Annotated in this window: 54 protein-coding genes (1 of these 54 cut by a window edge); 37 read left to right on the top strand and 17 right to left on the bottom strand. The window is 58.2% G+C overall.

Features of this window, described 5'->3' with window-relative positions; translation table 11 throughout:
• From FGU71_RS01955 to tatC, 9 genes are all read left to right on the top strand, one after another.
• A protein-coding gene (locus FGU71_RS01955) for a hypothetical protein (protein ID WP_142787011.1) crosses the window boundary here: on the top strand, positions 1-438 show its 3' portion. Its footprint begins 213 nt before the window's first position; only the last 438 of its 651 coding nucleotides appear in the window; its start codon lies beyond the left edge, outside the window; the stop codon is at positions 436-438.
• Between the two features lie 103 nt (positions 439-541).
• A complete protein-coding gene (gene argS, locus FGU71_RS01950; protein ID WP_142787010.1) occupies positions 542-2,290 on the top strand; it encodes an arginine--tRNA ligase in 1,749 nt (582 codons plus the stop codon).
• A gap of 46 nt (positions 2,291-2,336) precedes the next feature.
• A complete protein-coding gene (locus tag FGU71_RS01945; protein WP_234035595.1) occupies positions 2,337-3,119 on the top strand; it encodes an SPOR domain-containing protein in 783 nt (260 codons plus the stop codon).
• A gap of 115 nt (positions 3,120-3,234) precedes the next feature.
• Complete coding sequence (nagZ, locus tag FGU71_RS01940) at positions 3,235-4,257, top strand: beta-N-acetylhexosaminidase (protein ID WP_142787009.1); 1,023 nt, start codon at positions 3,235-3,237, stop codon at positions 4,255-4,257.
• Between the two features lie 74 nt (positions 4,258-4,331).
• Complete coding sequence (locus tag FGU71_RS01935) at positions 4,332-5,120, top strand: segregation and condensation protein A (protein ID WP_142788927.1); 789 nt, start codon at positions 4,332-4,334, stop codon at positions 5,118-5,120.
• A gap of 95 nt (positions 5,121-5,215) precedes the next feature.
• A complete protein-coding gene (gene scpB / locus FGU71_RS01930) occupies positions 5,216-5,860 on the top strand; it encodes an SMC-Scp complex subunit ScpB (RefSeq protein WP_142788926.1) in 645 nt (214 codons plus the stop codon).
• 95 nt (positions 5,861-5,955) lie between these two features.
• A complete protein-coding gene (locus FGU71_RS01925) occupies positions 5,956-6,195 on the top strand; it encodes a twin-arginine translocase TatA/TatE family subunit (RefSeq protein WP_142787008.1) in 240 nt (79 codons plus the stop codon).
• Positions 6,196-6,256: 61 nt separating this feature from the next.
• Positions 6,257-6,709: a Sec-independent protein translocase protein TatB gene (gene tatB, locus FGU71_RS01920; RefSeq protein ID WP_142787007.1), complete on the top strand. Its 453-nt coding sequence runs from the start codon at positions 6,257-6,259 to the stop codon at positions 6,707-6,709.
• A gap of 10 nt (positions 6,710-6,719) precedes the next feature.
• Entirely contained in the window at positions 6,720-7,562 is an 843-nt protein-coding gene (gene tatC, locus FGU71_RS01915) for a twin-arginine translocase subunit TatC (protein WP_142787006.1), read from the top strand.
• Positions 7,563-7,829: 267 nt separating this feature from the next.
• Here tatC and FGU71_RS01910 read toward each other — a convergent pair whose 3' ends face one another.
• From FGU71_RS01910 to FGU71_RS01900, 3 genes are all read right to left on the bottom strand, one after another.
• Positions 7,830-8,054 (bottom strand): hypothetical protein, encoded by a 225-nt coding sequence (locus FGU71_RS01910; RefSeq protein WP_142787005.1) that lies wholly within the window; start codon positions 8,052-8,054, stop codon positions 7,830-7,832.
• Positions 8,055-8,368: 314 nt separating this feature from the next.
• Positions 8,369-10,024 carry an amidohydrolase gene (locus tag FGU71_RS01905; protein WP_142787004.1) on the bottom strand — a complete coding sequence of 552 codons (1,656 nt, stop codon included), beginning with the start codon at positions 10,022-10,024 and terminating at the stop codon, positions 8,369-8,371.
• A gap of 5 nt (positions 10,025-10,029) precedes the next feature.
• On the bottom strand, positions 10,030-10,938 hold the full coding sequence (locus FGU71_RS01900) for an NAD(P)-dependent oxidoreductase (protein WP_142787003.1): 909 nt from the start codon (positions 10,936-10,938) through the stop codon (positions 10,030-10,032).
• Positions 10,939-11,182: 244 nt separating this feature from the next.
• On the opposite strand from FGU71_RS01900, the gene FGU71_RS01895 reads away from it, so the two are divergent.
• The 4 genes from FGU71_RS01895 to FGU71_RS01880 all read left to right on the top strand — a co-directional run bounded on the left by FGU71_RS01895 (position 11,183) and on the right by FGU71_RS01880 (position 19,980).
• Positions 11,183-12,448: a threonine ammonia-lyase gene (locus FGU71_RS01895; RefSeq protein WP_142787002.1), complete on the top strand. Its 1,266-nt coding sequence runs from the start codon at positions 11,183-11,185 to the stop codon at positions 12,446-12,448.
• Between the two features lie 228 nt (positions 12,449-12,676).
• The gene (locus tag FGU71_RS01890; RefSeq protein WP_142787001.1) at positions 12,677-13,522 is read left to right on the top strand and encodes an arginyltransferase; all 846 of its coding nucleotides are present in this window, start codon (positions 12,677-12,679) and stop codon (positions 13,520-13,522) included.
• Positions 13,523-13,546: 24 nt separating this feature from the next.
• Complete coding sequence (locus FGU71_RS01885) at positions 13,547-15,766, top strand: autotransporter assembly complex protein TamA (protein ID WP_142787000.1); 2,220 nt, start codon at positions 13,547-13,549, stop codon at positions 15,764-15,766.
• Positions 15,766-19,980 (top strand): translocation/assembly module TamB domain-containing protein, encoded by a 4,215-nt coding sequence (locus FGU71_RS01880; RefSeq protein WP_142786999.1) that lies wholly within the window; start codon positions 15,766-15,768, stop codon positions 19,978-19,980. Before FGU71_RS01885 ends, FGU71_RS01880 begins: the two co-directional genes overlap by 1 nt.
• A 27-nt stretch (positions 19,981-20,007) precedes the next feature.
• On the opposite strand, the gene FGU71_RS01875 is transcribed toward FGU71_RS01880, so the two are convergent.
• On the bottom strand, positions 20,008-20,616 hold the full coding sequence (locus FGU71_RS01875; protein WP_142786998.1) for a lysozyme: 609 nt from the start codon (positions 20,614-20,616) through the stop codon (positions 20,008-20,010).
• Between the two features lie 132 nt (positions 20,617-20,748).
• Between FGU71_RS01875 and FGU71_RS01870 the strand changes: the two genes are divergently transcribed.
• The gene (locus FGU71_RS01870; RefSeq protein ID WP_199799156.1) at positions 20,749-21,291 is read left to right on the top strand and encodes a DUF4287 domain-containing protein; all 543 of its coding nucleotides are present in this window, start codon (positions 20,749-20,751) and stop codon (positions 21,289-21,291) included.
• Between the two features lie 170 nt (positions 21,292-21,461).
• On the opposite strand, the gene glnA is transcribed toward FGU71_RS01870, so the two are convergent.
• From glnA to FGU71_RS01845, 5 genes are all read right to left on the bottom strand, one after another.
• Positions 21,462-22,871: a type I glutamate--ammonia ligase gene (gene glnA, locus FGU71_RS01865; protein WP_142786997.1), complete on the bottom strand. Its 1,410-nt coding sequence runs from the start codon at positions 22,869-22,871 to the stop codon at positions 21,462-21,464.
• 66 nt (positions 22,872-22,937) lie between these two features.
• A complete protein-coding gene (locus FGU71_RS01860; protein WP_142786996.1) occupies positions 22,938-23,276 on the bottom strand; it encodes a P-II family nitrogen regulator in 339 nt (112 codons plus the stop codon).
• Between the two features lie 162 nt (positions 23,277-23,438).
• Positions 23,439-24,374 carry an N-acetyl-gamma-glutamyl-phosphate reductase gene (gene argC, locus FGU71_RS01855; RefSeq protein WP_142786995.1) on the bottom strand — a complete coding sequence of 312 codons (936 nt, stop codon included), beginning with the start codon at positions 24,372-24,374 and terminating at the stop codon, positions 23,439-23,441.
• 19 nt (positions 24,375-24,393) lie between these two features.
• Positions 24,394-24,747 (bottom strand): hypothetical protein, encoded by a 354-nt coding sequence (locus FGU71_RS01850; RefSeq protein ID WP_142786994.1) that lies wholly within the window; start codon positions 24,745-24,747, stop codon positions 24,394-24,396.
• Between the two features lie 125 nt (positions 24,748-24,872).
• Positions 24,873-26,255: a leucyl aminopeptidase family protein gene (locus FGU71_RS01845; RefSeq protein WP_142786993.1), complete on the bottom strand. Its 1,383-nt coding sequence runs from the start codon at positions 26,253-26,255 to the stop codon at positions 24,873-24,875.
• Positions 26,256-26,324: 69 nt separating this feature from the next.
• Here FGU71_RS01845 and FGU71_RS01840 point away from each other — a divergent pair, with 69 nt between their 5' ends.
• Together FGU71_RS01840 and map are read left to right on the top strand one after the other, a co-directional pair.
• On the top strand, positions 26,325-27,176 hold the full coding sequence (locus FGU71_RS01840) for a DUF3298 and DUF4163 domain-containing protein (protein WP_185960176.1): 852 nt from the start codon (positions 26,325-26,327) through the stop codon (positions 27,174-27,176).
• A 49-nt stretch (positions 27,177-27,225) separates the two neighbouring features.
• Positions 27,226-28,053, top strand: a complete 828-nt coding sequence (gene map / locus FGU71_RS01835) for a type I methionyl aminopeptidase (protein WP_142786991.1) — start codon at positions 27,226-27,228, stop codon at positions 28,051-28,053.
• On the opposite strand, the gene FGU71_RS01830 is transcribed toward map, so the two are convergent.
• The gene (locus FGU71_RS01830) at positions 28,047-28,511 is read right to left on the bottom strand and encodes a hypothetical protein (protein WP_142786990.1); all 465 of its coding nucleotides are present in this window, start codon (positions 28,509-28,511) and stop codon (positions 28,047-28,049) included. The two genes, map and FGU71_RS01830, sit on opposite strands and share 7 nt — an antisense overlap.
• Positions 28,508-29,170: a hypothetical protein gene (locus FGU71_RS01825; protein ID WP_142786989.1), complete on the bottom strand. Its 663-nt coding sequence runs from the start codon at positions 29,168-29,170 to the stop codon at positions 28,508-28,510. The genes FGU71_RS01830 and FGU71_RS01825 overlap by 4 nt, the downstream gene beginning before the upstream one ends.
• A 42-nt stretch (positions 29,171-29,212) precedes the next feature.
• On the opposite strand from FGU71_RS01825, the gene FGU71_RS01820 reads away from it, so the two are divergent.
• On the top strand, positions 29,213-29,629 hold the full coding sequence (locus FGU71_RS01820) for a hypothetical protein (RefSeq protein WP_142786988.1): 417 nt from the start codon (positions 29,213-29,215) through the stop codon (positions 29,627-29,629).
• A 161-nt stretch (positions 29,630-29,790) separates the two neighbouring features.
• Here FGU71_RS01820 and FGU71_RS01815 read toward each other — a convergent pair whose 3' ends face one another.
• Complete coding sequence (locus tag FGU71_RS01815) at positions 29,791-30,441, bottom strand: heme exporter protein CcmB (protein ID WP_142786987.1); 651 nt, start codon at positions 30,439-30,441, stop codon at positions 29,791-29,793.
• Positions 30,438-31,052 carry a heme ABC exporter ATP-binding protein CcmA gene (gene ccmA, locus FGU71_RS01810; RefSeq protein WP_142786986.1) on the bottom strand — a complete coding sequence of 205 codons (615 nt, stop codon included), beginning with the start codon at positions 31,050-31,052 and terminating at the stop codon, positions 30,438-30,440. The genes FGU71_RS01815 and ccmA overlap by 4 nt, the downstream gene beginning before the upstream one ends.
• Positions 31,053-31,110: 58 nt before the next feature.
• On the opposite strand from ccmA, the gene FGU71_RS01805 reads away from it, so the two are divergent.
• A complete protein-coding gene (locus FGU71_RS01805; protein ID WP_142786985.1) occupies positions 31,111-31,413 on the top strand; it encodes a 4a-hydroxytetrahydrobiopterin dehydratase in 303 nt (100 codons plus the stop codon).
• Between the two features lie 3 nt (positions 31,414-31,416).
• Here the strand turns inward: FGU71_RS01805 and FGU71_RS01800 are convergent, their stop codons facing one another.
• The 4 genes from FGU71_RS01800 to FGU71_RS01785 form a co-directional block, all read right to left on the bottom strand.
• Positions 31,417-32,232: an SDR family oxidoreductase gene (locus tag FGU71_RS01800; protein WP_142786984.1), complete on the bottom strand. Its 816-nt coding sequence runs from the start codon at positions 32,230-32,232 to the stop codon at positions 31,417-31,419.
• A gap of 77 nt (positions 32,233-32,309) precedes the next feature.
• Complete coding sequence (locus FGU71_RS01795; protein ID WP_142786983.1) at positions 32,310-34,268, bottom strand: S9 family peptidase; 1,959 nt, start codon at positions 34,266-34,268, stop codon at positions 32,310-32,312.
• A gap of 66 nt (positions 34,269-34,334) precedes the next feature.
• Positions 34,335-35,474, bottom strand: coding sequence for a DUF3500 domain-containing protein (locus FGU71_RS01790; RefSeq protein WP_142786982.1), 1,140 nt, complete (start codon positions 35,472-35,474; stop codon positions 34,335-34,337).
• Positions 35,475-35,849: 375 nt separating this feature from the next.
• Positions 35,850-36,467, bottom strand: coding sequence for a DNA-3-methyladenine glycosylase family protein (locus FGU71_RS01785; RefSeq protein ID WP_142786981.1), 618 nt, complete (start codon positions 36,465-36,467; stop codon positions 35,850-35,852).
• Positions 36,468-36,594: 127 nt separating this feature from the next.
• Here FGU71_RS01785 and FGU71_RS01780 point away from each other — a divergent pair, with 127 nt between their 5' ends.
• From FGU71_RS01780 to ftsA, 19 genes are all read left to right on the top strand, one after another.
• On the top strand, positions 36,595-36,912 hold the full coding sequence (locus FGU71_RS01780; protein WP_142786980.1) for a 2Fe-2S iron-sulfur cluster-binding protein: 318 nt from the start codon (positions 36,595-36,597) through the stop codon (positions 36,910-36,912).
• Between the two features lie 42 nt (positions 36,913-36,954).
• The gene (locus FGU71_RS01775) at positions 36,955-37,977 is read left to right on the top strand and encodes a cysteine synthase A (protein ID WP_142786979.1); all 1,023 of its coding nucleotides are present in this window, start codon (positions 36,955-36,957) and stop codon (positions 37,975-37,977) included.
• A 13-nt stretch (positions 37,978-37,990) separates the two neighbouring features.
• Positions 37,991-38,395 (top strand): hypothetical protein, encoded by a 405-nt coding sequence (locus FGU71_RS01770; protein WP_185960175.1) that lies wholly within the window; start codon positions 37,991-37,993, stop codon positions 38,393-38,395.
• Between the two features lie 115 nt (positions 38,396-38,510).
• A complete protein-coding gene (locus FGU71_RS01765; RefSeq protein ID WP_142786978.1) occupies positions 38,511-39,152 on the top strand; it encodes a hypothetical protein in 642 nt (213 codons plus the stop codon).
• Positions 39,153-39,578: 426 nt separating this feature from the next.
• On the top strand, positions 39,579-40,100 hold the full coding sequence (locus tag FGU71_RS01760; protein WP_142786977.1) for a division/cell wall cluster transcriptional repressor MraZ: 522 nt from the start codon (positions 39,579-39,581) through the stop codon (positions 40,098-40,100).
• Positions 40,097-41,035 carry a 16S rRNA (cytosine(1402)-N(4))-methyltransferase RsmH gene (rsmH, locus tag FGU71_RS01755; protein ID WP_142786976.1) on the top strand — a complete coding sequence of 313 codons (939 nt, stop codon included), beginning with the start codon at positions 40,097-40,099 and terminating at the stop codon, positions 41,033-41,035. Before FGU71_RS01760 ends, rsmH begins: the two co-directional genes overlap by 4 nt.
• Positions 41,032-41,610 carry a hypothetical protein gene (locus FGU71_RS01750; protein ID WP_142786975.1) on the top strand — a complete coding sequence of 193 codons (579 nt, stop codon included), beginning with the start codon at positions 41,032-41,034 and terminating at the stop codon, positions 41,608-41,610. Before rsmH ends, FGU71_RS01750 begins: the two co-directional genes overlap by 4 nt.
• Positions 41,607-43,403, top strand: coding sequence for a peptidoglycan D,D-transpeptidase FtsI family protein (locus tag FGU71_RS01745; protein ID WP_142786974.1), 1,797 nt, complete (start codon positions 41,607-41,609; stop codon positions 43,401-43,403). Before FGU71_RS01750 ends, FGU71_RS01745 begins: the two co-directional genes overlap by 4 nt.
• Entirely contained in the window at positions 43,400-44,884 is a 1,485-nt protein-coding gene (locus FGU71_RS01740; protein WP_142786973.1) for a UDP-N-acetylmuramoyl-L-alanyl-D-glutamate--2,6-diaminopimelate ligase, read from the top strand. The genes FGU71_RS01745 and FGU71_RS01740 overlap by 4 nt, the downstream gene beginning before the upstream one ends.
• Positions 44,881-46,341, top strand: coding sequence for a UDP-N-acetylmuramoyl-tripeptide--D-alanyl-D-alanine ligase (locus FGU71_RS01735; protein WP_142786972.1), 1,461 nt, complete (start codon positions 44,881-44,883; stop codon positions 46,339-46,341). The genes FGU71_RS01740 and FGU71_RS01735 overlap by 4 nt, the downstream gene beginning before the upstream one ends.
• A 19-nt stretch (positions 46,342-46,360) precedes the next feature.
• On the top strand, positions 46,361-47,431 hold the full coding sequence (gene mraY, locus FGU71_RS01730) for a phospho-N-acetylmuramoyl-pentapeptide-transferase (protein ID WP_142786971.1): 1,071 nt from the start codon (positions 46,361-46,363) through the stop codon (positions 47,429-47,431).
• 10 nt (positions 47,432-47,441) lie between these two features.
• Entirely contained in the window at positions 47,442-48,830 is a 1,389-nt protein-coding gene (gene murD / locus FGU71_RS01725; protein WP_142786970.1) for a UDP-N-acetylmuramoyl-L-alanine--D-glutamate ligase, read from the top strand.
• Entirely contained in the window at positions 48,827-50,071 is a 1,245-nt protein-coding gene (locus FGU71_RS01720; RefSeq protein WP_142786969.1) for an FtsW/RodA/SpoVE family cell cycle protein, read from the top strand. The genes murD and FGU71_RS01720 overlap by 4 nt, the downstream gene beginning before the upstream one ends.
• Positions 50,068-51,303: an undecaprenyldiphospho-muramoylpentapeptide beta-N-acetylglucosaminyltransferase gene (gene murG, locus FGU71_RS01715; RefSeq protein ID WP_142786968.1), complete on the top strand. Its 1,236-nt coding sequence runs from the start codon at positions 50,068-50,070 to the stop codon at positions 51,301-51,303. Before FGU71_RS01720 ends, murG begins: the two co-directional genes overlap by 4 nt.
• Entirely contained in the window at positions 51,300-52,724 is a 1,425-nt protein-coding gene (gene murC / locus FGU71_RS01710; protein WP_142786967.1) for a UDP-N-acetylmuramate--L-alanine ligase, read from the top strand. The genes murG and murC overlap by 4 nt, the downstream gene beginning before the upstream one ends.
• Positions 52,721-53,695 (top strand): UDP-N-acetylmuramate dehydrogenase, encoded by a 975-nt coding sequence (gene murB / locus FGU71_RS01705; RefSeq protein ID WP_142786966.1) that lies wholly within the window; start codon positions 52,721-52,723, stop codon positions 53,693-53,695. Before murC ends, murB begins: the two co-directional genes overlap by 4 nt.
• The gene (locus FGU71_RS01700; protein WP_142786965.1) at positions 53,692-54,663 is read left to right on the top strand and encodes a D-alanine--D-alanine ligase; all 972 of its coding nucleotides are present in this window, start codon (positions 53,692-53,694) and stop codon (positions 54,661-54,663) included. The genes murB and FGU71_RS01700 overlap by 4 nt, the downstream gene beginning before the upstream one ends.
• On the top strand, positions 54,656-55,567 hold the full coding sequence (locus FGU71_RS01695) for a cell division protein FtsQ/DivIB (protein ID WP_142786964.1): 912 nt from the start codon (positions 54,656-54,658) through the stop codon (positions 55,565-55,567). The genes FGU71_RS01700 and FGU71_RS01695 overlap by 8 nt, the downstream gene beginning before the upstream one ends.
• Positions 55,564-56,895, top strand: coding sequence for a cell division protein FtsA (gene ftsA, locus FGU71_RS01690; RefSeq protein WP_234035594.1), 1,332 nt, complete (start codon positions 55,564-55,566; stop codon positions 56,893-56,895). The genes FGU71_RS01695 and ftsA overlap by 4 nt, the downstream gene beginning before the upstream one ends.
• The last annotated feature ends 139 nt before the right edge of the window (positions 56,896-57,034 follow it).

Genomic DNA, 57,034 nt, shown 5'->3' with positions numbered 1-57,034 from the left:
TCGATGACCAATCTGCGTTCAACCTGCAACGAAAGCGGCGATCGTGTTTACAGCGAGGCGAGCTTTGATGTTCTGGCCCGGCGAACCGATGTTCGCGGTGCGCGGACTGTATCGCTGCCTTATTATGTCACTGTCCTGCGCGGCGGCAGCGCGGTCGTGACCAAGCGTGTTGGCGCGGTTACTATCAGCTTTGCCGATGGCGAGGAACGCGCCAGCGCCAGCGCGAAAGCGGGATCATTCATTGATCGTGCCGCGGCAAGCCTGCCCGAAGACATTCGCAAGCAGATCACGCGCAAACGCCGTCCGGGCGATGTCGATGCGGCGCTTGACCCCTTGGCCGCGCCAGAGGTGAAAGCCGCGATCCAGCGCACCCGTTTCGAGATGCTCGTGGGTTTCCAGCTTACCGAGGATCAATTGGCCTACAACGCGACACGGTGATTTCGCGCGCGCCGTCGGGCCTTGGGCACGCGTTTCGCGCCGATAGACGTGTTACATTCGGCCTTTGTCCTGTGCTTGTTTTTGCGCTAACCGCGCCGGTGATATGAACTCCAAAATAACTCTTTACGCGGCCTATGCGGCCATCGTTGAAACTGTGCTGTCTCAGCTGGCAAGTGAAGGTGTGCTTCCCGCCGATGTCAGTTTCGCCAATGTGACGGTAGAGCCGCCGCGCGATCCCTCGCACGGTGATCTCGCGACGAACGCCGCGATGGTGCTGGCCAAACAGGCCAAAACCAATCCGCGCGCACTGGCAGAGCAGATTGCGGCGAAACTCGCTGCGCAAGACAGCATTACCAGCGCGGAGATTGCTGGTCCCGGATTCATCAATCTGCGCCTCGATCCAGCCGCATGGCTGACCGAACTGGCCGCTATTGCCGAAATGGCGGACGATTATGGTCGCTCCGATATGGGCGCAGGGCGCATCGTGAATGTCGAGTATGTCTCGGCCAATCCGACCGGCCCGATGCATATGGGCCATTGCCGCGGTGCGGTGGTGGGCGATGCGCTGTCTAGCTTGCTCGAATTTGCCGGCCATACCGTGACGCGCGAATATTACATCAATGACGCTGGCGGACAGGTCGATACCCTCGCCCGTTCGGCGCATTTGCGTTACCGCGAGGCGCTTGGCGAGGATATCGGCGAAATCCCCGAAGGCCTTTATCCCGGTGCCTATCTGAAGCCGGTGGGCGAATCGCTCGTCAAGGAATTTGGTGACAAGCACGCCGCCGAGGACGAAGCCGACTGGCTGCCGATCTTCCGCGCGGAAGCCGTCACGCGGATGATGGAACTGATCAAATCAGACCTCGCTTTGCTGGGGATCCATCACGATGTGTTTTCATCCGAAGCGGCGCTGCATGCGGCGGGCAAACCGGATGAGGCAGAGGCGTGGCTGCGGGCGAATGATTTTGTCTATGACGGTGTCCTCGAAGCACCGAAGGGCAAGGCCCCGCCGGAAGACTGGGAGCCGGTTGAACTGCCGCTGTTCCGATCGACCAGGTTCGGCGATGATCAGGACCGCCCGATCAAGAAATCAAATGGCGCGTGGACGTATTTTGGGGCCGATCTGGCCTATCACATGCAAAAGGCTGCGCATGCCGACGAATTGATCGATATCTGGGGCGCTGACCATGCGGGCACGGTAAAACGGATCAAGGCGGCCGTGGCTGCCTTGTCCGAAGGGCAGGGCCGGCCGATGCCATTTGACGTAAAGCTGGTCCAGATGGTTCAGCTGATGCGCGGCGGCGAGCCTGTTAAAATGTCCAAACGTTCGGGCAATTTCATCACGATCGCCGATATGATCGAGGAAGTGGGCAAGGATGTGGTGCGCTTCACCATGTTGACCCGCAAACCCGAAGCGCAGATGGAATTCGACTTTGCCAAAGTGGTCGAGGCATCGAAGGACAATCCTGTCTTTTATGTCCAATATGCCCACGCGCGGATCCGATCGACTATGCGTAAAGCGGCAGAGGCGGGTTTTGCGCCTTCGGCTGATGCGCTTGCGCAGCTGGGCGAGGAAGAAATCGCTCTGATTCGCAACGCTGCTCAATTCCCGCGCATTATCGAAGCCGCTGCCAAGGCGCGCGAGGCGCACCGCGTCGCCTTTTACCTCTATGATCTTGCCGCTGATCTCCATGCGTTCTGGAATTTGGGTAACGATAATCCGCAAAAGCGGTTCATCGTGGAACAGGATAAGGGTTTAACCGAGGCGCGGCTTTTCCTTGGCCAGGCAATCGGGCAAGTAATCCGCAATGGTCTTGCTGTATTGGGAGTAGAGGCCGTCGAATCAATGTGACCGACCCGAAAGTCGGGCAATGGCCGGATGGTAAAGGTACTAAAGCATGATTGTTCAGGGCGAATTTGAGCAAGGTGACAGCACCGGAGATACCGGTGATGAGCTTGATCTGTCTGAAACAGATAGCCTTCCCTGGCTGGAGGCAGACGAGGATGATGACGAAGGCGGCGTCGATATGGCGCAGATCTTTGGATTTGGTGCGGTTTTGCTCGCCCTGCTGCTCGGCGTGGTAGGCGCGATCTATTTGCTCACCAATCGCACCAGCGCCGATGCGCCGGTAGCCGATGGAAGCACTATCGAAGCGCCCGAAGGCCCCATCAAAGAACGACCCGATGATCCCCAGGGCAAGGAATTTGCCGGGACCGGCAATGTCGCGCCTGCTGTGGGCGAGGGGCGGACCCGTCAAAGCCAGATCGGCAGCGGTGGCTCAGCCGACACAGGCTCAACCGTTGCCAGCGCCGCCGGCGCGGCAGATGGTGCATCAGGATCGGCCCAGACGACCCCGACCTCGGGTTCGGCGGCCTCGGGTGCATCGGAACCAGACGCAGGCGGAGCATCAGGCAAGATTACAACTGCATCCTCCGGTTCGAACAGCGGTGTCGGCGTCCAACTCGCCGCCTATTCATCGCGTGCTCGCGCAGAGCAGGGCTGGTCGCAGCTTTCCCGCCAAACCGATGCGCTATCGGGCGTGCGTTACCGCGTTGTAGAAGGCGTTGTGGATGGCGGCACAGTCTACCGGCTTCAGGCCGTCGCCAATGACCGCGCTGCCGCCGATACGCTATGCCGCGCGATCAAGGCGGACGGGCTCGACTGCGCCGTAAAACGGTAAAGACACGCGGCAATCGCGCGGCGCATTGCGTCCGGCTGCGGCGGCGCGCTGTTTTCCCCCATAATAGGTGGTGAATGCGCTTGCCTGGCTGCGCCCCTGATGTAACTCTTTGCCTATGATTCCGGCGATATTTGGATGCAGCGGCCCTGAACTGACGGCCGATGAGCGCGCTTTCTTCCGCGATGCGGATCCGGCGGGCTATATCCTGTTCGGCCGCAATTGCGAAAATCCTGCACAATTGCGCGCGTTGACCGATGAATTGCGCAGCCTTCACGGGCGCGAGCGTCTGCTGATCTCGATTGATCAGGAAGGCGGAAGGGTTGCCCGGCTGCGTCCGCCGCAATGGTCCTCCTATCCAGCGGGTGAGGCATTTGACCGGCTCTACGCGCTCGCTCCGGCAAGCGCGATTGAAGCTGCGCGTGCCAATGCCCATGCGATGGCGCTGGAATTGTCGGCGATGGGCATCACCGTGGATTATCACCCCCCGCTTGATGTGCGTCAGGACGGCGCGCATGATGTAATTGGTGATCGCTCATTGGGGCGCAATCCCATGCAGGTCGCGGCCATTGGCCGTGCATTGCTTGACGGTTTGGCGTCAGGCGGGGTCACCGGATGTATCAAACATATGCCCGGCCACGGCCGCAGCAATGTCGATACGCATAAGGAAATGCCGACAGTCCGCGCCAGCGCCGAAGAACTGGAAAGCGATCTTGCCCCGTTTCGCGCGCTCAATTCGGCGTTGATCGGCATGACGGGACATCTGTTGTTCCCGGTCTGGGATGCGGAAAATCCCGCCACGCTTTCGGCAACGGTCATCAAAGATGTGATCCGCGGACAAATCGGGTTCGATGGTCTGCTGCTAACCGATGATATCGATATGGAAGCGCTCGACGGGACCATTCCCGAACGCTCCGCCCGCGCACACGCAGCCGGCTGTGACATCGTGCTCAATTGCTGGGCCAAGATGGATGATATGAAGGGCATTTGCGAGGCGCTGCCCCCCATGACCGAGGCGTCTTCCCGTCGGCTTGACCGCGCTTTGGCAGACACGCGCATCGCGCCTGTGATTGCCGAACAGCAGCGCGATCTGCTTGCCAAACGCGATGCACTATTGGCGCTTAGCGGGGAGGCGGCATGACCGAAACCGATCCACGGCAGGACGGATTCATGCTGACTGGCGGCGCTATCGGGGCGTCAGAACCAACCGCGCAGATGCCCGCATCATGGCCCGAAGACGAAGCTGCAAAGCAGGGCGCGAAATCGGGTGACAATGCGCTTTATCTGGAGCTGGACGGGTGGGAAGGCCCGCTTGATCTGCTGCTCGATCTGGCGCGGCGCCAAAAGGTGGATTTGCGGCAAATTTCGATCCTCGCACTGGTCGATCAATACCTCACCTATATCGAACAGGCCGAAGCCCTCCGGTTGGAGCTGGCGGCGGATTATCTGGTGATGGCGGCTTGGCTTGCCTATCTGAAATCGGCGCTGCTGCTGCCCAAGGACGAGCAGGAAGACCCCAGCCCCGAAGAACTCGCGCTGCGGCTGCAATTGCGGCTGGCCCGGCTGGGTGCGATGCGCGAAGCGGCTGCGCGTCTGATGGCGCGGGACCGGATTGGCCGGGACATATTCGTTCGCGGCGCGCCCGAAGGATTGCGGATTGACCGAAAGACCCAATGGAAAAGTGACGCCTATTCGCTGATCCAGGCCTATGGTCAGGTAAAAGCGCGCACTGCGCCGCGCATTTATCATGTCGCAGACCGGCCTGTTATGACGCTGGATAGCGCGCTCGACCGCGTTTCCGCGATGCTTGGCGTTACGCTGGAATGGATGGAAATCCGCGATTTTCTGCCTCGCCATGCGGGCGCGAAATTGCGCAAATCGGCGCTCGCCTCAAGTTTTGTCGCCGCGCTGGAGCTCGCGCGCTTGGGTAAAGCCGAGATCGCTCAGGATGAACCGTTTTCCCCGCTGCGCATTCGTCGCCTGAAACAAGGCGAACGCGCATGAACGCAGAGACTTCGGGGGGCAGCCGGCCAGACAACAATATTCCGCATGACAGCGTGCCCAGCGATGATGTCAGTTCGGACACATCTGCGCCGGGGATGGCCCCCGATGAAATCGAGCGGGCGTTGGAAGCCACTTTGTTCGCATCAGAAGAGCCAATGGGCGTCGATGCTCTGGCAAAGCATTTGGGCGATTTGGCGACTTCCGATGTACGCAGCGGGCTGAAATCGCTCGCATCGCGATATGAAAAACGCGGCGTTCAATTGGTTGAACGCGGCAAGCGGTGGCATTTTGAAACTGCGCCTGATCTTGCGCATTTGCTGCGCCGTGAACGCGAGCAGGTTCGGCGTCTGAGCCGAGCGGCGACAGAGGTGCTGGCGATCATCGCCTATCATGAGCCTGTAAGCCGGGCAGAGATTGAATCGATCCGGGGTGTTCAAACCAGCGCGGGTACGCTGGACGTGCTGATGGAGGCTGGCTGGATCAAGCTGGCCGGACGCCGCGAAGTTCCCGGGCGCCCGGTTATCTATGCAACGACGCCGGATTTTCTCGATCATTTTGGCCTTGAATCGCGGCGCGATTTGCCCGGCATGGATGAATTGCGCGCCGCCGGTCTGCTCGATCCGGTGGATGAAGCGCTGGAAGAGGCGATGGACAGTTTTGGCAATCCCGACCCGCAGGGTGATAAGGGCGATGATCAGGAGCGCGATGAGGCCTCTGAAGAGGACGCCGACGACAACTGATTGGTGGTGTTCGAGAATTGAAATGCCGGCATGACTGGCATCGCGGACCGTTCGCGCCTATATTGAATATCTATTTTGGAAAAGAGAGACACCTAATGGGCGGTATCGGCATCTGGCAAATCCTCATCGTGGCGCTTGTCGTCCTCGTCCTGTTCGGGCGTGGCCGCATCTCCGAAATGATGGGCGATTTTGGTAAAGGCATTTCGAGCTTTAAAAAGGGCATGACCGAAGAGGTCGATGATACGCCCGCTTCCAAAGCTCAAATTGAGGCACCGACAAAGGATGCCGCCACCACTGAAACCAAGGCGAGCGAAAAGAGCGATTCGCCCAGCTGATTTCGCTGTGCCGCGCGTTTTGAACTTACGGGTTCGGATTCTGCGCGGATAAGGGTACTTCATGTTCGATATCGGCGCTGCTGAACTTCTGGTTATCGTGATCGTCGCGATCCTTGTGATCGGGCCGAGCGAAATGCCGCGCGCCATGCGCACCGCGGGCCGATGGATCGGTCAGGTCCGCAAAGTCTCCAGCCATTTCAGAGCGGGCATCGATACGATGGTGCGCGAGGCTGAACTGGAGGACATGGAGAAGAAGTGGAAGGCGCAAAACGAAGAGATCATGCGGCGCTCTGCGGTCACGAGTGAAGCCGAGGCAGGGGAGCCGGTCATGACCGGGCCGCCGCCTGTTGATCAAGTGCAAGGCCCCGATCCCGAGGCTGACGATCCGGCACCATCTTCACCGGCTGCTCCGTCTCGTTCCGCAACTGACGCCAATTCTAAGACATCACCGAAACCGGCACCTGACGCAGCGCCCGAGCTGCCGCTTGATCCCAATACACGTTCAAAAGGGTAGCCCGCAGGTCATGGCATTCAAGATCGACGATATCGACGAAAGCCGCGCGCCGCTGCTCGATCATCTTATCGAGCTGCGCACCCGGCTTGTACGGGCGGTGATGGCGCTGGCTGTCGGGTTTGGCGTGTGTCTGTATTTTGCCGATCCGATCCTGGCTTTTTTGGTTAAGCCGTTGAAAGACGCGTTTCCGGACGGGCAGGGCCAGCTGATCTTTACCAAGCTGCCCGAACTGTTCTTTGTCGATCTGAAAGTTGGTCTGTTTGCTGGTTTTATGGTCAGCTTTCCGATCATTGCAAACCAGCTTTGGGCGTTTGTCGCGCCCGGATTGTATGCGCGGGAGAAAAAGGCGTTTTTGCCATTTCTGATCGCGACACCTGTGCTTTTCATCGGCGGTGCATCGCTCGCTTACTTTGTGGTCATGCCCACTGCGTTTCGGTGGTTTCTGGGTTTTGGCGGCGATGCCGGCGGTCTGACGGTGGAGGCATTGCCGGCTGCCGGTGAGTATCTCGACCTGGTAATGCAGTTCATTCTGGCTTTTGGGCTGACCTTTTTGTTGCCGGTTTTGCTCATGCTGCTGCACCGCGCGGGGATTGTCTCTCGCGCTCAGCTGGCAGGAGCGCGGCGGTATGTGATTGTCGGTGTTGTGGCGCTTTCTGCGATTGTCACACCGCCTGATCCGGGTTCCCAGATCATCTTGGCCCTGCCGCTCTTGTTGCTGTTCGAAGGCTCATTGGTGCTGATGAGGTTTCAGGAACGGTTTGTGACCTCTGAACCGGATGCAGCGGACGAAGGCGAGGGCGAAGATTCGTCTACAGGCAATACTGATACAGAGCAGGCGAAGAACGCCGACTGATCCATTTAGCCAGGATGTGCGTATCAGGCGCGTGTGTATCAGGCACGTCTGTATCTGGCGTTCTGTATCTAGCAGTCTTGAACGCACCGAGACGGATGACGTCTGCTGAAAAGATGGTTCATTTTCATCTGCAGGTGCACGGCCCAAATCATAGTTACCGTGCGTTGGAACCATTTCGGTAAATTTGTATCGGACGCAGGCGAGTCAAATTCGCACAAAAAAAGGGGCCCGCAAGCGGACCCCTTGAATTTGTCGTTTCCGACCAGCTTATGGGCTGGTAGGTAGGTCTTCGCCGTCGTCATCAGCGATGATGATGATGCCTGCGATTACGGCAGCAGCAGCGAGAAGAGCAATAAGAATACCGTTCTCACCTTCAAGTTTGCTTTCACCTTCAACCGGGGCGCTAGCACGCTCGAAAGCGGCTTCAGCGATGGCTGGTGATGCAGCGAGAGATACTGCAGCCGTTGCCAGGGCTATGTTACGGAATTTCATAATGGCGTCTCCTATTGAGCTCTTAGTTAATTTCAATCAACTTCTGACTAGACAGGCAACCTGCCGATAGCAAGCCCTAATTTGTAACGAGCTGTGTCAAGCTGGATGAAAATTCGTATTTAAGATCAGCATGTTAGTCGGTTCATCGCAGCTATCGTTCGTGTCGTCTCAGCGCTCAAAAGCTACTTTTTGCTCGCAGTTGCACAATTGCAACTGCGTAAAACGGGAAATGCTGGCTCTGATTCGCCAATTACGGATGGATTTTGGCGGAAAAGTCTCGCGCAAGGTCCATGTGATTCGGAAATCCGCGAAATTCAACGCATCCGCTTGCCGCCAACCCATACTTCCAGAATTCTGGTATCTCTGATGGCGGTGGGCGAGGCCAGCATCGGATCGCGGTCCACGAACAGGAAGTCGGCACGTTCGCCCGGTATCAATCGGCCAAAATGTCCGTCGGCAAACCCGGCATAGGCCGCATCAGCGGTAAAAGCCTTCAAGGCAGCCTCGCGGCTCACAGTCTCACTCGGAAGCCACCCGCCAAACGGCTGTCCGTCGGAATCGGTCCGGCTGATTGCGACTGCAAATCCGGCAAAGGCATCGGTGGGTTCAACCGGTGCGTCCGACCCAAAGGCCAGCTTGCCCCCGACTTTAAGGACACTGCGCCAGGCATAGGCGCCATCAAGCCGGTCAGGGCCGAGGCGGGCTTCCGCCATGGTCCGGTCGGATGTCTGATGCAAAGGCTGCATCGAGGCGATGATGCCGTGCTTGCCAAATTCGGCAAGTTCAGCCGGATCAATGATCTGCGCATGTTCAACGCGCCAGCGCCGGTCACCTGTATAGGTGCCAGACAATTCCTCGATTGCCAGCAACACGTCAGAATTGGCGGCATCGCCGATCGCATGGATTGCGGTTTGAAAATTGTCGAGCGCGGCGCGGCTCATCAAATTGCGAAGCTGGGCAGGGGTCAGCAGCGGAAGCCCTCTGGTCTGCGGTTCATCGGCATATGGCTGTTTAAGGATCGCCCCGCGCGAACCGAGGGCGCCGTCCAGATACAGTTTGATGCCGCCCATGCGCAGCTTGTCTTCATACAGCCACGGGGTCGGCCCTGGCCCGGCGATCAATTCCATCGTGTCGCCATCGGTGGCATAGGACATGATGCGCACATTCAACGCGCCCAGATCGCCTGCGCGCCGGAATGTCTGCCAATCCTCGATCGATGTTCCCATGTCCGCAACTGCGGTAATCCCGTTCGAAAGCAGTATTTCCTGAGCCTTCGCCAGGGCCGCATCGCGATCTTCCGGGCGCGGTTCGGGAACGACTTTGTTCACCAGCGCCTCTGCCGCGTCCACAAACACTCCGGCTGGTTCGCGGCTGCCGGCTTTGCGAATGATGCGTCCGCCGACCGGATCTTTATCTGCTGCGGTTACGCCAGCACGCTCCATCGCGGCGGTGTTCGCCCAGCTTGCGTGGCCATCCACGCGTTGCAGCCAGACGGGGCGATCGGATACGATTGCATCGAGTTCTTCGGCAGTTGGAAACCGGCCAAGACCCCATTTTTCCTGATTCCAGCCGCGCCCGAGGATCCACGGACGGCCCGGATTGTCTTTCGCAAAGGCATCAATTTTGGCCAGTGCACCCTCCAGCGAGGTGGTGTCAGACAAATCGAGCAATAAAGCGCCAAAACCGATGCCCATGACGTGGGCATGCGCATCAATCATGCCGGGCAGCATGACGCGGCCTTTGCCATCAAGCGCGAAATCGACATCATCTGGCCGGTCATCGCCGCGCATTAAGACATCGCGCACCTTGCCTTCGTCATCAAACACCAGACCGGTAAAGCGGATGACCTCGCCGTCCTGATCAACTGTGATGCCATCGACATTGTCCACCAGCGTGTCTGCGGCTGCGGGCACGGCGGCCAAAGCGGCATAGGCAGCAATCGCTGTGAGGGTACAAGAAGCAAAACGCATTGGGTTTATCCTTGGTCTAAGGGTTTTTGGGCGAGGCGGGTGATCAGGGCGCTGGTATCGCGCCTGCCGCCGCCTGACGCCTGAACATCGGCATAAAATTGATCGACCAGTGCCGTCACCGGAGCTGACAGGCCCAGCCGTTTGGCTTCGTCAAGCGCGTAGCCGAGGTCTTTTCGCATCCAGTCAATCGCAAATCCGAAATCAAACTCGCCTGCGGTCATGGTCGTCCAGCGATTGTCCATCTGCCAGCTTTGCGCGGCTCCCCCCGAGATGGCTTCATATGTTTTGCCAAGATCAAGACCAGCGGCCTCTGCCAGACGAACGGCTTCGGATAAACCGCCCAGAATGCCCGCGATGCACATCTGGTTCGCCATCTTGGCGGTTTGGCCAGCGCCGCTGGGGCCGACATGGACGATAGATTTTGAATAGCATTCCATGATGGGACGCGCGCGTTCAACGGCGGCGTTATCCCCTCCGCACATTACCGCAAGCTGGCCCGACACTGCGCCCGCTTCGCCCCCGCTGACAGGCGCATCCACGGCGGCGATGCCGCGTGTCTCCGCCTCGCCCGCCAGCCGCCGCGCCATGTCTGCGGACACGGTTGTATGATCGACGAGCAAGCTGCCCTTGCGCATTGTGGTTAAAACGCCGTGTTCGCTTAATGTGACACCGGTCAGGTCATCATCATTGCCAACGCAGATAAAGACTGTGTCAGCGCCCCGAGCCGCGTCGGCCGGTGTGCTGGCAAAGGTCACGTCCAGACCTTCCTCTGCAAAGGCCTCGCGCCATTTGGCGGCACGTTCGGGCGAACGGTTAAAGGCGGTGACGGTGTGTCCAGCCCGCGCGAGATGGCCGGTCATCGGCCCGCCCATCACGCCAAGCCCGATAAAAGCGATGGATTGAGGAGTGTTCATGCGGGCGTCCTAATAACCTTTCGTATGGATGCCAATGCGTTCGCTGCACCTGCGGCAAACACAAAGCTTGATTCAGCAAAGCTTGATTCAGCAAAGCTTGATTCAGCAAAGCTTGATTCAGCAAAGCGCGATTTGGAAAACCTGATCCCCGATCAATTGGTTCGGCCCGATCAAGAAATTCTTGTGAGGCTCGCGGCAAATCGAATTGCCCTTGGCGCACGGACCGCCTAACCCGCTTTGCATTATGACCAGCCAGACTGCATCAGCCCCTCTTTCCAGCCCGTCCGACGCAAGCCTCGACGAGCTGACCCTGGAAACCGTTCGCGCTGCTGCCGCGCGAATTGAAGGCGCGGTGGTGAAAACGCCGATGATGCGCTCGATCACCTTGTCGGAGATTACCGGCGCCGATATCTGGCTCAAATTCGAAAACCTGCAATTTACCGCCGCTTATAAAGAGCGCGGCGCGCTGAATGCCTTACTGCATCTGACTGACGAGCAGAAAAAGCGCGGCGTCATTGCTGCCTCGGCTGGCAACCATTCGCAGGGGCTATCGTACCACGGGACACGGCTCGGTGTACCGGTAACGATTGTCATGCCCAAGACAACGCCGACAGTAAAAGTCATGCAAACCGAAAGCGTTGGCGGCAATGTAGTTCTCGAAGGGGAAACCTTTGACGAAGCAGCGGCGCATGCGCGGACGCTTGAAAAACAGCTCGGCCTGACATTCGTCCACCCGTTCGATGATCCTCTGATCGCGGCGGGGCAGGGCACCGTGGCGCTGGAAATGCTGGACGTTAAGCCGGATCTGGATTGCCTTGTCACGCCGATTGGCGGCGGCGGTTTGATATCGGGCATGGCGACAGTCGCGCGGGCGATCAATCCCGATATCGAAGTGGTCGGTGTGCAGGCGGCCTTGTTCCCCAGCATGTTCGACCGCATCAAAGGCGAAAGCCACGATTGCGGCGGCGATACTCTGGCCGAAGGCATTGCTGTCAAAAAGCCGGGCGAGTTTACCAGCAGAGTGATCGCCGAACGCGTCGATGATATTTTGCTGGTCGATGAGCCTGCTTTGGAAAAGGCAGTATCTTTGTTGTTGCAGATCGAAAAAACCGTAGTCGAAGGCGCAGGCGCCGCCGGGTTGGCCGCAGTGCTGAGCAATCCGGAGCGTTTTGCTGGCAAAACGATTGGTTTGGTTCTGTGCGGCGGCAATATCGACACCCGCTTGCTCGCCAATGTGTTGCTGCGCGATCTGGCGCGGCAGGGACGTTTGGCGCGTTTGCGTGTGACGTTGCAGGATCGCCCCGGCGCTTTGTTCAAGGTGATGAGCCTGTTTGACCAGCATAACGTCAATATCATCGAAATCTATCATCAGCGCATTTTTACATCGCTGCCAGCCAAAGGGTTGATCACCGATATCGAGTGCGAGGCGCGCGACGCCGATCAGGTTGAACGCTTGGTCAAAGCGCTCCGGGCGAAAAACTATGAAGTGCAAATGGTTGAGCTGAATTAGCGCGCAGGCACGATTGGCTGCCCATTTTAAGCGTGTCGATTAAGGTTTGGCATTGGTGTGTCCTGAATCGCACCGTTGTATAAGGCAAACCCGCGCCCACTTGTGCAAAGTAAGGGTTTATTCACCCTGATTCATAGTTAAGGGTCTTTTACTGCGGCGCTCAAGCAGGCATAACATTGTCTTAACAGGCATCCACCAGCGACCCGCAAGAGAGGACCCGGCAAAGCCGTGACGGCACCAATTCGCTTCCCCCGTTTTTTCGTGACAAGCCCCGCGCCGTGCCCCTATTTGCCGGGACGTCAGGAACGCAAGGTTTTCACCGAGTTGAAAGGCGCGCATGCCGATCAGCTCAACGAAGCGTTGGGCCGAATTGGATTTCGCCGCAGTCAGACCGTTGCCTACCGGCCAAGCTGTCTGAACTGTCAGGCCTGTGTTTCGGTGCGCGTGGTCGCATCCGAGTTTAAGCCTTCGAGCACGCAGAAACGCGAGCTCAAACGCAACAGCGATCTGATAGCGACCGAATGCCGGCCTTGGGCCACCGATGAACAGTTTGAATTGTTGACGAAATATCTCGCAGTCCGGCACCCGGATGGCGGCATGTCCGCGATGGACGAAATGGATTATGCCGACATGGTCGAGCATACGCCTGTGACTAGCAGCCTGGTCGAATATCGCGAACCTACGATGACCGGTGAACCGGGCAAACTGGTTGGCGCGTGCCTCACCGATCGTCAGGGTGATGGGCTGTCGATGATCTATTCCTTTTACGATCCGGAGCATACAGACCGCGCGGGCCTCGGGAATTATGTCATCCTCGATCATATCCGCCGCGCCGGCGAAAACGGCCTGCCTTATGTCTATCTTGGATATTGGGTCGATGGGTCGCCGCGGATGCAATATAAAGTGCGTTACCGACCGCTCGAAAAACTGACGCGGGACGGGTGGCAGCGCATGGATCGCGACGAACAGAGCAAACTGATCGCCGAAGCTACAGCACCACGTAGCGAAAAGAGTGGAACCTTGGACGCAACGCGGGGTAAAGACGGGCAACCCGTTAAGTTTCCTGCGAGCTGATATTTGCAACGCTTACAATTGAACATGGCCTTTGTGGCCGGAATGGCATGTGCGCTTGTTCCGGTTGGCAGCCATGCGCATGCTCAGGAAACCGGCGATGATCAGGCAGAGCAATCCCAAACACCAGCCAGCGAGCCTGCGCCAACATCGCTAAACAGGCTTTCGCTCGATGATCTCATCCCGAGCGATGCGGTCAACAATGCTGAGGAATGGGCCGGGCAAAGCGGGCCGGGGGCAACTTCTCCGCAGGCCGAAGAGCGCGCAGAAGCCGATGTTGACGATGTATCGGATGCCGCCGAGGTTCAGTTAGACAGCCTCACCGATCCCGCCATTTCCGCAGCGCTCGACAATTTCGAGATTCCTCAGCCTGACCAGCTTGAGCCTGATCCGCAAGTCACCGCCATTGCCGAAATAGACGCACCCGATCTGATCGAATTTCCGGAGCTGGAAGAATTCAAAATCAGCGATGAGCTGATCCTTGCTTTTCCGAAGGACAATGATCGCTTCCCCGAGCGCACCGGATTTATCGAGCGTTTCAAGGCGCTATCGACCATCGAAACGCTTGAGGGCGGCGAAGGCACCGTGCCTCAGCTGGCTGCGCGCGCCCGCGCGGATGAAACGCTGCTGGCGGAAATGCTGCGGACCTATGGCTATTACGATGGCGAGGTTGTGCGTCAGCTATCGGGCGGCAGACGCGGCGATAATGGCGATGGGTCAAACGTTGATGTCGACCCGCAAGTCCGTTTCGATGTGCTGCCCGGTGACCGTTATACTTTCGGCGCGATTGATCTTGGCCAGCTGAACGAGGCACCCGATTTCGAGATGTTGCGGGACAGTTTTGGTATTCAGACGGGCGATCCCCTGCAATCGGACCGGATCATTGCCAAGCAGACCGATCTGCGACTCGCGCTTGGTGAAGGCGGCTATCCGTTTGCCGAAATCGATGCGCCCAGCCTGCTCATCGATCATGATCGCAGCGAAGGCGATCTGACGTTGCCGGTGGCACCCGGCGGCAAATACCGGATTGGCGGGATCGTCAGCGCGGATGAAAGCTTCCTTTCGGGCAAGCACCTTTCCCGGATTGCCCGGTTTGAAGGCGGCGACATTTATCAGGCCAGCCTTCAGGCGGATCTTCGCCGCGCTATTCTGGCAACCGGATTGGTCACCAGCGTTACCGTCGCACCGCGCGAGCTTACAGCCCCGCAAGATGGCCAGCCGGGTGAGGTTGCGCTCGACGTTGAATTTGAAGAAGCGCCGCTGCGCACAATCGCAGGCGCGGTCGGTTACGGAACGGAAGACGGCGTAAAAGTCGAAGCGAGCTGGGAGCACCGCAACCTGTTTCCATCCGAAGGCTCGATCAGGCTGCGCGGCATTCTGGGCACGCGCGAACAGCTGGCCAGTATCACGTTCAAGAAAAACAATTTCCGTGACCGCGATCAGGTTTTGACCGTTGATGCCTATGCCAGCGACATCGAAACCGAAGCGGTCGATGCGCGGACACTGGCATTGCGGGGATCATTCGAGAAGATATCCAACCTGCTTTTTCAGAAACCATTAAGCTGGCAGGTCGGCGCAGAGGTCCTCTACAGCGACGAACGCAATCGCGTGATCGGCGGAGTGGAGCGTGAGCGTCAGACGTTTAATATCTTTGGCCTGTTCGCCAGCGCCACGATTGATGCCAGCGATGACCTGCTCGATCCATCAAAAGGCTTTCGTCTGACAGGGTTTCTGGCACCCGAAGTGTCGCGCTCACAAGGCATCAATTCATTCTATCTCAGAGCGCAGGCGGATGCCTCGGTGTACCAGAATGTTGGCAGCACTGTTCTGGCCGGGCGCGTTCGCGCTGCGACGATCCAAGGCGCAGAGTTTTTCGAAGTTGCGCCTTCGCGCAGGCTGTATGCTGGCGGCGGCGGTTCGGTGCGCGGCTATGGTTTCCAGGGTGTCGGGCCGCGCAATGACTTTGGCGAGGCAACTGGCGGCGCGTCGCTGGTCGAGTTGGCGATCGAAGCGCGGATTCAGACAGGGTTGCTGGATGGAGCGGTTGAAATCGTGCCGTTTATCGATGCAGGCTCCGTCGCGCTGGGTTCGACGCCGGATTTCCGCTTTATCCAATACGGTGCGGGTGTCGGTGTTCGCTACAAGACCAGCTTTGGCCCTATCCGGGTCGATGTGGGCGCGCCGCTTAACCCGACACAGTTTGATGCACCGGTCGTGGTGTATGTCAGCCTTGGTCAGGCATTCTGATGGCCGACCCTGATATCATCGAGGAAGACCAAACCGAACCGCCTGCGCGCAAGCGTAAGCGGCGCTGGCTTAAACGGCTGGGCTGGTTGCTGGCGATCCTGCTTGCGCCGCTGCTGTTGGCTGCAATATTTTTGAGCACGCCGATTGGTAAGCGGTTTCTGGCCGATCAAATCGCCGAGGTCGCGCCTGCATCGGGCCTGCGTTTTGAAGTGGGCCGGATCGAAGGCGATATATACGGGGAATCGGTGCTGCACGATGTTGAGCTGAGCGATCCCAAGGGTGTGTTTTTGACCATACCCGAAGTTGAATTGAGCTGGCGTCCGCTCTCGTGGATCTGGAGCGGGATCGATGTCCGCAAATTAAGTGCGCGGCGCGGACGGCTTGAACGACTGCCCGAATTGCTGCCCGGTGATCCTGACGCGCCGTTCCTGCCGGATTTTGATATCCGCGTTGACATGCTTGAGATTGATCGCCTTGTGCTGGCCCCCGGTATTGCCGGTACGAACGCGCATACGGTCAATTTGACGAGCACCATCGATATCCGGTCTGGCCGTGCTTTGGTCGATGCAAATGGTACATTCGGGGCGAGCGACAGCATTGCCTTGCTGCTGGATGCGCGGCCCGACGGCGACCGGTTTGATCTGGCGCTGGATTACAATGCGGCGGCTGATGGTCCGATTGCGCAGATCGCGGGCCTGAATGCCGGCTACGAAGCACGCATCGAGGGTGAGGGCACCTGGACGAGCTGGCTCGGTCATGCGCTGATCACCCGCGAGCCGGTTGGCGGTGAGGCGCGCCGTTTTGCTGCTTTTCAATTGACCAATCAGGCAGGGACCTATGGTTTGCTGGGGCAATTGACCCTGCCATTTGACCGCGCAACCATTTTGGGCCGGGCAACCGGTGATGTGGTTTCCTTGGCGCTGAACGGGACATTGGAAGAAAGCACGTTTGACGGAAGTCTTGCAGCGGTTTCATCGGCGCTGGATCTGCGCGGAAACGGCGCGCTCGATCTTGCTGGCAACCGGTTTGACGATTTCGATGCGAGCGTGTTCATGCGCGATCCGGCACTTCTGGGTGAAGCGGTCCAATTGCGTGATGCGCGATTGTTAGCGGTAATCGACGGGCCGTTTCGTGATCTGAGGGTCGATCACACTTTGAATGTAGCAGAGCTGGACGCGGGCGCTGTAATTCTGGCTGGTTTGACGCAGGCGGGCACCGCGACATTTGACGGCACGACATTCGCAATGCCGCTTGATGCAAAAGTCGATCAAGTCACAACCGGCAATGCAATTATCGATCCCGAGCTTGTGGACGGCACGTTAACCGGCCGACTGACCTATGCCGGAACCCGGCTCAATTCGGATGAAGCGCGAATTACATTCCCGTCTTTGAATGCGGCGCTCGCTTTGCGCGGCGATACCGGTTCGGGCATCTATGCGCTTGCCGGCCCGGTGAATGCGCGCGCGCTGGCGCTTGAGGGTATCGGCACGGTTAATGCGAATGCCAAACTGGTCGCACGCTTTGGGACAAGCATTGCGTGGAGCGTGCGGGCTAACCTTGCCGGGCAGCTGGACGATGTCACCAATTCCAGCATTGCCAATGTCGCCGGAGAGAAGCTGAAGTTTAACGGCGCGTTCGGCGCGGCATCGGGTCAGCCAATTGTGCTGCGCGATATGGTGCTGGAGAGTGAACGTCTTGATGCGCGGTTTGACAGCCGTATTGTCGGAGACACCACGACCCTGGCGGGCAGCGGCAGCCATGTTGAATACGGCCCGTTCACCGTCGATGCCCAGCTTGCCGGCGATGGACCGCGCGCGACGCTGGTCCTTGCCAATCCGTTCCCCGCTGCGGGACTAACCGATGTGCGCCTTGGCATCGCGCCGAGCGATAATGGTTTTGCCATTGATACAAGCGGCGGATCGCTGCTTGGTCCGTTCACAGGTTCGCTGGGGCTGGAGCTTCCCGCCGAAGGAGCGACACGGGTCGCTATCAACCGATTGCAGGTGTACCGGACGAACGTAACCGGTGCTCTGGCGCTGGGTGATCGCGGCATTTCTGGCGATCTTTCACTTTCGGGCGGCGGGATTAATGGCACCATCGCACTGGCACCGGGCGCTGGCGGTGCACAAGGTTTCGATCTGGATCTGAAAGCGCGTCAGGCAAGCTTTGGCGGTGGCACGCCGATTGCCCTTGCGGTTGCCGATATCGACGCCAGCGGCAGTTTTGCCGATGGCAGCAGCCGCATTACCGCAGATGTTAGCGGATCTGGCCTCAACTACGGCGCGCTTTCGATCGCGCAATTCGCAGCCAATGCGCAGATTGTTGACGGCCGAGGCGACGTAAACGCTTCGATAGCAGGACGGCGCAGCGACCGCTTTATGCTCAAGCTCGATGGAGACATCGCGCCCGACAGGATCGCCGTTTTCGCGCGCGGAGAATATGGCGGCCGGGCAATCACCATGCCGCGCCGCGCGGTGTTGAGCGCACAAGACGGCGGCGGATGGCGGCTCGCGCCGACGCAAATCGGGTTTGCGCGCGGATATGCTATTGTCGAAGGCGCGACCGGCGATAATCAGACATCATTCAAAGCGCAGCTTTCGCAAATGCCGCTGCGGCTTGCCGATTTGGTCGGCAGCGAGCTCGGTCTGGGCGGGCGTCTTTCGGGTATTGTTACGTGGGACCAAATCGGCGCTGCTGCACCGATTGCCAATGCGCGGGTCCAGATCGATGATTTTACCCGCTCTGGTCTGGTGCTGTCCTCGACGCCGATTGATGTGCTCGCCGTGGCTGATCTGACCGCATCCTCGCTGACCGTGGGTGCGCGGCTGCGCGAGGATAACAAACGGCTCGGACGGCTTGATGCCCGCGTTACCGGATTGGGCCGAGGCGGCGATCTGGCCGCGCGCATCATGAACGGGCGGCTGGATGCAACATTCGCCTATGATGGAGCGGCGAGCTCGCTCTGGAGGTTGGCGGCCATCGAAACATTTGACCTGACCGGCCCGATCAGCGTGAGCGCAAAGGCGGTCGGTACGCTGTCCGATCCGCGCATCACCGGCGATCTGGCCAGCGATGACCTGCGCCTGCAAAGCGCGGTTTCGGGCACAGATATCGACGACGTGACCGCTCGGGGCCGGTTTGCCGGATCGACCCTTAGACTGACCCGTTTTGCAGGAAGCACGCGCGGCGGCGGTAGAGTCAGCGGAAGCGGGACGATTGATCTGTCGGCCATGAGCGCAAGCCGCGGTCCCCGCATTGATCTGCGCGCTGCTGCAACCAAAGCGCAATTGCTCAACGCAAACGGTCTTGATGCAACGATCACTGGCCCGCTGCGGATCGTATCTGATGGCGTCGGCGGCACCATTGCCGGGCGCGTTTCGATAGACCAGGCGAGCTGGGCATTGGGCATCGCGGCAGAGGATTTGTCTCTCCCGACTATCGCAACGCGCGAAATCAACCGGCGCGATGCGGTAACCACTGCATCGACCAGTGCGGACGCATCGTGGCGGTATCTCATCAACGCAAAAGCGCCCAGCCGCGTCGCGGTCGACGGGATGGGCCTCGATAGCGAATGGGGCGTTGATATTGCACTGCGCGGAACTGTGAATGATCCGCGCATCGGCGGCGAGGCGCGGCTGGTTCGCGGGGATTATACCTTTGCCGGAACGCGGTTTGAAATGAGCGAGGGCCGGATTGCCTTCGATGTGAACCGGCCGATCGATCCGCGCCTAAACCTTGTCGCACAAACCAGCGCAAGCGGGACCAATGTAACCGTCGCGATTACCGGCAACGCCCAAACGCCCGAGGTCGCGTTCACTTCCGAACCGGCTTTGCCTGAGGAAGAGATTTTGTCGCGCCTGTTGTTTGGCGGCTCTGTTACCTCGCTTTCGGCGACTGATGCACTGCAATTGGGCGCGGCGCTCACTGCGCTGCGCGGCGGGGGCGGGGGCCTCGATCCGATCGGCGATTTGCGGCGCTCAATCGGGCTTGACCAGCTTCGCATTGTCAGCGCCGATCCGGCCCTTGGACGGGGCACGGGCGTGGCGCTGGGTAAGAATATCGGCCGCCGCGCTTATGTTGAAATTGTGACCGATGGGCGCGGTTACAGCGCGACTTCGGTGGAATACCGCGTGACCAGCTGGCTCGCTCTGCTTGGTACGGTTTCAACCATTGGCCGCGACAGCGTGCTCGCTGAAATCAGCCGGGATTACTGACCCGGAAGTATCACTGACCCGGAAAGGTTACTGGCCGGAATAAAGCCGCGCTTCTTCAGAGCGTCTCCGCACCAGGCCTTTCAGAACCTGGCCGCCTGCCTTGTTCCAGCGCGCAAATTCCTGGGCAGCACCGGCATGATCACCGGCAACATGTTTCTTGGTCAAAGTCGCGCGGCCAATTGCGCCGGTGTTGTAGTGAAAGCTGACCATTGCATCGAATTGGGATTGGGTGGTGGGAGCATCGCCGATCGCGCGCGCAACATCGGCGGCATAGCGTTTCAGGTCTTCTTCCAGCCTCTCATCGCATTGGTTCTGCGTCCAGATGGTGTCTTCCCTGACAAAGCCGTGCAGCCCCTGGCGCGTTGCGCCCCAACCAATTGTCCACGGTGCGCCGCCCGTTCCAGGATCGGGATAGGCCGCGACCCGGCCATCGCGCCGCAGCCGCGCGCAGCCTTCGAATCGTTTGATAAGCGCGATCCCAGCCGGGCCTACTGTGAACGGGATCGGAGACGGACCGCCGGCCTGATCCAGCGCGGAATCAAGCGATCGGACCTCGCTCGTGCGAAAGCCGCGACCTAACATTTTGCGCACAGTATCGAAAACGGGTTTTCGGGGATTGGTCGAATGGTTTTTCATAAGGACACAGCCTCTTGGTTACAGCGGGGAAAGAGGCGAAACCAGATGACACACAAAAGCCGAGTAGGAAAACCGCGCCCTTAGCCGCGCGGGCGCTTTCGTGTTATTTTTCGGATGGAGGGAGAAGAGACGATGAACACTGTGAACACGCAATTGGCCACGATGTTGGCAAATTTACCTGAAAAAACCGGAAAACCTTTGAAAGACTGGCTGGCGCTGATCGCGGCGGAGCCGCTGGAAAAGCACGGACAGATCGTCAAGTTTCTTAAGGGCGATCACGGTGTCACGCATGGTTTTGCCAATCTAATCGCCAACGAGGCGCTGAAAACCGATGCGCCTGCCGATCCAGTAGCGGAGCAATATTCCGGCGCGAAAGCGGATTTGAAACCGATCCATGACGCGGTGATCGATTACGCCAAAAGCCTCGGCAGTGATGTTGAAATCGCGCCCAAGAAAACCAGCGTCAGCCTGCGCCGGGCCAAACAATTCGCTTTGATCACGCCCGCCACCAAAACGCGGATTGATCTGGGCCTCGCGCTGAAAGGCGATGATGCGGCAGGCCGGTTGGAACCTTATAACGCGATGTGCAGTCACCGCGTCCGGCTTGAAAGCGTTGCCGATTTTGACGAACAAGTGCGCGCATGGATAGCAGAGGCATATTCGCGGGCAGGATAGCAAAAAGCCGCCCGGTTTCCCGAGCGGCTTTTAATTATTGTCACCGACCGAAACCGAAGTTTCTGCCCGTCTGACTGTGTGCCCGCAGCGATGCGATCCTTGATCGCGTGAGCCAGAAGGCGAGGGCTCGGCGAGGGTGCGGCGAGGGCGCATGGCCCTCGCGCCCCAAATCAGCTGCTGTAATACATATCGAACTCGACCGGGCATGGAGTGGTTTCGGTGCGGATCACCTCTTCCCACTTAAGCTCGGCATAGGCGTCGATCTGGTCTTTGCTGAACACGTCGCCTTTAAGCAGGAATTCGTGATCGGCTTCGAGCGCTTCGAGTGCTTCGCGCAAGCTGCCGCACACGGTTGGAACTTCGGCGAGCTCTGCCGGCGGCAGGTCGTAAAGGTTCTTGTCCATGGCTTCGCCCGGGTGGATCTTGTTTTCGATGCCGTCGAGGCCCGCCATGAGCAACGCCGAAAACGCGAGATACGGGTTCGCCAGTGGATCGGGGAAGCGGAATTCGACGCGCTTCGCTTTCTCGCCTGCACCATAAGGAATGCGGCACGAAGCCGAGCGGTTGCGGGCTGAGTAAGCGAGCAGAACCGGGGCTTCAAAGCCCGGAACCAGCCGCTTGTAGCTGTTGGTGGTCGGGTTGGTGAAGGCATTGATCGCCTTGGCATGTTTGATTACGCCGCCGATGTAATACAGGCAGGTTTCGGACAGGCCGGCATATTCATTGCCTGCAAAAGTCGGCTTGCCGTCTTTCCAGATCGACATGTGGCTGTGCATGCCGCTGCCGTTATCGTCCTTGATCGGTTTGGGCATGAATGTCGCGGTTTTGCCGTATGCGTGGGCAACCTGCTGCACGACATATTTGTAAACCTGGACCTGATCCGCCGCAGTGGTGAGCGAGGAATAGGTTATGCCAAGCTCATGCTGGGCAGCGGCCACTTCGTGGTGGTGCTTGTCCATGTTGAGACCCATTTCCATCATCGTGGAAACCATCTCGCCGCGGATGTCCATGCAGCTATCGACCGGTGCAACGGGGAAATAGCCACCCTTTGCGCGCGGACGGTGGGCCATATTGCCCATTTCATATTCTTTGCCAGTGTTGGTTGGCAGCTCGATATCGTCGATCGCATAGCCTGATCCGGCATAACCATCTTCAAAACGGACATCGTCGAACATGAAGAATTCAGGTTCAGGGCCAACATAGATGGTGTCACCGATACCGGTCGACGCCAGATAGGCTTCGGCGCGTTTTGCGGTCGAGCGCGGGTCACGCGCATACAATTGGCCGTCGGATGGTTCCACAATGTCGCAGAAGATCGAGATCATCGGCGTCGCACTGAACGGATCGACATATACCGAGTCCATATCCGGTTTGAGGATCATGTCGGATTCGTTGATCGCTTTCCAGCCTTCGATCGAAGAACCGTCAAACATCAGGCCATCTTCCAGCGAATCTTCATCCATGACGCTGGCGGCCATGGTCAGGTGCTGCCATTTGCCTTTGGGGTCGGTGAAACGAAGATCGACCCATTCGATTTCTTCGTCTTTGATCTGTTTAAGGACGTCTTTGATGCTTGCCATGGTGCTAGTCTCCAGCTGGTAAATGAATGAATATCCGCAGCGAATGCGGACGGAATTGGATGATAATTAGATAGCGTCGTCGTTTGTTTCGCCGGTGCGAATGCGCAGCGCGGTTTCGATTGAACTGACAAAGATTTTGCCGTCGCCAATCCGGCCGGTTTGTGCAGCTGCTGCGATCGCTTCGACGACGCGTTCGGCCTGATCGTCGGTGACGACGACTTCGAGTTTCACTTTAGGCAGGAAATCGACGACATATTCGGCGCCGCGGTAAAGCTCGGTGTGGCCTTTTTGGCGGCCAAAGCCGCGCGCCTCGGTAACGGTGATTCCGGATACGCCAATTTCGTGGAGCGCCTCCTTCACTTCGTCGAGTTTGAAAGGCTTAATGATCGCTTCGATCTTTTTCACGTGTGGCTACCCACCCTTGGTCCGTTTTTGACACTTCATATAGAACCAAGAATCGTGCCAATTGTTCCGAAAGGGCGCACGCGCTTATGCTGGCATCGCTTCAGACTACCACCTGCCTATATTGAATCCAACAATTGCCCAAAATTTAGGCAGTAGCGGCATTTAGAGGCGTAATCCTGTGGTTTCGGGCAGGCCGCACATGATATTCAAATTCTGGATTGCGGCACCGCTCGCGCCTTTGCCAAGATTGTCGAGCCGGGCGACGAGGCGTGCTTGGTAGTCGCCTTCGAAAACATAAAGCGTCATGCCGTCCCAAGGTTCGGCGTCTTGGCGCAAAAGCAATTCAGAGAGTTCGGAGGAGTTCGAGTTAACTTTCACAACCTGGCTGTCCGCATAGTGTTTTTGCAGCGCGCTAGTCAGGACATTCACTGCAGGCTCTTCGAAATGATCATCGCAAATCACGTCGAGTGAAATGGGCACATCAACAATCATCCCACGATGCGCCGGAACCACGGCCGGTGAAAAGACGGGAGCCAGACCCAGTCCGGCATACTTTTGCATCTCGGGCAAATGCTTGTGATCAAGGCCAAGGCCGTAAGCGCGAAAGGCGATGGTTGGATCGTCTTCGAAACGCCCGATGAGCGCGTTTCCGCCTCCGGAATAACCGCTGACTGCGTTGACTGTGTAGGGCCAGTCGGGTTCAAGAATCTCCGCCCTCACTAACGGCGCAATGAGAGCAAGAAATCCGGTCGGATAGCAGCCCGGATTGGATACGAATTGCGCTCCGGCAATTTTGTCATGTCCAACCAGCTCGGGAAACCCATAGGTCCACCCATCCGCCACCCGGTGCGCGCTGGATGCGTCGATAATACGCGTCTTCGATCCCTTGGTCAGCGCCACTGCTTCCATTGCCGCCGCATCCGGCAGGCACAGGATCGCAATATCGGCTTCGTGCAGCGCTTCGCGGCGGGCCGCTTCATCTTTGCGATGGCCCTCGTCCAGAACGATCAAATCAAATTCGCTGCGTCCAGCAAGCCGGTCGCGGATTTCAAGGCCGGTTGTTCCGGCGGCGCCATCGATAAAAATACGGGTAGTCATAATCGCGCTTGTAGCGGCTTCAGTTTGCGAGACAATCCGCTTTGCAATATCCGCTTGGACCTTCGGGGCCTACGCAAATCCACACCCATTCGCCCGCCACATCAAGCACCTCGATGGCGCTTCCTGCGGGAAGCATACGCGTGATTTCGCTGTCATCGCGCGGCATCAGGTGCAGATTGGTATCCTGATCGCCAATCTTGGCGACATGGGGGATCACATAATGCGCGGCCAGATGCGTTCCGGCGAGCGCGATATGCGCAAGATCACCGCGCAGCGGCAATGTACCGGGCATAGGCTTTTGCACCGGGCCTTTCAGACCCAGTATGCCGCCTGGCACGGTATATGTATTTGCCTGCACTTCGGTGCCGCTCATTCGCAGTTTGATCCTTAGTTCCCCCGAAGGCGCGCGCTTAGCCGCAAGTGAATGATCGGGCAAGTTTACGCCTGTAGAAAGCGATCAACGCGCAGCGGGCGAAACCGGTTCCGACGGCCAAATCATTAGGAATAGCGGGCTTTGAGCATATGCCATGCCGCGCGTAAGCCATAGGCGGTCCCGCCTTTGGACCGGCCCGGTTTGGGATAGGGGCGCCACGCAAACGTATCAAAATGCACCCAGTCGATTCCATCGCCGACAAATCTATCCAGGAACAGGCCGGCGACACTGGCACCGGCATAGGGATTGCTTTGGGCGTTGACGATATCGGCGATGTCCGAATTCAGATATTCGCGATAGGCGTCGGTCAGAGGCAGGCGCCATGGTTCATCATCATTGGCTTTTCCGGCCTCTATCAAAGCATTTGCAGTGTCATCCTTGCGCGCCATCATCGCCGCGTAATCGGGGCCAAGCGCCACCCGTGCAGCCCCCGTTAGCGTTGCAAAATCAATGATAAGTTCGGGGTTTTCTTCGCTCGCCCGCGTCAGCGCATCACCCAGAATCAGGCGTCCTTCGGCGTCGGTATTGTGAATCTCCACCGACAGACCTTTGCGGCTATTTAAAACATCGCCCGGCCGGAAAGCGGGTCCGGAAATCGCATTGTCGACAGCCGGTACCAGCATATGGAGACGCACTTTAAGCCCTGCGGCCATGATCAGCCCGGCGAGCGCGATCACATGCGCTGCGCCGCCCATATCTTTTTTCATCAACCGCATGCCGCTGCCGGGTTTGATGTTGAGCCCGCCTGTATCAAAGCAGACGCCTTTACCAACCAGAGCCAACACGGGATCGCTTTCCTTGCCCCATGTCAGATGCATAATCCGCGGAGCATGATGACGCGCGGCGGCGCGGCCGACGGCATGGACCATGGGATATCCCTGTTCCAAGGCGTCGCCTTTGGTCAACTGCAACTGTGCCCCGAATGCTTTGGCCAGCTTTTCAATCTCGGCTTCCAGCGCGGCTGGCCCCATATCTTCGGCGGGAGTGTTGACGAGATCGCGCACAAGCATCTCGGCTTCGGCCTCTGCCAGATAAGCGGGAATACGCCCGACCTGTTCGGTCAAAAGGACGCGCGGCCCTGCGGCTTTTTCATCATCCTTGTACCGGGTGAAACTGTAATGCGCAGTCAGCCATCCAAACATCGCGGCACCGGGCTGGGCATCGGCCAGACGGTATGTTCCCTCGGGCAGTTTGTCCGCCAGCGCGGCCAGGCAAAAGGATGATAGGCTTGCGGGATTGGCGACGCCGCCGACCGCAATGAACCCATCGCCATTTGGCACAATTGCGACTTGGCCCGCGCTGCCATCGAACTTTTGCGCGGTAAGGCTGGCGCGTTGTCCGGCGGAAAGGGTTTTGGCGTATTCATCATACCCGTCGGCGGTTGTCAGATGAATGGTCACGGCGTCTTGCCCGCGATCGGGCTGGATCAAGTTGGAAATATCAGTCATGCATATGTCATTAAGCGCGATAGTCGTCTTGTCACGTATGAATTGTCTTTTGGGGATGGGGTTTTGACAATGAAAATAGGGATTGCCGGAGCAGCGATATTGGTTTTGGCTGCGTGTTCTCCGCCTGACGATATGAGCGACAATGCTGCCGCAGCCGCCGCGAAATCGGATAGCATAAATGCGCCTGCCGCTGCGGATGTGCCGGCCCCGCCGGAACCGCCCAAGGTGCCGGATGGATCCGGCGTGGTCTTTAATGACAACGCCGAGGTTGAGGGCGGTGCCCGCGAATTTTCGTATGAATGGCCCAAACAGGTTTCCGCCATCCCGGCGCTCGCTAAAGAGCTGGAGACGCAGCGGGACAAAGCGTTGGCGGAGCAAAAGCAGTGGTGGGCAGAATCCCTTGCCGATTGCCCGCCGGATTTCACGGCATGTCGCAACAGCACGTTTGAATTGGGCTGGCAGGTCGTGGCCGATTTGCCGCGTTACCTCAGCCTGTCGAGCGGGTTTTACTCCTACACCGGCGGTGCGCATGGAAATAGTGGTCGCGGATCGTTGATCTGGGACCGCAAAGCGGGTGCCGCGATAGACCCCAAAGCGATGTTCACATCGCTCGATGCGCTGGATGCCGCGATCAGCGATACCGCTTGCAAACGGCTTAACCGGGAACGCAGCGAACGGCGCGGCGGAGAGGAATTTCGCACTGAAGGCGAATGGCCCAATCAATGCGTTTCGATGGAAGAAACGGTGATGTTCATGGGATCGTCAAGCGGTCAGAAATTTGATCGGATCGGGATTTATTACGCGCCTTATGTCGCGGGAGCCTATGCCGAAGGGGATTACGAATTCACTGTGCCCGTGACCCGGCAAATCATCGACGCGGTCAAACCCGTTTACCGAGAAGCGTTCGCGCCGGGCAAGTAATGACAGCCGGGGCGTAGAAATTGCCGCGCATTGTCGCTACATAGTCAGCATGACCGAATATCAACTCGTAGAGAGCACCGACACCGTTTACCGCGACGGCACGATCAAACTGCACACCGAAGAAGGCTTCGAAGGGATGCGCAAGGCAGGCCGCCTTGCCGCGACGATCCTAGATGAAGTCGCCGATATGGTGGTGCCCGGCATCACCACAGCGCAGATTGATGACCGCGTGCGTGAGATGACGCTGGATGCCGGCGCCGTGCCCGCAACGCTTGGCTACCGCGGCTATGCGCATTCGTGCTGCATCTCGATCAACCATGTGATCTGCCACGGCATTCCGTCTGACAAAGTTTTGAAAGAGGGCGATATCCTGAACGTGGATGTCACTCCGCTGCTGGATGGATGGCACGGCGATACGAGCCGCATGTTCTTTGCTGGCGAGCCGTCGATCAAGGCAAAGCGGCTGGTCGATGTGACGTATGAATGCCTGATGCTGGGTATCGACGCAGCCAGCAAACCGGGCGCGCGGCTGGGCGATATTGGCGCCGCGATTGAGGCTCACGCCAAACAGTTCCGTTACGGCGTCGTGCGCGAATTTTGCGGGCATGGTCTGGGCCGTCTGTTCCACGATGCACCCGAAGTGGTGCACGCGGCGAAAGCGGGGACGGGGCCTGAACTGAAACCCGGCATGTTCTTCACCATCGAACCGATGATCAACCTTGGCAAGCCATGGGCCAAAGTGCTGGGCGATGGCTGGACCGCCGTAACCCGCGATAAGTCGCTATCGGCGCAATTCGAACACTCGATGGCAGTGACGCAAGACGGCGTGGAGATTTTCACCAAGAGCCCGACAGGACGCGACAAGCCGCCTTACTGAGGCTCAGGATCGAGACTAGGGGCTTTGAAATTCCCTGGGTCAATGAACTTTGGCTTTTCGCGGCACCTTAGCCGAGGATGAGGATCAAATGTGGTGCCGACTTGGCATTCCAGCATCCTGACTTCAAAATTCTTGAGCGTCACTTGTAGGCCCAAAACCCTGCTTTGTTGGTAGGGGGTGAGCCGTTCGAAGTTCTCCCAGGTGGCAAATTGGGCAATTTCATCAGTATGGCTTCGCGCGGCTGCACACGATTCCAGATCATGTAAGTTGCGGCTATCATTGCCAAAATTGCTATCCTGAATACAGTCGCCGATAAGCTTTTCGTATTTCTTTAGCGCCTGCTGCACGTCCGAATTTGCGCGGGATTGGTAAGCATCAAAAGCCGTTTGGGCACCGAAAAGAAAGAGTGCCCCTGCGGCAAAAGATACGATCGCGAGCCGAAGGCGTGGGTTCTTCATAAAAACCATATTGCCAGAACCACCACCATCACCGCAATAACCGCGACCGAGAACGCCAGCATCGCCAGCACTTCGCGCGTGATCCGCCCCTTGATCAGCCAATCATAGCCTACTGCGAGCGCAATCGTGATCGGCACCTGCACCCCGATCGCGACCGGATCGGGCAGGGCGAGCACTTGCACGACGCGGGCATAGGCGGGGGTCATCAGCGCGAGCGTTCCGATCAGCATGGCCTGACGATGCGCGTGGATATTGCGTTGCCGTGCAAATTGCACCGCTGCCAGATATAGCGGGATAAACGTCACGAACGCTGCGATGTTGACCACGGTTACCTCGGGCCGCCCCAATTCCTCCCCGATATTCACCGCGAGTATTCCGCCTGAAACCGCCATTGCACCGACCAGAGCAATCGAGGCGAGACCGGTGGCGCGGTGAACCGCATAACGCGCATTGGCGGCAAGATAGGCCTGGCCACTCAGCAGCGCGAGCCACACCAGCATCGTAACCCCGTGAAACATCACCAGCGGCGTGTAGCGCGCCTGCACTTCGGTATGCATCAGCGCCTTCGCGCCGAATGCAATCACTGTGAACAACAGCAATGCAAGCGCGATGCGGCCAAGCAGGATGGCGGCTTTCTGGTCAGGTGTTTTGATGGACATTTCATTGCTGTAACGAAGCGCCAGCAGCGTTGATCCTGACCAATGCAAAATTTCGCTTTTCGTGCGATTCAAACAGGAGTATTTCGCGGGCGTCGCAGTGAGTCGCTGCGGCGCGTGGGTGCCCGCTTTTTTGTGTGCCCGGATCAGTCAATTATGGCTACTCATCCTACTACCTTTCGGGAAGGAAATCCCGAACACCGTATGCGCGCAGCCGAGCTGCTCGAAAAATACCCCGAGCTTAGTGTGAGAGAACTTCACGAGCTTGTCGTCTTTTACAACACCTCCCCTGCAATCGACACGGCGTTGCTGACGTGCGAGCCGCGGCTTATGCCCAAAATCGCACTTTTCCATGCAGAGCAAAAATCCAGCCTCCACCACGAGACAAGTTTGCATTTGATCTGGGGCTTGGTTGGTATCTGCATGATCGCGATCGGCTATGCCGTCTGGGCAGGAATGTAAGCCGCGGACGGTTTTTACCGGCCTTGGCGTGATATGTGGCTGCCCTGTGCTGTTGCACCGGATATCGGCGTTCTTACACCGCTGTTCGGCAATGTGACGGATCACAGAGCAGCCACCGTAATTACGGCGCTACCTCTGCCTGCATCTCTACCTGTGCAAGCCTAAATCTCGCGGGCCGCTCTTATCGCTGCACCGGCGGCGAAAGGGGCTATGGCTACGAGCCCGAGGCTGATCGCAGCAACAAAACCCAGGCTGGCCTGATCCTGACGTGCCAGCGCGCCCGCGCCAAAAATCAGGATCGGCAAGGCGAGCGGGATCAGCATCAGGCCGGATAAAGCCGCACCGGCGCGAAGGCTGGCCGTGAGAGCGGCGATGATCAATCCGATTGCGGCAAGGCCCGGTGTGCCCGCCAGCAATCCGAGCAGCAACAGATGCAGGCTTGGCCCATCCAGCGCGAGCAGCGCGGCAGCGGGAAAAGCGGCAAGGATCAGCGGCGGGCCAAAGCTGAGCCAGTGCGCCAGCAACCGCACCGCCATCATGATCTCTTCTGTAAGCCCGCGCAGGCGCAGCTGATCGAACGTGCCAAGTTCGATATCCTGCGCAACCAGTTTTTCCAGCGGCAGGATCGCGGCGAGCAGCGCGGCGATCCACACCACACCGCCGCCGGTGCGACCCAGCAAATCCTGATCCGGTCCGACCGCGAACGGATACAGCATTGCCACCGCCACAAAAAACACCACCGGCAATGCCGCGCCGCCTCCTGCAAAGGGGAAAAATTTGCCGAGATCGCGTTTCAAAAGCGCGCCGATCATGGTCGTTCATCCTGATAAACGGGCGTGAATTTTTCAATCGCGAGGCTTTGCAGACCCGCTATCGCAAGCGGTTGATGCGAAGCGATCAGCGCAATACCGCCGCCTGCAATATGATCGGCGATCAGCGCCGTAACCTGCTTTATCGCGGCCGCATCCAGCCCGCTCAGCGGTTCATCCAGCAGCCAGATCGGACTTCCGCGATTGAGCAATGCCGCCAGCCCTGCACGTTTGCGCTGACCGGTGGAAAGGTAGCGCACCGGCACATCCAGCAAAGGCGCAAGACCCAGTGTTGCCAGAGCATGCGAGGGAGCGCTGCATGCATCAATTCGCTGCCAGAATGACAAGGCTTTACCCAAAGGCAGATCAGGGTCGAGCCCGGTCCGTTCATCCAGCAAGCCGATATCTCCGGCTCTCTCGACCGATCCGGAATATGGCGTGGTGAGCCCCGCAAGCGCGCGGATCATGGTGGTTTTTCCGGTCCCGTTCGCGCCGGTCACATGCATCGCCTCGCCGCTTTCCAGCGCGAACGAAAGCCCGCGGAAAAGCAAACGATCGCCGCGGCGGCAGGCAAGCGCATGCGCAGAAAGAGTTACGGGCCGAGAACCTTGCATCGCGTTGAGCGTTAGGCAAAAGCGAGACCGCAAACAACTCATACGTCTGGAGCCCCCGATGCCAAGTGTAGCTGAACTGAATGAAAAAGAACGCGAGAGCCTGCTCGCCGACCATCCCGATTGGGAATTGGCCCGCGAAGGCAAAGCAATCAAGCGCACGTTTCAGTTCGGTGATTTTTCCGAAGCTTGGGGCTTTATGAGCCGCGTTGCGCTGCTTGCCGATGCGCAGGATCACCATCCTGAATGGTTCAACGTTTATGCCAAAGTCGAGATCACGCTGACCACGCATGACGCAGGCACAAGCGGCGGCCTGTCACAGCGCGATGCCACGATGGCGCGCGCAATTGATGGTCTGTTGTAAGGGTTACTTACCCAAAAGCGCCGCGCCTGCGCGGTTCTGTTTGCGGATTTTGCCCGGCATCCAGCGTTTGGCAAAGTTCAGCTTTTTCGCCGTTTTGCCAACGAGGTAATGCAGGTCGTCTCCGTGCACCGCCTGCCAGATGGTTTCGGCGACTTCTTCGACCGGTGTAATTTCAAGTCCAGCGGCTTTCACCCGCTCGCGCACGGCCTCGTTGGATCGGCGGTTGCCGGTGCCATCCAGTAGCGGGGTTTCGATAAAGCTCGGACAGATCGAGCATGCCTTGATCCCTTCGGGTGCCCATTCCGCGTCGAGACTTTCGGCGATCCCGCGCACTGCAAATTTGGTCGCGCTGTATACGCTCATACCAGAACCGCCGGTGATGCCCGCTGCGCTTGCGATGTTGACGAGGCACGATCCGGGCGCGGTTTTCTGAAGGTAGGGATACACCGCCTGCGCGCCGTACAGCACACCGCGCACATTGATATCGAGGCACCGGTCAATCTCTTCGGTTTCAAGCTCGGCCAGTGGGCCGCCTGTACCGATACCCGCATTGTTGACCATCGCATCAATGCGCCCACCTGCCGCCGTGGCAAATGCCTCAAGCGCGACGTCCCATGCGGCGCGGTCTCGCACGTCGAGCTTGTGCATGTAGGTAAAGCCGCCGGGGATCAGGCCCAGCGTGTCTTCCATGCCGGTTTCGTTGATATCTGCGATCCCGACAAACCATCCCCGCTCGCCAAAATAGCGCGCAGTGGCGCGGCCGATGCCGGAGGCTCCGCCAGTGATAAAAATACTGCGGCGTGGTTCGTTCGCGCTCATGTGATCCCTCTCCCATTGCGATTTGCAACTGTCTTAAGCGAGAGGGGCCGGTTTGTCAGGCCCAATATTGGGTCAGGTCAGCGCTCCAGCGCTGCTTTCAAACCCTTCACATGATCGGCGCCTTCGATGATTTCAGCCGTCGAAGGCTCCAGCACATCGCCAAGCGGCTCGGCGCGCCCGCCGATACATTCGGCAAGGAAATTCTCCGCGACGCCGAAAAACGCTATCGAGTTGGCCGGTTTGGCAAATCCGTGGCCTTCGTCCGGGTACAGGACATAGGTGACAGGAATGCCCGCCTGTTTCATCGCGCCGACAATCTGATCGCTTTCCGATTGCTTGACGCGCGGATCGTTGGCGCCTTGCGCGATCAGAAGCGGTTTTGTGATCTGATCCGCCTTGTGCAGCGGGCTCGCCGCTTTGAGCAGGGCAAGACCTTCGCTCGTCTCGGGATTGCCCATCCGTTCATGGAACGTCTTGACCAGCGGCGCCCAATAGGGCGGGATCGTGCTCAACAGCGTTTCAAGGTTTGACGGGCCGACAATATCGACCCCGCAGGCAAAGGTTTCCGGCGTGAATGTGAGGCCCGCAAGCGTCGCATATCCGCCATACGATCCCCCCATAATCGCGACCTTATCCGCAATCGCAATGCCTTCATTCACGGCCCATTGAACGGCATCGATCAGATCATCGTGCATTGTCAGGCCCCATTGCTTGTTAGCGGCATTGAGGAAGCCTTTGCCAAATCCGGTGGAGCCCCGGAAATTGACCGAAAGCACGGCGTAACCGCGATTGGCCAGCATCTGGTGGGTGGAATTAAACCCGTATCCATCGCGCGCCCATGGTCCGCCATGGACCAAAAGTACCATCGGCACAGGCGCAGCTGGCTTACCCGAAGCCTCCGCATCACTTCCAACCGGCAGCGTCAGATACGACGGCAACGTCAAACCATCGCGGCTGGTAATCTCCACCGGGTGCATCGATTGCAGCGGCGCGCCGTCGAGTTCGGGCCGCGTGACGTAAAACGGGGATAGCGTGCCGGCAGAGCGATCATAGATATAGGTCGCAATCGGCGCTGTCAGAGGGTCATTCCACACGATCCATGTCTGGTCATCATCGGTCCTGCTCATCAACCCGTATTCGCCGTCCAGCTGCGTACCGAGCCAGTCGAGCGAAGCCTTGAGATCGGGGTCAATCGCGGTCCATTGTGTCTTGAGATAATTGGCAGAATAGGCCTGAACCTCGCCGGTTTTCTGATCCCGGATGGTGCCGCCAATATCGGCCTTGTCGTTTTCGGCGATAAGCGTGCGCTGCCCGCTTTGCGTATCTTGCGCAAACAATGCGGCGGTGTCTCTGCCGCGGCTGTCGAGCCAATACAGGATCGAGCCATCAACCGTGTATCCCGACGGGGAGGTTGTCAGCGCGTCCTCCATGTCGGTGCTTTCGAAAGGGGTTGCTTCGACCGCACCTTCGGCAAACCGGAAATAGTCGGTCCCGCCCGCTTCATTTTGCGCCATCGCCATGCGCAAGGTCAGGCTGTCATCGGCCAAGAACCCGGCATAGGCGTTGTTCTCGTAAATCAGTTCCATTTTGCCTGAATTGAGATTGAGCCGGTGAACATCGTGGAACTGCGGGTCGCGATTGTTCAGGCCAACCAGCACTTCATCCAGGATCGTGTCAGACGCCCCGACAATCATGACTCGCGTGTTGTCAAACGGGGTCAGGCAAATTTCATCGCCGGTCGCAATGTCGATCCGGTAAAGCAGGAAATTCTCGTCGCCGCCTTTGTCCTGGATATAGCCGACACTGTTGCCATCGGGCGCCCAGAAATGATCGCGGATCGGGCGGTCGGTTGAATTTGTGATGGCTTTGGCCGCGTCAGCATCACCGACAGGCGCAATCCAGATATTCAGCACACCATCGAGCGGAGCCAGCCAGCTGAGCCACGTTCCATCCGGGCTGATCTTACCCTGAGCGCGGGTCGGATTGCCGAACAGATGGTCGCGCGGGATGAGCGGAAAATTCTCGATAGCGGTCATGGTGTCTCCCTTGGATGTGCATGACAGCTAGGGAGCGCGGGAGAGATTGCAAACAGGATTGCTGACTTAGTCCTGATGCGCTTCGTCGTAATGCAGTTTCAACCACTGCGATCCGTAATCGTTCGATGGATCGCGCGCGATTGAATGGACGTGGTTAAAGCCCCCGTCCGGCGAACTTTCGCGCACGTAATCAATCAGAATAGAGGGTCCGTGGATCCGGAACATATAGCGCGCCGCAGGGTCACCCGTTGGCCCCCACCATGCGAAATAGAGGTTGCCAAGACCGTCTTCTTCGATCGCTTTACGCTGCCGTTTGGCCGCCTCGTCCGATGCATTGCCGATATATTCGTCAATGACATCGCGCAGCAGGCGCAGCTGCAGCGGTTCAAGGCTTGATGCTTTTAGGCCAACCTGCGCGGCGTATCCTGCGCGATTGCCCGGCCCTGCAAAGACCGTTCTGTCGACCGCATCCGCGATGACAGCGGTTTCAAGCTGCGAAGGGCCCAAAGATTTCATCAGCGCCAATGCCCGGTCGGCTTCGTGTTGCAAAATTCTCCAGCCGGCATAGCGCCCTTGAGGGACGGTTTGCGGGTTCGCACCAAGAAACAGCGGCATAAAAGCGATCTTGCCATCGGCAATCGTGAAATTGGCCGCATAGTGATGGCCTGTAACCATCCAGCCCCAATTCTGTGTTTCTGGATCACCAAAAACAGAGACATAGAACTTCTCGCTATCGTAGGATTCAATGATTGTCTTGAACCGCGCCTTGCGCGGATCTTCATCCGGCATCGCTGCGATCAGATTGGCGCTGATGCCGCGTAAGACATCCTCGTGCCAAATGCTGGTCGTTGTTTTCAGATACCCCTGGCTCGAAAAGGCCGCGGCCATCATCGCGTGCAGCGCGCTGCGCTGCGCCGAAGTCATTTCAGTGACCGCCATACCAGAGCGCGGCGCCATGATTACCGGAAGGTTTGACCAACTGGTTCTGGCGGCGTTGTTTTCAAGAGAGGTCATGACCCTCGCCCGTTGATCATCGGTAAGGGTCGCCAGAAAACCTAGAGCGGTGTCTTGCATCGCCTTCACGCGTGCAGCGTTCAGCAATTGCTCGGGGCTTGAATGATCAAACGCATCGTGAGCCTTGATCGTGGATAATGGTGTGATGAACGCCATGGCTGAAACCATTGCGGCGATTTTGAAGTATTTCATAATATTCCCCCCGGATCGCACAAGGGATAGGCGAGCGATATCAGAGAGGCAAACACGCTGCAGAAGATGTTTGCGCCGCGCACCGCAATGTCAGCATCCCGGCCCATAGGCTGGCCCATGCGCTCGCCCACACGCTGGCCCACGATCTGGCCCATCGCTTCGGTTTCCTACACCCACTAAAATCGCTAGCTTTTCGGCGGCTCTTTCAAATCGTCGATGCTCTATTCGGAACACCACAAGCCCGCCACATGGGCGCAGAAATTTGGGAAAGTGTCATGCGTGCCCTACACGGTGATTGTATCGAAAATTCAGTGCGATAGGGGTGTAGGCACCGCATGACATGTTGGGGAATCTGTCATCTGTGTCCTACACGGATCAAAGCGCGGGGTTGGCGTAATAATGCCAGGTGAAAATCGCCATTGCACCTCTGTGCGGTGACCAGCGTGATCCGATTTCGCGCGTTTCTTTTTCCTTGGGGCGCTCCTCCATTTCAAGCAGGCGTTTGACCCCTTCTTGTACCGCCAGATCGCCAGCAGGCCAGATATCGGTGCGCCCTTCGGCAAACAGCAGATAAATCTCTGCGGACCAGCGCCCGATCCCTTTAATGCGGGTCATTTCCTCGATTGCTGCTTCGTCGTCCGTGGGAAGCGACAGGAAATCGATTTGGCCTGCGTCAACCAATTCGCACAGCGACCGCGCGTATCCTTGTTTCTGGCGCGATAGGCCGCAGGCGCGCAGCGTATCAAAATCGCGTTTCAGCAGGCAAGCGGGCGTGAAATCTTTGCCCAGTTCCGCCTCCAGCTTGTTCCACATCGAAGTCGCCGCGGCGACAGACACTTGCTGTCCCACAATAGTTCGCAACAATGTCTTGTATCCGCGATCGCGGAAACGCGGCTCTGGATACCCGACCCGTTCCAGTTCTCTGGCCAAAGCCTTGTCGGTGCTTGCCAGTCTATCAAGCCCGCTACGAATTTGTTCGGCGGTGATGCTCACTTGCGCGGTCCTTTGTTTGCAAGAGGGTGCTCTTGTCTTATGTCGGGGAACATCCTAGCAGCGCGGCGGTTTACCCGATACCGCGCATTACAGCGTCAATGTCAGATCCAAAAAGGAAGCCAGTCTTATGCCAAAGCTCGTCGTCACCAATCGCGAAGGTGAAACCAGCGAAATCGATGTGGAAAATGGCCTGACCGTAATGGAAGCGATCCGCGACAATGGCTTTGATGAATTGCTGGCGCTGTGCGGCGGATGCTGTTCGTGCGCGACATGCCATATTTACATCGATGGCGGCGCGACGGACAAACTTCCCGAAATGAGCGAAGACGAAGACGATCTGCTGGAATCGTCCGAGCATCGTAAAGACAATTCGCGTCTGTCGTGTCAGGTTCCGCTGACCGATGAGCTCGACGGGCTTAAAGTGACTATCGCTGCCGAAGATTAAAGTTGTTTGCGGGGAGGGGGGTAACACCCTAAATCCCGTGTCATGAACATCACTCAACCTCTCGGCGATACGCTCGCTCTGATCGGCAATACGCCGCTTGTCCGTCTTACCGGACCCAGCGAGGCGGCGGGCTGCGACATTTGGGGCAAATGCGAATTTGCCAATCCCGGTTCGTCGGTGAAAGACCGCGCGGCGCTGTATATGATCCGCGACGCCGAAGCGCGCGGGGAATTGCAGCCCGGCGGCACTGTGATCGAAGGGACAGCGGGCAATACCGGCATTGGCATCGCGCTGGTCGCCAATGCGCTGGGCTACAAGACGGTTATCGTCATGCCCGACAATCAATCCAAAGAGAAAATGGATACGCTGCGGGCACTGGGCGCACGCCTTGTGCTGGTGCCGCCGACAAAATACGCCGACCCTGCGCATTTCCAGCATGTTTCGCGCCGGATGGCCGAAGAAACCGAAGGCGCGATCTGGGCTGGTCAGTTCGATAATGTGGCCAATCGCAAAGCCCATATCGAAGGCACTGCGCAGGAATTGTGGGTCCAGACCAGCGGCAAAATTGACGGGTTTACTTGCGCTGCGGGCACCGGCGGGACGATCGCCGGGGTGGGCATGGGCCTTAAGGAAAAGAACGAGAATATTCGCATCGCTTTGACCGACCCGCATGGCGCTGCGCTCTACAATTATTACGCTCATGGCGAGCTGAAGAGCGAGGGTTCCTCGGTCGCGGAAGGGATCGGGCAGGGCCGGATTACCGCCAACCTCGAAGACGCGCCGATCGACACCCAATTCCGCATTTCTGACGAAACAGGAATGATCTGGGTCGAGCGTTTGCTGCGCGAAGAGGGGCTGTGCCTTGGTCTTTCAAGCGGTATCAACGTCGCGGGCGCGATTGAGCTGGGCAAGCAATTGGTTGCCGAAGGGCGGGATAATCCGCAGGTTGCAACAATCCTGTGCGACACCGGTTTTCGATACCTCTCGACGCTCTACAACGCTGAATGGTTGGCTGCGAAAGGTCTGCCGGTGTTTGATTGGCTAGCGCATGAGGGCGGGGCCTGATAGTATTGCGCGCATGGCAGAGAAGAGACTTTTTCGCCGCTTGATTGGCGGCATGCCGGGCGGCGGTCTTAATACCGATGAAGCGCCAGAGGGCGCGCCTTTGGGTGGGAGCCGCAGCGAAGCTACTCAGCGGCTTCAAGTCGGTCTGTTCGGAATTTTCGCCATGATTTTGCTGGTCGGGCTGGCAAGTGTGATCGGCAATCAGGCGGAATTGTCGGAACAAGCCGCGGTGCCGGAGGCGGCCCCGACAACCGAGCCGACCGATGCACTGCCGCAGCGCGATCCGCTGGCCGATGCAGGCGTGGTGCCAGATATTCCGGCAGAGACAAACCCTGCACCGAGCGGGGATGCTCCTGTTTTGCCAGAACAAGGCGCGGTAAACCCGCCAGCCCCGCCAGATGATACGCAGCGTCCATAAATTTGCGCTGCTTGCCGCTGCATTTCTGAGCATCGGGGCTTGCGCTTCAGACGCCTCTGATGATGCTTCGGATGCGGCTTGCCCTGGCGGTGCATCGCCGCAGCCGATGGGTTTGATGACCAGCCTTCCCATTTACTGGCCAGGCAATCTCGATTTTTCGACGTTGGGCAGTGATAATGCCGAACTGCCGTGGCAGCGCGTTTTGATTGAGCGATGCCATACGATCGAACCGCTCGACACGCTTTCCCAAGACGACGCCGGCACCGACCCTCTCGTCGCGATAGACCGGCTCGCGGTGATCCAGCCACGCGGCCTCTCCCCGGCTGACAATGTCGCGCTGGACGATTGGGTGCGCAGCGGCGGGAAACTGCTGTTGATGCTGGATCCTGTTTTAAGCGGCGAATATGCCTTGCCATTGGGCGATCCAGCAAGGCCCGTCGATACTGCCCTGATCCCTCCGGTGGTAGAACGCTGGGGCATGGAAATCAGCGTCGTCGCCCATGATGAATGGGACGATGGGATTACGTCGGCTCAATGGGGGCCGCGCACAGTCACCATCATACACGGTGGCCGCATATCGAAAGCGAACGGGGATGGCGCACCGTGCGAGCTGTATGCAGACAATGTGATTGCGCACTGCCAGATCGGTAAAGGCACTGTGACGCTCGTGGCTGACGCTGCTGTGGTTGAGCATCAGGAGGCAGGTGGCGGCGAAGATCCGACGCTGACCTATCTGCTCGATTTCGCGTTCCGCTAGAGCAGTCTGAGTTGCCGAGCGGTTTTGGGAAAATTACGGGAAACAGGGCTGCGAACCGGGTGTGGGCGCGGGAATCGCTGCATAATTTGCGGGAATCGCCCGTATTTCAGCGGTTTCATTGGGGAATGTGCGGGACATTCGGGGTTCGGAATGTGAGAATTACAAATGTTACAACCCAAAAAAAGATATAAAAAACAGTAAGTTTGCGTGTAATCCCTAGATTTCCCGTAAAAAGCCCTTTCCTCAACGCTGCGTTAACGATAATACCGTCTTCCATCAAACATAACTGTTTGCCCCGCGTCACCTGTTTCGGTCGGCGCGCTGCCCCCGCTCGTGTGGTGGCGGTGACGGAGAAGTCGTGGTTTCGGACGTGTTTGAAATGAAGGTCAGCCGGGGGATTTCAGGCTGGTCAGGGATGTTAGGGGAATGGCGCAAGTGTCTGCGTTTGAGGGATATAATGGCCAAGCCTTCTCGCCTGCCGGCGACAAGGGCCGTTTTGTCCTGCCTCCCGCATTCCGCAAGGCGGTAAAGGAAAGTGGCGAGGGTTCAAAAACGCTTTGCCTCGCTGTTCACGACCGTTTTGATTGCCTCATCGGCTTTGGTCTTTCGCGCATTCCCGAATTGCACGCCACGCTCGACAAGGAAGAAGAGCGCGCGATTAAAATGCAGAATTTTGATTGGGACCGCGATATCCGCGCCCAGCAGCTTTTTGGTTTCGAGCAGCTGCCCTTCGATGACAGTGGCCGGTTTGTCATGCCCGAGCATCTTCGCGATCTCGGGAATGTTGGCGATGGTCTGTATTTCCACGGCGCGGGCGATTTTTTCTTTGTCTGGAATCCTGAAGAGCTTGATCGGATGGATCGCTCGTTCCGCGGTGCTCAGGTAACTTGCAAGAAGTTGATTGCGGAGGCGGCTGCAAAAGCGGCGAAGAAAGGGGGCGGTAAATGACCGCGCCTCATATCCCAGTCCTGCTTGACGAAGTGATTGCTGCAATCGGGCCGCGCGATGGTCTCGCGGTGGTCGATGCGACATTCGGTGCCGGCGGTTATTCGGTCGCGCTGCTTGATCGCGGCGCGCGCGTCTATGCTTTTGATCGTGATCCCAATGCGATCCGCGACGGTGCGGACCTAGTCCGAAAATATGACGGCCGCCTGTCACTTCACCAAGAACGCTTTTCAGAAATGCGCGCAGAGCTCGACCGTATCGGAGTTGCTCAGGTCGATGCAGTTGTCATGGATATTGGTGTCTCTTCGATGCAGCTCGATCAGGGTGAGCGCGGTTTTGCGTTTTCTTCTGATGGCCCGCTGGACATGCGGATGAGCCAAACGGGCGAGAGTGCTGCTGATTTTCTGAACACCGCAGAAGAAGCCGCGATTGCTGACGTACTTTATGAATACGGCGAAGAGCGCCAATCGCGCCGTGTCGCGCGCGCGATTGTTGCCGCGCGTCCGCTTGAGACGACTGGTGAGCTTGCCCGTGTCGTCCGCCGGGCGCTCGGGTATAAACCGCATGACAAGAAAGACCCTGCCACCCGAACTTTTCAAGCCGTGCGCATTCACGTGAATGACGAGCTGGGCGAGCTTCGCGCTGGTCTGACCGCTGCCGAGGCGATCCTGAAAGACGGCGGCGTGCTGGCTGTCGTCAGTTTTCACAGCCTTGAAGATCGCATCGTAAAGCGTTTCTTTAAACAGGCATCTGGTGCGGGGCGGGCTGTATCTCGTCATCTGCCCGGCGAATTACCCGGTCCTGACCCGGTCTTTACGAAAGTTTCGAAAGCGATCCGCCCTTCCGAGGCCGAGATCGAGCGCAATCCGCGTTCCCGCTCATCCACTTTGCGCCATGCAATCCGCACGGCTGCACCAGCGCGGGAGGCTGCACTATGATCGTTACAAACACCCAGATGCGCTCGCTCGGCTGGGCGGCATTGCTCGCGGTGTGCGTTGGCATGTTTGTTGTGCTTAGCCTGCGGGTGCACGCCGTTAACAGCGAAGTGCATCTTGCCGAGCGCAAGATCGTCGCGCTGAAACGTGAGACACTCCTGCTGGAAACGGAGTTCCAGACGCGCGCCAGTCAGCGCCAATTGGCAAACTGGAACTCGGTCGAATTTGGATTTGAAGCGCCGCGGGCGGACCAATATCTCGATAACGAACGCCAACTGGCCAGCCTTGGTCAACCGCGCGGTCCCGATGCGCCGAACCCCATCCGGGTAGCCCGCGCAGATACGGGTAATGCCGCCGCCAGAGCAGCGCAGGATCGCGAAATGGTCTCACCGCTCACAGGAGAGGCGATTACGCTCGCTTCTGCTGCGGCGCAGTCTGATGGCGGGGCACTGTTTGCCGATGCATTTGGCGATTTTCTTATCGAGGCTTCGCCAATCCGAGCGGCCAAAGCGCAGACCGTTTCGGGTGATTTGACCGGCACTGCTTTGTCTCAGGATGCGCGCGGGGGCGGGGAATGAGCACGCTTAGCCCTCAATTAGGGCTGGAGTTTGGTGCAGGCGTCTTTTCGGACAATGAACCGCGCTCTTCGCGAGATCAGATTGGCAGCGGCCCCGCCATACCGGCAGGCCGGGTGCAATTGGTGCAGCTTCGCTTTCAATCTGTTCTGACGGCTCGCCTGCGGGTCCTGCTCATCGCGGGGATTTTCACTCTGGTGGCAATCGCCGCGATTTTAAGGATCGTTTGGTTGGGATTTGCCGGACACGCGCCGAGCCAGTCGAGCCTTGCAGACCAATTGTTACCGCCGCGCGGGGAGATTACCGATCGCAATGGCGCTCCGCTGGCCCGTGCATTTCCCGCATATGCGCTTTGGTTTGATCCGAAAGCGATGGGCGATGGGGGCAAGCCTTTGGTGTCAGAGCCCGCTGATGTTGCTTCAAAACTCAAGTCCATTTTCCCAAGCATGGACGAAGCCAAGACGGCTGCACTGCTTGCCTCTGGCCAAGCCGGTTATCTGAAACGCCGTGTCCTGCCAGAAGATGCAAACCGCGTTTTTGAACTGGGCGAAGTTGCCCTGCAATTTCCGCAGGAAACCGATCGTCATTATCCGCAGGGTTCGCTCGCTGCGCATATTCTTGGCTATGTCGTTGAACAGCAAGGCGGGCGTTTGGGCATGGAGCAGGTGCTTGAAAAACGCCTTTCCGATCCTGAACTGCGCAGCGAACCTGTCGCTTTGTCGATTGATGTGCGCGTTCAGGGCGCGCTGGAGGATGAGCTGCGCCGCGGGATGCTCGCGACCGATGCGATTGGCGCTGCCGGGGTTGTGCTGGATGTGGATACCGGCGAAATTATGGCTATGGCGTCATTGCCGGAATTCGACCCCAACATCGTTGGCGCTGATGGCGCGCCAAACGTCTTTAACCGCGCGACCAATGGCGTTTACGAATTGGGATCCACGTTCAAACCATTGACCGTCGCGGCAGCGATTGATGCTGGCGTCGTGCGCGATCTTTCGAAAAACTGGAATGCGCGGCCGGTCGAGGTCGGCAAACGGACCATTCAGGATCTGAAACCAAAGGGCAGCACGCTCAATGTGCCTCAGGCTTTGGTCTATTCATCCAACACAGTGACCGCGCGCATCGCAGACGAGCTGGGCACGGAGCGTCTGCAACAGATGCTGGTTGATCTTCGGATGGACCAGAGGCCTTTCGTCGAACTTCCTGCCAAGGGCAAACCGCTCTGGCCGCAAAATCCGGATAATCGCCACACCAATATGGTGATCGGTTACGGGCACTCTTTGGCGGTGACGCCGCTGCACCTGGCGAATGCTTATGCTGCGATGGTGAATGGCGGGATCTGGCGCCCATCGACCTTGCACAAATTGGCAGTCGAAGATGTACCGCGCGGCAAGCGGGTGTTCAAAGCATCTACCTCTGCGCGTATGCGGCAGATGCTGCGCATGATCTCGCTTTACGGGACGGGCCGCAGTGCTGATGCCAAGGGTTACCGGGTGGGCGGAAAGACAGGCTCGGCGGAAAAACCCAATGCTCGCGGCGGGTACAGCGAGCGCAAGATCATTTCGACATTTGCCGCCGCTTTTCCAATGGATCGCCCGCGCTATGTTGTGGTCACGATGATTGATGAGCCGCGCGGGACCAAGGCAAGCTCTTTTCAGCGCACGGCGGCGTTCAATGCCGCGCCGGTGGTGGGGCGGTTGGTGCCGCGCATTGGGCCGATGTTGGGCGTTCGGCCTGATTCAAGCCGGGATGTCGATATTTCGGACCTGCGATATTTGGTGGAGGGGCGCAAATGAGGCTGGCTGATCTGATCCAGCGCGCTGGTATCAACGGGGTCGATGCGGGCGATGCCGCGGTCACAGGCTTTGCGATTGACCATCGCAAGATCGCACCGGGCACGGTGTTTGGCGCATTTCAGGGTGCCAAGTTCAACGCCGAGGATTTTATCCCTGCCGCGATCGAGGCAGGTGCTGCTGCAATTGTTGCCCGCGCCGAAGCGAAAGTCGAAGGCGCGTTGCATATTGCGAGTGACGAACCACGCCAGACCTTCGCCAATCTCGCTGCGAAATTTTTTACACCGGTACCGGAAACAGTGGTCGCGGTGACTGGAACCAACGGCAAGACATCCACTGCCGAAATGACCCGTCAGATCTGGCGTATGTGCGGCGAACGGGCGGCGAGCATCGGCACACTTGGCGTAACCACGCCCGATGGCAGTGTCTCTACCGGCCTGACCACGCCCGATATCGTGACGTTCCTGTCCAATATGAGCGGCCTTGCGCGTGAGGGCGTGACACACGTGGCTTACGAAGCATCGAGCCATGGCCTTTCGCAATTCCGCAATGAAGGGCTGCGCGTCAATGCGGGGGCCTTCACCAATTTTAGCCGCGATCATCTCGATTATCACGAAACGATGGAGCAATATTTCGCGGCTAAGATGCGGTTGTTCGATGAAGTGGTCGAAGACGGCGCGCCCGCGATTATCTGGACCGGCCCTAAGCCGGACGAATGGACGAAACGCGCGGTTCAACACGCCAAGAGGCGCGGCTTGCAGGTTTTGACTGTCGGTGAACAGGGCGATTTTCTGAGGCTGGCTGGCCGTGAAGCGACGCAATTGGGGCAATTGCTTGCGATTGAACATGCGGGCGAAACGAAGTCGGTAAAGCTGCCTTTGATCGGCGCGTATCAGACGGCAAACGCGCTGGTTTCTGCTGCATTGGCGATGGCGACAGGTGCGGATGCAGCGCAGGTGTTTGATGCGCTGGGTCGCCTGCAACCTGTGCGCGGACGGTTGGAGCGTGCGGTCATTACGGCCGCCGGCGCGCCCGTTTATGTCGATTATGCCCACACGCCTGATGCGTTGGAGGCTGCGACTGTCGCGCTTCGGCCCCATGTTGATGAGGCGAAGGGCGGAAAACTGATCGTGGTATTTGGTGCAGGCGGCGATCGCGACACCGGAAAACGCGCGCCTATGGGCGAAGTCGCTTCAAAGGCGGCCGATACAGTCATCGTGACTGATGACAATCCGCGCGGCGAGGATGCTGCCAGTATCCGTAGACAAGTCCTGGCAAAGGCTGGCGACAACACCACAGAAATCGGCGGGCGACGCGAAGCGATTGCATATGCGATTGCCCAAGGCAGCGCAGCCGACATCATCCTAATTGCAGGCAAGGGCCACGAAGAAGGCCAAATTATCGGGTCAGGGGACAATATGCGGATATTGCCATTTAATGATGTTCAAGTCGCGCGTGAATGCGCAGCGGAGATGGTCGCATGAAGACTGCTCATGCTTTGTTGCGCACGTGGCCGGCCAATCCGCGTGATGCTTTGCCGCTCGCGCTCTGGGATTCCGCTGCCATTGCTGCGGCGACCGGTGGCCTATCAAGCCACGCTTTTCAGGCGTCCGGCGTTGAAATGGATTCTCGCGATGTGCGCCCCGGCGATCTGTTTGTCGCTTTAAAGGGTGAAGCGATGGATGGCCATAAATTCATCGCTGCCGCTTTTGCGAAAGGCGCAGTGGCCGCCATCGTAGATCGTCCGGTGGATTTTCCGCATGTGCTGGTGAAGGATACGACCAAGGCTTTGCATGATTTGGCCCATGCCGCGCGTCAGCGGTGCAAAGGTGTACGCATTGCCGTAACCGGGTCGGTCGGGAAAACCGGTGTGAAGGAAGCGATCTTCAACAGCCTGGACCGCTCCAGCCGCGGCGCTGCGCATCGCAGCGTTCGCAGCTACAACAACCATGTCGGCGTACCGCTTAGCCTCGCGCGTCTTCCTGCGCGGGCGAAATATGGCGTGTTTGAAATGGGTATGAACCATGCAGGCGAAATTGCGCCTTTGGCCGATCATGTTCGTCCGCATGTCGCATTAATCACCACCATTGCACCTGCGCACATCGAAAATTTGGGCAGCATGGAAGCAATCGCCGATGAAAAGGCGCAGATCTTTAACGGACTTGTCGAAGGCGGCACCGCGATCATTCCAGCTGATACGGAGTATACACAGCGCATGATCGATCATGCGCGCGGCCTCGGCGTAAAAATTGTGACTTTCGGACGCAGCAAAGATGCGGATGTTCGCCTTCTGGATGCGATCCCCAGCGCCAATGGTGGCTCATTAGTTACCGCAGATTTGGGCGACAAGCGGCTTTGCTATTCTGTTGCGGAGCCCGGCGAGCATTGGATTTCCAACTCGCTTGGCGTCATGGCGGCAGTGCGCGCAGCAGGCGGAGATATGGCCAGAGCGGGTCTTGCGCTTGCTGAAATGGGCGGATTAAAAGGCCGCGGCGCGCGCCATAATATCACAGTGCCTGGCGGCAAAGCCTTGCTTATTGATGAGAGTTACAATGCCAACCCGGCTTCGATGCGGGCGACTTTGCGCGCGCTGGGCCAAACGCCAGCGCACCGCCGAATTGCGGTGCTTGGCAGTATGAAGGAATTGGGCGATTTCGGGCCCAAATTTCATCGCCAACTGGCAGAGCCGTTGATCGAAGCCAAGATTGATCATGTGATCCTTGTCGGTGACGAGATGCGCGCCCTGGCAGGGCAGCTGGGGAAAGCATCTCCCGGCCCGCTTGGCTTTATCCCTAGCTTCGACCATTGCAAAGAACCTGCCTCAGCGATTGCGGCGCTAGAAGAGTTCGGACTTACCCACGGTGATGCCGTTCTGGTCAAAGGTTCCAATTCCGTTGGGCTTGGCAGGTTGGTTACACATTTTACGAACGCCCCGGCCTAGGTCTGGGCAAGGGGTCTGAATGCTCTATTTACTCGCGGAATGGCTTGGATTTGAAGGCGCGCTGAATCTTGTGCGGTATCAAACGTTCCGTTTCGGAGCGACGTTGATGACGGCGCTGGTTCTGGGCCTGATTATCGGTCCGCGTTTTATCAATATGCTCCGCGTGCGTCAGGGCAAAGGGCAGCCAATCCGGGCCGATGGTCCGCAAAGCCATCTGGCCAAGGTGGGGACGCCGACAATGGGCGGCCTGATGATCCTGGTTTCGCTGATCTTGTCGCTGCTGTTGTGGATGGATTTGAACAGCCCGCTGGTTTGGGCATGTTTGGCTGTGACAATCGGTTTCGGCCTGATCGGGTTCATGGACGATTATGACAAAGTCACCAAAAACAGCCACGCTGGCCTCTCGGGCAAAATCAGGTTGCTTGCTGAATTCGTGGTTGCAGGGGTCGCATCGTATCTTATCGTAAGCCAGATCAGCACCAATTTGTATGTGCCGTTCTTCTCCAATGTAGAGATACCGCTGGGACCGTTTTATTACCTGTTTGCGGGCTTTGTGATCGTTGGCGCGGGCAATGCTGTGAATTTGACCGATGGGCTGGATGGACTGGCGATTATGCCAGTGATTATCGCGGCGGGTACGTTTGCGATCATCGCCTATCTCGTTGGCCGGACCGATTTTAGCGAATATCTTGGCATTCCTTACGTAGAGGGAGCAGGAGAGCTTGCGATTTTCTGCGCGGCAATCATGGGAGCGGGGCTCGCCTTCCTATGGTTCAACGCGCCGCCAGCGGCGGTATTTATGGGCGATACCGGTTCGCTGGCATTGGGCGGGGCATTGGGCGCAATCGCCGTTGCCAGCCATCACGAAGTCGTGCTCGCTATCGTCGGCGGCCTTTTTGTGCTTGAGGCGGTTTCGGTTATTATTCAGGTGTTCTGGTTCAAACGGACCGGCAAGCGCGTGTTTCGCATGGCGCCGATCCACCACCATTTCGAACAATTGGGCTGGAGCGAAAGCAAGGTTGTGATCCGATTCTGGATCATCTCCATCATTCTTGCGCTCGTGGGCCTTGCCACATTGAAGCTGAGGTAAGGGCGAACGCGTGATCACTTCTGCTGTCTTTTCCGGAAAACGCTATGCCGTCCTCGGCCTCGCGCGCTCCGGTGCGGCGACGGTAGAGGCCTTGCTTGCCAGCGGAGCCGAAGTAACCGCGTGGGACCGTCAGGATGTCGCGCGGGAACCGTTTGAGGGGCGCTGCACCATGGCTGACCCGCTCGAAATGGATTTGAGCGGATTTGCCGGCGTGGTCGTGTCTCCCGGCGTTCCGCTGAATACGCACCCTATCAAACCGCATGCGGAAAAATTCGGCGTGCCTGTTATTGGCGACATTGAATTGTTCGCACTCGCGCGCGGCGAGCTGGACGATCACAAGGTTATTGGCATTACCGGTACGAACGGGAAATCGACGACAACAGCCTTGCTGCACCATATTCTGGAAATGGCCGGTCTGCCTGCGGTAATGGGAGGCAATATTGGTGAGCCTATCCTGTCTCGCGAACCGCTCTCTCCGAATGATCACGGCGCCGGCGTCTATGTTCTGGAGCTGTCGAGCTATCAGATTGATCTGACCTTCAATCTTGATTGCGATGCAGCGGCGCTCACCAATATCACCCCTGATCACCTTGATCGATATTCGGGCTTCGCCGCCTACGCGTCCTCAAAAGCGCGGCTGTTTGCCATGCAGTCGCCGCAACGCTTTGCTGTGTTCGGATCGCTTCACGAGCCTGCGGGTGCGATCATGCGTGCTGAGCAGGGGCGCAGACCAAATGGCCGCGCAGTTCCCGCCGATCTAGCCCGCTTTGCAGAAATGCAAAAAGACTGGCCCAGCCTGCAAGGGCCGCACAATCTGGAAAACGTGGCGGTCGCCGTTGCTCTGGCTGAAGAACTGGGCGTGACCGAGCCGCAATGGCGTCATGCTTTGCCAAGGTTCCGCAATCTGCCGCATAGGATGGAGCTGGTATGCGAAGAGGCTGGCGTCTTGTTTATCAATGATAGCAAGGCAACCAATCCCGCTTCCACGGCTCCGGCACTGGCCGCTTTTCCTCCTCAGGCCGATATTCGCAGCTATGCCCCGCGTGTCCACTGGATAGTCGGCGGATTGGCTAAAGAAGATGGTCTGGGCGAATGTGAAAAGATGCTCGGCAATATCGCGGCGGCCTATACCGTTGGCGAGGCCGGTCCGCGCTTTGCCGAACTGCTTGAGGGACGCGTTCCTAAAGTCGAGAGATGCGAGCTGGTCAGCGAAGCTGTCAGCCGGGCCCGCGAGGCTGCTGCGGCGGGCGATGTGGTCCTGTTTTCGCCAGCTTGCGCCAGTTTTGACCAATTCCGTGACTATGAAAAACGCGGCCAACATTTCCGGTCGCTGGTGGGTGTGATCGCTGAATTCGGCGACTGTACGCCCGCAGCTTTTGATACGGATATCGCACCATGAGCGCCCACGGAACCATGGCCTCGCCGCGCGGTGACCGGACTTTCCATGCACCGGTCCCTGCCAATCGCAAGCTCAGCGAGCATATGCGTATCTGGTGGCGTGAGATCGACAAATGGTTGCTGTGCATGATCCTGTTGCTGATGGCATTGGGGACGGTGGCGGTCGCCGCTGCTGCACCCGCCGCCTCGGAGCAATTGGCCCGGCGCGGCATCGAAGTCGGGGAATTCCATTATCTGCGCCAGCACATTATGTTCCAGATTATGGGCATCGGCGGAATGATCGGTGTTTCCTTTCTGGATCGGGAAACGGCTCGCAGGCTCGGGATACTGGCATTTATCGGGTTCTTGTTCTTGCTGTTTCTGGTGCCGATCATTGGCGCAGAGAAAAACGGGGCACGGCGCTGGCTCGAATTCGGCATGTCGATGCAGCCGTCCGAATTCCTGAAACCGGGCTTTGCAATCGTGTTGGCGTGGATCCTCAGCCTGAAACTGCGCGACCAGAATTTGCCTGTTCTAACTTTCGTAACGGCAATCATGGGGCTAATCGCTGTTTTGCTGATGCTGCAGCCCAACCTTGGCGCGACGATCCTGTTTGGCGGGGTTTGGTTTGTTTTGGTGCTGCTCGCCGGGGTTTCGATTCAACGCATCGCCGCGTTGATCGGTGCCGGGCTTGTCGCGCTGACTGCGGCGTATTTCCTGTATGACAATGCGCGTTATCGCATCGATTCTTTCCTCGGCGGAGGAACGGCATTTGATCAGGTCGATTTGGCGCAGCGCACCTTGCTGGCTGGCGGGTGGACCGGAAGCGGGCTCTGGCTTGGAATTCGCAAAATGAACCTGCCCGAACCGCACACAGATTATATCTTCTCTGTGATCGGTGAAGAATTCGGCCTGTTAATGTGCGGGCTAATCGTCCTGCTCTATCTTGCGATTATTGGTAAGGCGTTGATGCGGTTGGTCGATGAAGACAATCTGTTTGCGCTGCTTGCAGGGGCGGGCCTTGTTACCCAAATCGGGGGACAGGCATTCATCAACATTCTGGTGAATTTGCAGCTGTTCCCGTCAAAGGGGATGACTTTGCCGCTGATCAGTTACGGCGGATCGTCGACTTGGGCGGTTTGTTTTACAGTGGGGCTGTTGCTTGCAATCACCCGGCGCAATCCGTTTCTTGCGCGTGAAAGCTCCGGGCTGAAAGACCTATTGGATCGCCCGAAAACCGGGCAAAGGGAGGAAACCGCATGACCAGCGAAACCGTGCAACCGGTACAGACCGGAGCCAGCCGGCATTTCGTTCTTGCTGCAGGCGGAACAGGTGGTCATTTGATCCCCGCTTTTGCTCTCGCAACCGAGCTTGAGGCGCGCGGCCATCACGTCGCTTTGATTACCGATGAGCGCGGCGCCAATATACCTGGCAAACCTGATAGTCTGACCGCGCATGTCCTTCCGGCGGGACGGTTTGGAAAGAACCCGTTCAGCTGGATAAATGGCGCGCGCGCGGTGATGGAGGGGCGCAATATGGCCCTGCGTCTGTTTGAAAGTTTCGAACCGAGCGCGGTCATCGGCTTTGGCGGATATCCGGCCCTGCCTGCGCTGCTAGCGGCGACATCGGCCGACGTGCCGAGCATCGTTCACGAACAAAATGCCGTTTTGGGCCGGGTTAACCGATTGCTGGCGAGCCGGGTTGAAGCGATCGCGACATCGTATTCCAAGGTTGAGCGGCTAAAGCCCAAATTCAGATCCAAGACGCATCTGGTGGGGAACCCGGTGCGCGAGGATGTGCTGGCGCTGCGAGATGAGGAATTTCCGGCATTTACCGAAGACGGTTTGCTGCGGGTTCTGGTCACCGGCGGCAGCCAGGGGGCAAGCGTGCTTTCCGATGTAGTTCCCGACGGCCTTTCCATGCTGCCTGATGGTCTGCGCCAGCGTCTTCAGGTAACGCAGCAATGCCGCAGCGAAGATGTGGACCGCGTGCGTGAGCGGTATGCAAGCCACAACATCGCCGCTGAACTTGGTACATATTTCGAAGACATGCACGAACGGCTTGCAGATACGCATCTGTTCATTGGCCGGGCAGGGGCGTCGACGATTGCGGAGCTTACAGCTGTTGGCAGGCCCGGAATATTAATCCCGCTTCCCATTGCAACCGACGATCACCAGGCAGTGAATACCCGCGATGTTGTGAAAGCTGGCGGGGCGCGAATGATCCGGCAATCAAGCTTCACTCCAAAAGAGCTGGCCAAACAGATTCAGGCGATGGCCAAAAACCCATCAAGCCTCGCAAATGCAGCGCATGGCGCGTGGAATTGCGGCTATCCTGATGCGGCGAAAAATCTGGCCGATCTGGTAGAAAGCATGGCTGGCATTGATTTGATGGATGTCGTTCGCGTGGGAGAGACAAACCCGCGCGCGGCAAAAGTGGCAAATAAGACCCAGACAGCAACTCGCGACGCTTCGCAAAAGGACGTGGCCGCATGAAGGGCGTCGGCACAGATATTGGAACCATCCATTTTGTCGGTATCGGCGGCATCGGCATGTCCGGCATTGCCGAGGTCATGGCGAACCTTGGTTACACAGTTCAAGGCAGCGACATCAAAGAAAGCCCGGTCGTAGAGCGGCTTCGCTCGCGCGGCGTCAAAATCGCTATCGGCCATGAAGCTGACAACGTCGAAGGCGCTGCAGTGGTTGTCACATCCACCGCCGTTCGCCGCACCAATCCCGAAGTCGCCTTTGCGCTGGAAAACCGCATCCCTGTGGTGCGCCGCGCCGAAATGCTGGCGGAACTTATGCGCCTGAAATCAACCGTCGCAGTCGCAGGAACGCATGGCAAAACGACGACGACCAGCATGATCGCCGCGCTGCTGGATGCGGGCAATGTCGATCCAACGGTGATCAATGGCGGTATTATTGAGCAATACGGCTCCAATGCGCGGATGGGCGATAGCGATTGGATGGTGGTCGAAGCCGATGAAAGCGACGGCAGTTTCCTGAGGCTTGATGGTACGATCGCTGTCGTGACAAACATCGATCCGGAGCATCTGGATCACTACGGTGATTTTGATGGTGTGAAGAAGGCGTTCGTCGAGTTCATTCACAATGTTCCGTTTTACGGCGCGGCAATTCTGTGTGTTGATCATCCTGAGGTTCAGGCCGTCATCGGCAATGTGCGTGATCGCAAGGTTGTGACATACGGATTTTCGCTTCAGGCGGATATTTGCGGGGTCAATATTCGCCCGAATGAAGGCGGAAATACTTTTGATGTCATGGTGCGTCAGCGCGGCGAAGAAGATCGCCGGATCGAAGGTGTCCATCTACCCATGCCCGGGCGTCACAATGTCCAAAATGCGCTCGCCGCGATTGCCGTTGCGATTGAAATGGGCTGTGCCGACGATGTGATCAAAACCGGTTTCGGTAGTTTCAGCGGGGTTCGCCGCCGCTTTACCAATGTCGGTTCTATCGCAGTCAAAGGCGCAAAGGTGAGCGTGATCGATGATTATGCGCACCATCCGGTCGAAATCCGCGCTGTATTGGGTGCAGCGCGAGAGGCCGTCCCGAAAGGCCGCGTTATCGCTGTGGCCCAGCCGCACCGTTACACCCGGCTGCACGATCTCATGGATGACTTTCAATCCTGCTTTAACGATGCCGATATGGTGTATGTCACGCCGGTCTATGAAGCGGGCGAAGACCCGATCGAAGGCGCAGATGCGGCTGGATTGGTCGCTGGCCTGAAATCGCGTGGCCATCGTTCGGCAGCGGTGATCGGCGACGAAACCGAGCTTGCGCAGGTGCTGGCCGCAGAAATCGAAGCTGGCGATATCATTGTTTGCCTCGGCGCGGGGGATATCACGCGCTGGGCTGCTGGCCTTGCCCCTGCGATTGAATCATTGCGGGGTGCATGAGTGTGACGACACAACCTGACGATTGGCAAGGATGGGATGATGGGGCTGCCCCGGACTGCGCGATTGAAGGCGCTGCGTCCGCGCCCATTCCGCTGGATGGTATTCGCGGAGATCTGACCTGCAAGGCGCCCTTAGCAAAGCTCGTCTGGTTCAAAAGCGGCGGACCTGCCGATTGGCTGTTTGAACCCGCCGATCTGGCCGATCTTAAATTGTTCATGGCGCGGCTCGGCGGGGTCATGCCGGTTATGCCGCTGGGGCTAGGCTCCAATCTGATTATCCGCGATGGCGGTGTCCCCGGCGTGGTTGTCCGGCTGGGCAAACCGTTTGCGAAAGCCGATGTGACAGGGGAGACGGCGCTTATATGCGGCGGCGGGGCCAGCGGTATTCTGGTCGCTTCAAAGGCGCGCGACGCGGGTATCGCGGGGCTGGAATTTCTTCGCGGCATTCCCGGTACTGTTGGCGGATTTGTTCGGATGAATGGCGGGGCGTATGGGCGCGAAGTTGCCGATATCCTGATCGATTGTGACGTGATTATGCCCGATGGAGAGCTGGTCACATTGCCGGTCGCAGACCTGCAATACACATATCGCCATTCGGCACTGCCCGAAGGCGCAATTGTTGTTTCTGCACGATTTGAAGGAACGCCGGGTGATCCGGCCGATATTGGTGTTGAGATGGACCGGATCGCACAAGCACGCGAGGAATCGCAGCCTCTGCGAACCAAAACCGGCGGATCAACTTTCAAGAACCCCGAAGGCGGTAAAGCGTGGCAGCTGGTTGACGAGGCGGGGTGCCGCGGCTTTCAATTGGGCGGCGCGCAGGTTAGTGAAAAGCACACAAATTTCCTGATCAATACCGGCGATGCAACCAGCGCGGATATCGAGGCGTTAGGCGAAGAAGTGCGAGAGCGTGTCTACAAAAAATCAGGTGTAACGCTTGAATGGGAAATTCAGCGAGTGGGACGAGCATGACCAAACCCCTTCACATCGCAGTCCTGATGGGCGGCTGGGCGAATGAACGCGAAGTGTCGCTGATGAGCGGCGGCGGCGTTGCCGATGCGCTGGAAAGCAAGGGTTACCGCGTCACCGAAATCGATATGGGCCGCGACGTTGCGCAAAGGATTGCCGAGGCCGCGCCAGATGTTGTCTTTAACGCACTGCATGGCGTTCCGGGCGAAGACGGTACGGTTCAGGGTATGCTCGATCTGATGGGCATTCCCTATACCCATTCCGGCGTCGCCACGTCGGTGATAGCGATTGATAAACAGCTGACCAAACAGGCGCTTGTTCCCAATGGCATTCCAATGCCCGGCGGGCGTATTGTCCCCTCAGAGGAATTGTTCGAGCGCGATCCGCTGCCGCGGCCATATGTTCTCAAACCCGTAAACGAAGGTTCGTCTGTCGGTGTGGCGATCATTACCGAGGACAGCGATATCGGCAATCCCATCGCCCGCGGCGCCAAAGGCCCGTGGCAGGAATTTTCCGAATTGCTTGCCGAACCGTTTATCAAAGGGCGCGAATTGACCACTGCAGTGATCGACGGGCCATCTGGCCCGCGCGCTTTGGGCGTGACCGAACTGATCATCGATACCGGCTTTTACGATTACGAACACAAATATACCGAAGGCCGCACGCAGCATGTTTGCCCGGCAAATATCCCGCCTGAGATAGCAGCCCTTTGCGAGAATTACGCGATCCGTGCGCATACTTTGCTGGGCTGTCACGGGACCAGCCGGACGGACTACCGCTGGGATGATGAAGCGGGTGAGGAAGGTCTGTTTGTCCTTGAAACGAACACCCAGCCTGGAATGACTCCGTTAAGCCTGGTCCCTGAACAGGCTCGCCATGCTGGCATCGATTATCCCGAACTGTGCGAGATGATCGTGCTGGAAGCGCTGCGGGTCCACGATATGAAGAACAGAGAGGCCGGCAATGGCTAAAATCACCCGCTCAAGCGGCAAAGGGGTCCGGCGCGCGGCGAAATCACAGAGCCGCGCCGCAGGCGCGCGCCGCGCCAAGGCAAAGACCACGGGTATCGTTGACGGTGCAATGGGCCTGCTGCCATTCACAGAGGAACAATGGAGCCGTATCTGGCTGACGATTATCATCGGCGGGGCGCTGGCGCTCGCATGGTTTATCGCCAGCCTTGCCGGCGTGCCGGCATTGGCTCAGGCGCAGGTGGCCCAGATCGCTGCCGATGCAGGGTTCGAAGCGCGTCAGGTGCGTGTAACCGGCACACAGCGCATGGACGAAGGCGAAGTCTACGCGCTGGGTTTTGCACGGCGCGGTCAGGCAATGACGCAGGTCGATATCAAACAGCTGCGCGCGGATCTTATGGAACTTTCCTGGGTCGCGGACGCGCGCGTTTCTGTTCAACTGCCCGATACGCTGGCGATAGACATTGTTGAACGCAAACCGCACGCCGTTTTGGAAAAGCCCGACCGGCTTGTCCTGATCGATGCAGCAGGCCACGAGCTCGCGCCGATATCCAGCGAAAAGGCTAAGGATATGCTGCGCATTTCCGGCCCCGGATCGGCCAAGCAGGTTGGCAATCTGGACCGACTGCTGGCAGCTGCACCTGCGCTTCAGCCGCAGGTTTCCGGCGCAGAATGGGTGGGTAATCGCCGCTGGAATGTGACTTTTAAAACGGATCAGGTTCTCGCGCTTCCCGAAGGCGATGATGACGCTGCATCCGCTTTGGTCAAATTCGCCCGAATGGACGGGCAAAACCGGCTTTTAGGCGGTAAAGTGACCAGTTTCGATATGCGGGATCCGCCGCGCGTTTACATGCGCGTTCCGGGCCGGTCCGATAACGTTCAGTTGTTGGCCGGAAACGCACCGTGAGCGCGGCCGCGAAACCCAAAACAGTCGCGCCTCGTGCACGTCTTGCGAAGATATTCGGCGCGGTGAACATCGGGTCATTCCGAATTTCGGCCATGATAATGGGAGAAACCGAAACCGGTGATTTGATCGTGCTTGGATCGGGACACCGCGCCAGCCAAGGGATCAAGCGCGGCTATGTCACCGATATGAAAGCGGCGACGTATGCCATTCGCGATGCCGTGGAGCGGGCGGAGAAAAACGCAGGGCAAAGCGTCCAAAGCGTTTGGATCGCATGCGCTGGCGCCGGCCTGAAAAGCCGCGTCTCGAAAGTCGAAATTGAAATTGGCGGGCGGCGTATCGAAGAAGACGATGTGGAGCATTTGCTGGTCGCTGCGCGCGATATGATCCAGCCAGATGGCCGCACCGTCCTGCACGCACAGCCTGCGCATTACACTTTGGATGGTGCGCATGGGGTTGCCAATCCGCGCAATTTGCATGCGGAGCGGCTTGGTGTGGATGTCCATGTTATGTTGGCCGATGGCGCGCCGGTACGCAATTTGATGGAGGCGGTTCAAAGCGCTCATCTGGAAGTAGAAGGCGTGGTCGCCGCGCCTTTGGCAGCAGGATATGCCTGTCTTTCGCTGGAAGAACGCGAATTGGGCGTGGCTTTGGTTGAAATCGGATCAGATGTTACAAATGTTTCCGTTTTCGCTGGCGGGATGCTTTTGGGCCTGCGCGCGATCCCGATGGGATCAGGCGACATCACCGATGCCATCGCCAGCGCGTTCGGTATTCGGCGCTTTCAGGCAGAGCGTTTGAAATGCGTTTCGGGATCGGCGATCGCCAGTCCAACCGACCACCGCGAGATGATCCCGGTAAACGGCCCGAATGACGGATGGGATGAGGATGCAACAGGCCCGGTCGCCCGCGGTGCCGATGAGAAGAACCGGATCCCGCGCGCAGAGTTGGTCTCGGTTGTCACACAGCAACTTTCGCAACTGACGATAGCGATCAGCAAATCTCTGAAAGAAATGGGATTTTTCGGACCTAATGCGGGTCAGGTCGTTCTGACCGGCGGCGGGGCGGAGCTTGCCGGGCTTGCTGAATACACTCAGAGCGCGCTTGGTATGCCCGTGCGTATTGGCCGTGCGCCCTCGCTTACTGGTCTGCCGGAAGCGCACTCCACACCGGGGTTCGCAACGCTGGCCGGTCTATGCCTGTATGCCGCAGATGATCCCATCGATATTCGCGCGATTGGCGCGCGGCATCAGGAGGTCAATCGCAGCGGCGGCCTTGCCGGTACGATCGGTTTTGCAAGGCTGTTTCGGGCGATGAAAGAGTATTTCTGAACGAAGACGAGATGTTATCACGGCGATGCGTGGTGTATGAAAGTTAATAAGGCACTGTGGATAAGGATTTCTGCGGTATAACGGGCTTGTATCGTATGTGGCACAAGCACAAAGAGCAAAAAAGTGTGACCAGGCGGCA

Origin of the sequence: Erythrobacter insulae (assembly GCF_007004095.1) — a bacterium.
Taxonomy (GTDB): Bacteria; Pseudomonadota; Alphaproteobacteria; order Sphingomonadales; family Sphingomonadaceae; genus Erythrobacter; species Erythrobacter insulae.
Note: the sequence above shows the minus strand (reverse complement) of the source record. Positions and strands in the feature narration are given on the sequence as shown.

Excerpts from the sequence above, each read along its gene's own strand:
- argS (WP_142787010.1), top strand. The coding sequence starts at position 542 with ATGAACTCCAAAATAACTCTTTACGCGGCCTATGCGGCCATCGTTGAA.
- FGU71_RS01945 (WP_234035595.1), top strand. The coding sequence starts at position 2,337 with ATGATTGTTCAGGGCGAATTTGAGCAAGGTGACAGCACCGGAGATACC.
- nagZ (WP_142787009.1), top strand. The coding sequence starts at position 3,235 with ATGATTCCGGCGATATTTGGATGCAGCGGCCCTGAACTGACGGCCGAT.
- FGU71_RS01935 (WP_142788927.1), top strand. The coding sequence starts at position 4,332 with ATGCCCGCATCATGGCCCGAAGACGAAGCTGCAAAGCAGGGCGCGAAA.
- scpB (WP_142788926.1), top strand. The coding sequence starts at position 5,216 with ATGGCCCCCGATGAAATCGAGCGGGCGTTGGAAGCCACTTTGTTCGCA.
- FGU71_RS01925 (WP_142787008.1), top strand. The coding sequence starts at position 5,956 with ATGGGCGGTATCGGCATCTGGCAAATCCTCATCGTGGCGCTTGTCGTC.
- tatB (WP_142787007.1), top strand. The coding sequence starts at position 6,257 with ATGTTCGATATCGGCGCTGCTGAACTTCTGGTTATCGTGATCGTCGCG.
- tatC (WP_142787006.1), top strand. The coding sequence starts at position 6,720 with ATGGCATTCAAGATCGACGATATCGACGAAAGCCGCGCGCCGCTGCTC.
- FGU71_RS01910 (WP_142787005.1), bottom strand. The coding sequence starts at position 8,054 with ATGAAATTCCGTAACATAGCCCTGGCAACGGCTGCAGTATCTCTCGCT.
- FGU71_RS01905 (WP_142787004.1), bottom strand. The coding sequence starts at position 10,024 with ATGCGTTTTGCTTCTTGTACCCTCACAGCGATTGCTGCCTATGCCGCT.
- FGU71_RS01900 (WP_142787003.1), bottom strand. The coding sequence starts at position 10,938 with ATGAACACTCCTCAATCCATCGCTTTTATCGGGCTTGGCGTGATGGGC.
- FGU71_RS01895 (WP_142787002.1), top strand. The coding sequence starts at position 11,183 with ATGACCAGCCAGACTGCATCAGCCCCTCTTTCCAGCCCGTCCGACGCA.
- FGU71_RS01885 (WP_142787000.1), top strand. The coding sequence starts at position 13,547 with ATGGCCTTTGTGGCCGGAATGGCATGTGCGCTTGTTCCGGTTGGCAGC.
- FGU71_RS01880 (WP_142786999.1), top strand. The coding sequence starts at position 15,766 with ATGGCCGACCCTGATATCATCGAGGAAGACCAAACCGAACCGCCTGCG.
- FGU71_RS01875 (WP_142786998.1), bottom strand. The coding sequence starts at position 20,616 with ATGAAAAACCATTCGACCAATCCCCGAAAACCCGTTTTCGATACTGTG.
- FGU71_RS01870 (WP_199799156.1), top strand. The coding sequence starts at position 20,749 with ATGAACACTGTGAACACGCAATTGGCCACGATGTTGGCAAATTTACCT.
- glnA (WP_142786997.1), bottom strand. The coding sequence starts at position 22,871 with ATGGCAAGCATCAAAGACGTCCTTAAACAGATCAAAGACGAAGAAATC.
- argC (WP_142786995.1), bottom strand. The coding sequence starts at position 24,374 with ATGACTACCCGTATTTTTATCGATGGCGCCGCCGGAACAACCGGCCTT.
- FGU71_RS01850 (WP_142786994.1), bottom strand. The coding sequence starts at position 24,747 with ATGAGCGGCACCGAAGTGCAGGCAAATACATATACCGTGCCAGGCGGC.
- FGU71_RS01845 (WP_142786993.1), bottom strand. The coding sequence starts at position 26,255 with ATGACTGATATTTCCAACTTGATCCAGCCCGATCGCGGGCAAGACGCC.
- FGU71_RS01840 (WP_185960176.1), top strand. The coding sequence starts at position 26,325 with ATGAAAATAGGGATTGCCGGAGCAGCGATATTGGTTTTGGCTGCGTGT.
- map (WP_142786991.1), top strand. The coding sequence starts at position 27,226 with ATGACCGAATATCAACTCGTAGAGAGCACCGACACCGTTTACCGCGAC.
- FGU71_RS01830 (WP_142786990.1), bottom strand. The coding sequence starts at position 28,511 with ATGAAGAACCCACGCCTTCGGCTCGCGATCGTATCTTTTGCCGCAGGG.
- FGU71_RS01825 (WP_142786989.1), bottom strand. The coding sequence starts at position 29,170 with ATGTCCATCAAAACACCTGACCAGAAAGCCGCCATCCTGCTTGGCCGC.
- FGU71_RS01820 (WP_142786988.1), top strand. The coding sequence starts at position 29,213 with ATGCAAAATTTCGCTTTTCGTGCGATTCAAACAGGAGTATTTCGCGGG.
- FGU71_RS01815 (WP_142786987.1), bottom strand. The coding sequence starts at position 30,441 with ATGATCGGCGCGCTTTTGAAACGCGATCTCGGCAAATTTTTCCCCTTT.
- ccmA (WP_142786986.1), bottom strand. The coding sequence starts at position 31,052 with ATGCAAGGTTCTCGGCCCGTAACTCTTTCTGCGCATGCGCTTGCCTGC.
- FGU71_RS01805 (WP_142786985.1), top strand. The coding sequence starts at position 31,111 with ATGCCAAGTGTAGCTGAACTGAATGAAAAAGAACGCGAGAGCCTGCTC.
- FGU71_RS01800 (WP_142786984.1), bottom strand. The coding sequence starts at position 32,232 with ATGAGCGCGAACGAACCACGCCGCAGTATTTTTATCACTGGCGGAGCC.
- FGU71_RS01795 (WP_142786983.1), bottom strand. The coding sequence starts at position 34,268 with ATGACCGCTATCGAGAATTTTCCGCTCATCCCGCGCGACCATCTGTTC.
- FGU71_RS01790 (WP_142786982.1), bottom strand. The coding sequence starts at position 35,474 with ATGAAATACTTCAAAATCGCCGCAATGGTTTCAGCCATGGCGTTCATC.
- FGU71_RS01780 (WP_142786980.1), top strand. The coding sequence starts at position 36,595 with ATGCCAAAGCTCGTCGTCACCAATCGCGAAGGTGAAACCAGCGAAATC.
- FGU71_RS01775 (WP_142786979.1), top strand. The coding sequence starts at position 36,955 with ATGAACATCACTCAACCTCTCGGCGATACGCTCGCTCTGATCGGCAAT.
- FGU71_RS01770 (WP_185960175.1), top strand. The coding sequence starts at position 37,991 with ATGGCAGAGAAGAGACTTTTTCGCCGCTTGATTGGCGGCATGCCGGGC.
- FGU71_RS01765 (WP_142786978.1), top strand. The coding sequence starts at position 38,511 with ATGACCAGCCTTCCCATTTACTGGCCAGGCAATCTCGATTTTTCGACG.
- FGU71_RS01760 (WP_142786977.1), top strand. The coding sequence starts at position 39,579 with ATGGCGCAAGTGTCTGCGTTTGAGGGATATAATGGCCAAGCCTTCTCG.
- rsmH (WP_142786976.1), top strand. The coding sequence starts at position 40,097 with ATGACCGCGCCTCATATCCCAGTCCTGCTTGACGAAGTGATTGCTGCA.
- FGU71_RS01750 (WP_142786975.1), top strand. The coding sequence starts at position 41,032 with ATGATCGTTACAAACACCCAGATGCGCTCGCTCGGCTGGGCGGCATTG.
- FGU71_RS01745 (WP_142786974.1), top strand. The coding sequence starts at position 41,607 with ATGAGCACGCTTAGCCCTCAATTAGGGCTGGAGTTTGGTGCAGGCGTC.
- FGU71_RS01740 (WP_142786973.1), top strand. The coding sequence starts at position 43,400 with ATGAGGCTGGCTGATCTGATCCAGCGCGCTGGTATCAACGGGGTCGAT.
- FGU71_RS01735 (WP_142786972.1), top strand. The coding sequence starts at position 44,881 with ATGAAGACTGCTCATGCTTTGTTGCGCACGTGGCCGGCCAATCCGCGT.
- mraY (WP_142786971.1), top strand. The coding sequence starts at position 46,361 with ATGCTCTATTTACTCGCGGAATGGCTTGGATTTGAAGGCGCGCTGAAT.
- FGU71_RS01720 (WP_142786969.1), top strand. The coding sequence starts at position 48,827 with ATGAGCGCCCACGGAACCATGGCCTCGCCGCGCGGTGACCGGACTTTC.
- murG (WP_142786968.1), top strand. The coding sequence starts at position 50,068 with ATGACCAGCGAAACCGTGCAACCGGTACAGACCGGAGCCAGCCGGCAT.
- murC (WP_142786967.1), top strand. The coding sequence starts at position 51,300 with ATGAAGGGCGTCGGCACAGATATTGGAACCATCCATTTTGTCGGTATC.
- murB (WP_142786966.1), top strand. The coding sequence starts at position 52,721 with ATGAGTGTGACGACACAACCTGACGATTGGCAAGGATGGGATGATGGG.
- FGU71_RS01700 (WP_142786965.1), top strand. The coding sequence starts at position 53,692 with ATGACCAAACCCCTTCACATCGCAGTCCTGATGGGCGGCTGGGCGAAT.
- FGU71_RS01695 (WP_142786964.1), top strand. The coding sequence starts at position 54,656 with ATGGCTAAAATCACCCGCTCAAGCGGCAAAGGGGTCCGGCGCGCGGCG.